Genomic DNA, 56278 nt, shown 5'->3' with positions numbered 1-56278 from the left:
TGAGAAGGGCGCCGGGTGTCGGCCTCCGAGTCATCGGCCGAGGCGGCGCAGTGCTGAGCCATATGACCCAAGCTCCGTACGTTCATGCATCCAGCGACCCGATGAGTTTCCTGGTCCGCCCGTGTCGACCACCCTGTGGCCTCAGGCACGCACCGGCGACCTGGCCGAGCCACCCGAGCAGAGGAGGACCTCCATGTCGTTCCAGGCCTATCTCGACACCATCGAGGACCGGACGGGCCAGACCCCGCGCCAGCTCCTGGCCATCGCGCACGACAAGGGCCTGGACGGTCCCGAGGCCAAGGCCGGAGACGTCGTGGCGTGGCTGGCGGCCGACTACGGCCTGGGGCGCGGCCACGCCATGGCGATGTGGCACGTGATCTCCAAGGGCCCGGCCATCGACCCCAAGCACGTGGGCAGCACCGGGAGCCACCGAGACGAGTCGGCGACGCTCTGGCTCGATGGCAAGGCCACCAGGCCGGCCTGAGGGTCGGCGCCCAAGGGGGACCGTCGCCTCCGGTCGCCGGGCTGCGTGCGCCTGTCACTCCTTCGAGGGATCACGGGTCGGTGGTGCTGGCCGATGGGTACGGGGAGAAGCCCGGTGGTGAGCGAGGACGTCCGCGCAGCCCCGTGCTTCGCCGACCAGTGCCCTCCCACGGGCATCGACGAAGGAGCCCTCGGTGACCCTCGCACTCCCCGCTCGCCGCACGCTCGTCGCGGCGCTGACCTTGGCCGTCGTGTCGGGGAGCGCCCCAGCGAGTGCCCTCCCCCTCGGGGCGGTCCCCTTCGGCACGGGTCTCGCGGAAGGCCCGACGGGAACCTGGATCGTCCAGACCGACCCGGGGACGGCGCAGGACGTCATCGACGACCTGCGCGGTCTCGGCCTCGGGACGAGCCACGAGTTCGACGAGGTGATGGAGGGCTTCTCCCTCGAGGCGACCGACGCCCAAATCCGCGCGTTGGCCGACCTCGACGACGTCCTGCGTGTCGAGGCGGCCGTGCCCACGGCGATCAGCAGCTCGTCCGAGACGACGACCCAGCGTCGCCCGACCTGGGGGCTGGACCGGATCGACCAGGTGGGGCTGCCCCTCGACGGTGGCTTCACGTACGCCTCGTCGGCCGGCGCCGGGGTGCGGGTGTACGTCGTGGACACCGGTGTCGACCCCACCCACCCGGACTTCACCGGACGCGTCACCGCGGGATACAGCGCGATCGGCGACGGGGTCGGCGCGGACGACTGCCACGGCCACGGGACCCACGTGGCCGGCAGCGCAGCCTCAGCGACCTACGGGGTGGCCAAGGGCGCGACGATCGTCCCCGTCAGGGTCCTCGGGTGCGACGGCCGGGGTGACAGCTCGCACGTGGTCGCCGGGGCGAACTGGATCCTGGCCAACCATCCCGCCGGAACCCCCGGCGTGGTGAACATGTCGCTCGGGGGCGGGGTCAGCTCGAGCATGGCTCGCGCGGTCGACGCCCTGACGGGGGCGGGCCTGCTCGTGGTGGCTGCCGCCGGGAACGCCAACGGCGACGCGTGCCTGACCTCCCCCGCGCGGGTGCCCGCGGCCTTGACGGTCGGTGCGACGGCCTCGACCGACGCGCGCTCCTCGTTCTCGAACTGGGGCACCTGCGTGGACGGCTTCGCCCCGGGCTCCGCGATCACGTCGACCTACCCCGGCGGGCGGTACGCCACCATGAGCGGGACCTCGATGGCCGCGCCGCACGCCGCCGGGATGGCTGCCCTGCTCCTGCAGCGCGAGCCCTCGCTGCGCCCTGCCGCGCTGACCGAGCGCATGCTGTCGGCGGCACACCCCGTCGTGGCCGACCCCGGCCCGGGCAGCCCCGACGTGCTGCTGACCACCGTGCAGGCGACGCCGACGCCGACGGCCGAGCCGGAGCCTGACCCCAGCGCTGACGAGCCCGCCCCTGATGAGCCCGCCCCCGCGCCCGGTGAGCTGCCGTCGGCACCCGAGGGCCTGGCGGCCACGTCGGTGACGTCGACGTCGGTCACCGTCGCGTGGGGTGAGCCCTCGGCCGGCGCGGACAACGTCGTGGGATACCGGGTCCAGAGCGGACCCGCCGTGGGGACGTGGACGGCGGAGACGGTCGTGCCCGCCACGGCCCGCGCGCACACCCTGACCGGCCTCACCCCCGCCACCGACGTCGTGGTCGTGGTCTCGGCACTCGGACCCCTCGAGCACGCGGCGGCCGGGGAGCCGATCACCGTCCGGACCTCCTCGCTCGTGGCTCCGGGTGGACCGCAGACCCCCAGGCTCACGGCCGTGACGACGGCGACCCTCCGCGTCGCCTGGTCGCCGCCGGCCGCGACCGCTGACGCGGCGTCGATCACCGGGTACACCGTGCAGCGTTCGGTCGACGGGAGGTCGTGGCGTACGGTGACCACCACGCCGGCGCGCTCGGCGACCCTCACCCGGCTCGAGGCTGGGACCCAGCACCACGTCCGTGTGCGCGCGAACTCCGCGGCCGGGTCGAGCCCGTGGGTCGCTGCGGGCAGCGCCGTCACCCGCGCCAGGCCATCCGCTCCGCGGTCGGTGCGCCAGGTCTCGCGCACGCCTTCCTCGGTCAGCCTCACCTGGGCCGCGCCAGCGACGTCGGGCGACCGGGTCACCGACTACCGCGTCGAGTACTCGACCAACGGCAGGACCTGGACCAGGTTCCGCGACCCCGTCACGGCCGCACGCGGAGTGACGGTCGACGCGCTCCGCCCCCGGACCACGTACCGGGTGCGCATCACGGCGATCGCTGACGGGGTGACCGTCGGTCGGAGCGCGCAGACCACGGTGCGCACCTCGGGGGCGCGCCCCTCCTCGGCACGGTGACGTGAGCGGCCAGTCCGGGGGCGGGCGGCGGGCGCCCGGGAGGTCAGCGCGCCGGGCCGTGCATGATGTGCCCGTGACCGGCCCGACGCCCCCGCCCCGACCTGCCCGCATGCTGGCGGACGAGGTCGGCAGGGGACTGGCCGAGACCGCCCTCGAGCTCGCCACCTGGGTCCTGGCCGCCGGGGTCCTGGTCGGGGTCCCGGCCCTGCTCGGGTACCTGCTGGTGGGCTGGACGGGAGCCGTGGTCGGCGGGGCGGTCGGCCTCGTCCTCCTGGCCGTCACGTGGGTGGCGCTGGTCCTGGTCGCCTCGCGCTCCCTGGTCGAGCTGCTCGCGCGCCGCCGTCGGTAGCCCGTCGGTCCTGTGGCATACCGTCGTCCGGTGATCCCTACCGACCTCTCCCTGCTGCGCGCGCCGGGCGCCCCGGCCCTGAGCCCCGACGGCACGACCGTCGTCTTCTCCGTGACCGCTCCGGACGTGGACGCCGACGAGTACACCGGCGCCCTGTGGACCGTCCCGGCCGACGGCTCCCTCCCGCCCCGCCGCCTGACCCGCGGCCACCGTGACACCGCCCCGGCGTGGTCCCCGGACGGCCGGTGGATCGCGTTCCTGCGGGCCGAGCCCGAGGGCAAGCCCCAGCTCCACGTGGTGGAGGCCGCCGGCGGGGAGCCGGTGCTCCTGACGGACGCCCCGCTGGGGGTGTCCGAGCCGCTCTTCTCCCCCGAGGGCACCCGGATCGCCTACCTGGCCCGGGTCCCCGAGGAGGGGCGCTACGTCGCGGGCGGGACCGCGGGCGCCGAGCCGCCGCGTCACATCACGACCTACCGCTACCGCGGGGACGGGGTGGGCTTCTTCCGGGACCGGCCACAGCACCTGCACCTGATCACGCTGCCCGAGGACCCTGGCTCGGGCCCTCTCCCCGAGCCGGTCGCCCTCACCGACGGGGACCACGACGTCGCGGGTCACCGCTGGCTGCCCGACGGCGAGGCCCTGGTCGCCACGAGCGCCGTGCACGCCGACCGTGAGGACGACCTGCTGCGCGACGCGGTGCTCGTCGAGGTCCCGCCGGTGCGCGACGGGCTCGACGAAGGGCCCCCGGCCGGCGGGACCCTGGCAGCGCCACGGCCCCTGACCCGTGCGGGCGAGCGGGACCAGCTGGCGGTCGACACCGTCGCGCCCTCCGCGGACGGTCGGACGCTCTGGTTCCTCGCGACCGACATGGGGGCGACGGGACGCGAGTTCGTCGCCGCCCAGACGGGGCTCTTCTCCCTGGACCTGGACCGCGCGCGCTCCGAGGACGGCGGTCCGGCCCCGCGCCGGCACACCGACGTCGAGACCGTCGACCTGGCGAGCGGTCTGCTCACCGTGACCCGTGAGCGGGTGCTGGTGGCTGACCAGCGGCGCGGCGCCGTCGTCCTGCTCGACCTGCCCGCCGACCCCGCCGCGGAGGGTTCTGCCGAGCCCGGGCGGGTGCTGGTGGGTGGGCCCGTCGTCGTCCAGGCCGTGAGCGCGCCCCCCGTGGGCACCCGCGCGGTCGCCGCGGTCGCGACGGGGGACTCCGCGGGGGACCTCGTCGTGGTGGACCTGGGCTCGGGGGAGCAGCGCCAGGTCACGGACCTCTCGGCCGAGCTCCGAGGCACCGGGCGCCTGAGGCCCGTGCGCGAGCTCGAGGCCACGGCCCCTGACGGGTACCCCGTGCACGGCTGGGTGGCCACCCCTGACCCCGACCGCTTCGGGACCGGCCCGCACCCGACCATCCTCATGATCCATGGCGGTCCCTACGCGCAGTACACCCACGCCCTCTTCGACGAGGTGCAGACCCTCGCCGAGGCCGGGTACGCGGTGGTGCTGGGCAACCCGCGCGGCTCGGCGGGCTACGGCGCCGCCCACGGCAAGGCCATCCAGCGGGCCTTCGGCACGGTCGACACCGACGACGTCCTGGCCCTCCTGGACCACGCCCTGGCGGACGCCGACCTGGGGCTCGACGCCGAGCGCGTCGGCGTCATGGGTGGGTCCTACGGCGGGTACCTGACCGCCTGGTTGACCACCCGCACGCACCGCTTCGCCGCGGCGGTCGTCGAGCGCGGGTTCCTGGACCCGGTGAGCTTCGTCGGGTCGAGCGACATCGGCTGGTTCTTCGGCCTGCAGTACGTCGGAGATGCCGCGACCGAGGACGGTGCCGCGGCGCTCGCGGCCCAGTCGCCCATGGCTCATGTGGGTGAGGTGCGGACCCCGACCCTGGTGATCCACTCCGAGAACGACTGGCGCTGCCCGGTCGAGCAGGGGCAGCGGTGGTTCGTCGAGCTCAAGCGCCGCGGGGTCGAGTCCGAGCTGCTGCTCTTCCCCGGCGAGGGGCACGAGCTCACGCGGTCGGGGCGACCTCGACACCGCCTCGCGAGGTTCGAGCACGTGCTCGCCTGGTGGTCCCGGCACCTGCCGGTAGCGTCGACGGTGTAGCCAGCGTCTGAGCCCAGCCCCGGAGGTCCTGATGCCTGTCCCGCCCCTGCCTGAGGACGTCGCAGCCCTGCTCGCGCGGCCCAACCCTGCAGTGATGGCCACCGTGGCCGCCGACGGCCGGCCTGTCACGGTCGCGACCTGGTACCTGGTCGAGGAGGACGGCACGGTGCTGCTGGGCCTCGACGCCGGCCGGGCGCGGCTCAAGCACCTCGAGGCAGACCCTCGCGTCTCCCTCACGGCCCTCGCCGAGGACGACTGGTACACCCATGTCAGCCTGCAGGGCCGAGTGGTCTCGATCGTCGACGACGAGGGGCTGCGTGACATCGACCGGTTGGCGAACCACTACACCGGGCAGGACTACGCGGTCCGCGACCGTCCCCGGGTCAGCGTCCACCTGGCCGTGGAGCGGTGGCACGGGTGGGGGGCGGCCCGGCAGGAGTGATCCTGCCGGGCGGCCTCCGGTGGGTCAGGCCTGGGGCGGCGTCGGCTGCTGGGGGTCGTGCCCCGGGGCGGGCGGCTGCTGGCCCTGCTGCGGGTAGCCGGGCTGTGCGCCATCAGGGGTCGGCCCCTGCTGGCTGTACCCGGGAGCCTGGCCGTAGGGGGAGGGCTGGCCGTAGCCGGGCCCGTACCCAGGAGCCTGGGCGTACCCGGCGCCCTGTCCGTACCCCGGGCCGGTCTGCCCCGGCCCGCCGAGCTGACCGAAGGGCGGGCGGTCGTCCTGCAGGGCCGCGAGCATCGCCTTGTTCTCGCGCTCGATGGGCCACTCGGTGAAGACGAACATGATCAGTACGACGATGTTCGCGATGGGTACCAGTGCGAGGATCCCGTACCAGCTCGGGAACCCCGCCTTGCCCGCCACCCGCATGTAGCAGTAGATGCCGAAGGCGAGGATCGCGAGCATGAAGAGGAGGTAGAGCACCACCCCGATGACTGCGAAGTCTGCCCCTGAGGTGTCTCTCACGTCTGCTCCCTGGTCCGTGGCCGTCAGGAGGACGGCCGCCGGGACACTACCGCGTCCGTCACCCGTCGCGGGCGCGACCCAGGGCCGAGTGGGTGACGGACGACGGGGTCAGTGCTCGTCGTAGTGACCCTCGTGGGCAGCGTGGCGGTGCTCGCCGTGCAGGTAGTCCTTGTGCCCGTCGTGCTCGACGACCTCGTGCCCGCAGGCCTCGCCGTGCTCGTGGTCGTGGCCCTCGGCCTCGACGTGCCCGGCGACGGGGTGCTCGTCGTAGTGGCCCTCGTGCTCGTGGTGGGCGTGCCCGTCGTGCAGGAAGTCCGTGTGGTCCTCGTGCTGGACGGCGGCGTGGCCGCAGTCGGTGCCGTGCTGGTGGGTGTGCTCGGTGTGCGTCTCGTGCTCGAGTGTCGTCATGGGCCCATCATTGCATGCGCACGTGCGCATGCAACACCGGGTTGCCGTGCTCGTTCGCGTGGGCCAGGGCGTCCCGCACGATGTGGGCCACGTGCTCGTCGCTCAGCGAGTAGGCGACCTCGCGCCCGCGGCGCACCCCGACCACCAGGTGCGCGGTACGCAGCACACGGAGGTGCTGCGAGACCAGGGGCTGGGACACCTCCAGGGCCTCGACCAGCTCGCCCACGCGCCGTTCACCGAGGCTGAGCTGGTCGATGATCGCCACCCGGATGGGGGAGGCGAGCACCCCGAAGAGCTCACCCACCCCGGCGTAGCGCTCCACGAGCCGGTCGACCTGCGGTGAACTAGGCATGCACGCATCATGATGTGCGCAGGTGTGGATGGCCAGCAGGCTCAGCAGCGGGCGCCGCGCGAGGTCAGCCCGAGGTGGCCTGCGGGGCGAGGCCCACGAGCCGTGCGCTCTCCTCCCACAGCGCTGCCGCGAGGGCGCCGTCGTCGGCCTGGGGGTTGGTCCGGGTGGGGCGGCGCTTCTCGTAGTACTCGCCCGGCGCCCAGTCGTGGCCCGGGATGCCGCGGGCCAGCCAGAGCAGGGTGTCGGCCCCGGCCTCGGGGCTCGTGAGCACCAGGTGGCGCAGCGGCGTGCGGTAGACCCAGCGCATGATGCTGGTCGAGTCGGCCGCGAAGTTCGTGGCGACGGTGCCGGGGTGGAAGGCCGCGGCGGAGATGCCCTCCGCCCCGTGACGACGGTGCAGCTCCTTGGTGAACAGGATGTTGGCGAGCTTGCCGTCCCCGTAGGCCTTGTTGGGGGAGTAGCCGCGCTCGTTGTGCAGGTCGGCCACGTCGATGCGGCCGAACAGGCGAGCCGCGACGCTCGAGGTGTTGATCACCGTGGCGGAGGACGCCGTGAGCACGTCCATCAGCAGGTGCGTCAGCAGGAAGGGCGCGAGGTGGTTGACCTGCAGGGTCTTCTCGTGGCCGTCCCCGGTGAGGGCGCGCGGCCCCATGATCCCCCCGGCGTTGTTCACCAGGACGTCGATCCGCGGGGAGGTCTCGCGCAGCTCCTCGGCCAGGCGCCGCACCTGCGCCAGGTCCGCGAAGTCGGCCAGGTGGAAGGGGGCTCCGGCCTGCTCGGCCACGGCCCTGGTCTTCTCCGGGGACCGGCCGACGACGATGACACGGTCCCCGGCGGCGGCGAGGTCCCGGGCGGCCGCGGCGCCGATCCCGTCGCTGGCCCCGGTGATGACGATGGTGCGCTGGCTCATGATCCCTCTCGGTCCGACGGCGGTACGGACCAGAACGGTCGCGCCCGGCGACGCATTCCGCCGTCGGGGGGGCGCGGAGACGCCCGGGCTCCGGACCCATCCGCGGGTCCGTCCGCTCCGAACCTCCCCTGAACACGCCGTCGACCCAGGGGAGAGCCATGCACACGCCGCCACAGACCGAGACCCGCCTCACGCAGCGTGAGCAGGTGGTGCTCGCGCTCCTCGCCGAGGAGGCGACCCTCGAGGAGATCGCCCGCAGCCTCTACGTCACGCGCAACACCGTGAAGTCCCAGGTGGCCAGCGTGTACCGCAAGCTGGGTGTCGCGAGCCGCGCGGAGGCCGTCGCCAGGGTGCCCGACATGCTGTGAGGCCCGAAGGCGTGGACGATGGGAGACCGACGCCACCGACCCTGGGAGCCCACGCACCGTGCGAGTCACCGACACCAGCGACCTGTGGTGGAAGACCGCCGTCTTCTACAACCTCAACCTCGAGACCTTCCTGGACTGGGACGACGACGGCATCGGCGACCTGGAAGGCCTGGCCCACCGCCTGGACTACCTCGCCGACCTCGGGGTCACCTGCCTGTGGCTCGCACCGATGTACCCCTCCCCGCGTCAGGACAACGGGTACGACATCTCCGACTACGTGGGGGTCGACCCGCGCTACGGGCACCTCGGGGACTTCGTCGAGGTGGTGCGCACCGCGAAGGACCGCGGCATGCGGCTCATCGTCGACCTCGTGGTCAACCACACCTCGGACCAGCACCCCTGGTTCCAGGCCTCGCGCAGCGACCCGTCGAGCCGGTACCGCGACTTCTACAACTGGCGGGACGAGCCCCCGGCCGAGCAGCGCGCCAACATGTTCCCCGACGTCGAGGACGGGGTCTGGCACTACGACGAGGTCGCCGGGAAGTACTACGAGCACTCGTTCTACCGCCACCAGCCCGACCTCGACACGACCAACCCGGCCGTGCGCGACGAGATCGCCAAGGTCATCGGCTTCTGGCTGCAGATGGGCGTGGACGGCTTCCGCGTCGACGCCGTGCCCTTCCTCATCCAGAGCGACGAGGGACAGCGCGAGCACGAGTACCTGCGCACCCTGCGCGGCTACGTGGGCCGACGCAGCGGCTCGGGGGTGATGCTCGGCGAGGTGAACCTGCCCTACGCCGACCAGGTCGACTTCTTCGGCAACGAGGAGGGGGACGAGCTCACCATGCAGTTCGACTTCGTCGGGAACCAGCAGCTCTACCTGGCCCTCGCCCGCCAGGACGCGACCCCGCTCATCGAGGCCCTGCGCTCGCGGCCCGCGACGGCCCCGACCAACCAGTGGGGCAACTTCGTCCGCAACCACGACGAGCTGACCCTCGACCAGCTGAGCGAGGACGAGCGCAACGAGGTGTTCGAGGCCTTCGCCCCCGAGGAGCGGCAGCGCATCCACGGCCGCGGGATCACCCGCCGTCTGCCCCCGATGCTCGACGGCGACCCCCGCCGCATCAGCATGGTCTACAGCCTGATGTTCTCCCTGCCCGGGTCCCCGGTCCTGTACTACGGCGAGGAGATCGGCATGGGTGAGCACGAGACCCTGCCCCGCCGGTCGGCGGTGCGCACCCCCATGCAGTGGTGCGACGAGAAGAACGCCGGGTTCTCCGACGCCGACCCCGAGGCCCTCCCGTTCCCCGTGGTCGAGGGCGGGTTCGGCCCCGAGCACGTCAACGTCTCGGACCAGATGCACGACACCACCTCGCTGCTGCACCAGGTCCGTGGCCTGATCTCGGCGTACCGCAAGTCCCCCGAGATCGGCTGGGGCGAGCTCGAGATCCTCGAGACCGGACACCCCTGCGTCATCGCCCACGCGCTCACCCTCGACGACCGTCAGCTGATCGCCCTGCACAACTTCGCCCCCGACGGCCGCACCGTCACGCTCCAGGTGACCGAGGTCGACTCCTCCACCCGCCTGGTCGACATGCTCGAGGACCGGCCCTACCAGCTCGACGACGAGGGCCGGCTCGAGGTCAACCTCGATGGCTACGATCACCGGTGGATGCGCGTGATCCGTTCGGGGTCCAAGCGGCTGGTGTGAGGCAGGGCCGTGGCGAGTCTGCCGACGGGTGGCGAGGACGGTGGAGGGCGCGAGGTTCGAGCCATCGGGCAGGCACGCACCTCCCGGGGCTTGGCGTGGGGCTTCGTCGCCCTGGGAGGGGCCCACGTCGCCCTCCAGGTGCTCGTCCTGGTGACGGGGCGGGGGACGGCCGCGTTCGCGTGGATCCTTCTCACCTGCGGCGTCGGCCTGGCGCTTGTCGGGGTGATGCAGTTCAGGCTCGCCCAGCGCCCGATGCTGATCAGGACTGATCGGTTGGTGATCCCCTACGGCGTGCGCACGGTGGAGATCCCGAGGAGCGGGATCACCGGCGTCGAGGGCAACGTCCCGGATCGCCTCCCGTGGAGCAGGCATGCCGTCGTGCACCACGCGGGCCGGACGAGGGTCTTGCCTGCACTCGAGCTCCCGCCGGTCGAGCTCGTCCCGCTGCTGCGCGACTGGGCGCGATCCGAGAGTGACCACGAGGGCCGCTGATGGGGACGTCACGGGAGAACGAGCCGGTCGACGGTCAGGGTCCGGACGTGGAGAGGGTGATCGGGCAGTCAGGCTTCTCCCGGCGGGTCGCCTGGGTCCTCGTGGGGTGTGCTCTGGCGCAGGTCGTGCTCCAGGGGGTCGCCCTCGCCATGGGGTCCGGCTCGCGGTTCTCGCTGCCTCTGCTGCTCTGCGGCGTGGTGCTGGTGGCGATCTGGCTCGGGCAGGTCGTCGCGAGCCGCACCATGCTCACCATCACGTCAGACGAGCTCGCCGTGCGCGTCGGCCTGCGCACCGTCGAGATCCTTCGCGAGCAGGTCACCGACGTCGAGGGCAACGTCCCTGGCCGCCCCACCTGGAGCGAGCACGTCGTCGTGCACCACGCGGGCCGGACCACGGCGCTCCCCGCCCTCGAGACGCTCCCCGCCGAGCTCATCCCGCTCCTGCGCGACTGGGCCGGGCTCGACGAGCCCTCCGATCAGGCCTCGTCCTCGGGCGGCAGCACCTCGACGGGGTAGATCCCGGCCTGCATGCACGCGTCCCGCACCTCCCCGCATCGCCTCCCCCGACTCAAGTCACGCCCGCGGATGACGATGACTCCTGCAGAGCGGTGGGGGAGAGGCGGAGCATGGCTGTGCAGCACGCGGGCCCGGGCGCGGCCTCAGCAAGGAACAACGTGCAGGTGCACGGTCCCGTCGGCGCGCCCGTCCTGGTCCTGCTGCACGGGTTCGGGTGCGACCAGGGGATCTGGTCCCGCGTGGTCCCGATCCTCGCCGAGCACCACCGCGTCGTCCTGCTGGACCACGTCGGTGCGGGCCGCTCCGAGCTGTCCGCGTACGACCCGGCCAGGTACTCCTCCCTCGCCGGGTACGTCGAGGACGTCCTCGAGGTCTGCGCCGAGCTCGAGCTCGAGGACGTGACCCTCGTAGGGCACTCGATAGCCTGCGTGATGGCGATGCAGGTCGCGGTGCTCGTCCCGGAGCGGGTCGCCCGTCTGGTGCTCCTGGCTCCCTCGCCGAGCTACGTCGACCACCCCGAGGACGGTTACGAGGGCGGCTTCTCCCGGGAGGACGTCGACGAGCTGCTCGCCTCCCTCGAGGACAACTACCTGGCGTGGTCGGCCGCCATGGCACCGGCGCTCATGGGCAACGCCGAGCAGCCCGCGCTGAGCGAGGAGCTCGCGGCGAGCTTCTCGGTGGTCGAGCCCGGGATCGCGCGGCAGTTCGCCCGCGTCACCTTCCTGACCGATGCGCGCGCCCTGCTGCCCCAGGTCACCACCCCCGCCCTGGTGCTCCAGTGCGTCGACGACATCCTCGCGCCCCCGCACGTCGGCCTCTACGTGCACGAGCGGCTCGTCGGCTCGAGCCTGGTGCGCCTGTCCGCCCACGGACACATCCCGCAGGTCAGCGCCCCGACGGAGACCGCCGCAGCGATCCTCGCCTACACCGGCGCGACGGCCTGAGCCGATGGACTACGAGGACCTCTTCGACCGTGCGCCGTGCGGCTACCTGCTGCTCGACGACGCCGGGATCATCGTCCGTGCCAACAGCACCTTCCTCGACTGGACGGGCTGGACGGCGCAGGCACTGGTCGGCACCCCGCTGGCCCGGGTGCTGCCCGTCGGGGACCGGGTGCTGCACGCGACGCTCTGGAGCGCCCAGCTGCACCTGCACGGCGTGGTCGAGCGCTTCCGCTGCCACGTCCTCGGCCCGGACCGGTCGCGGCTCGCCGTCGTGCTCACCGCCACGCGCCACGAGGGCAAGGGCCGGTCGGCCGCCCCTGGTGCCGCGCAGGACGGCGGTGCGCACGTACGGGTCGCCGTGGTCCGGGCCGGGGACCGGGACCAGGCCGAGCAGCGGCTCATCGAAGCGGTGCGGCAGGCCGAGAGCTCGGAGGCCCGGCGGGCCGGGGCAGAGGCCGACCGCGAGCACCAGGCGCACCACGACGCCCTGACCGGCCTGCTCAACCGCGCCGGCCTGCTCGCGCAGGTCTCGCGCTCAAGGTCATCGCCTCGCGTCTGCAGGTCGCCGCCGGTCCCGGCGCGGTCGTGGCTCGCACCTCGGCCGACGAGTTCGCGGTCGCGCAGCCCGCCGTCGACGGCTCCGACGGCGCGGCCCTGCCCGACTCCCTGCTCGAGGCCGTCGCCATGCCCTACCGGGTGGCCGGGGTCGAGGTCGTCACGACGGCGAGCATCGGGGTGGCCGTCGCCCAGGACGCGCAGCGCTCCGCCGAGGAGCTGCTGCGCCGCGCGGGGGCCGCCGTGCACCGGGCCAAGGCCCGCGGCCGGCACCGCTGGGAGCTGCACGACCCGACCGACGGGGACGGCGCCGTCGAGCGGCTGCACCTGCTGGGGCAGCTGCGTCGCAGCATCGACCAGGGCGGGCTGGTGCTGCACTACCAGCCCCGCCTGGACGTGCAGTCCCGGCGGGCCGTGGGGGTCGAGGCGCTGGTGCGGTGGGAGCACCCGACGCGTGGGATGGTGCCGCCGGGGGAGTTCATCGGACTGGCCGAGCAGTCCGGGCTCATCCGGCCGCTGGGGGTGTGGGTGCTGCGCACCGCGGTCGAGCAGGCTGCCGCCTGGGCCCGGTCGCTACCCACCCCGCTCGAGATCTCGGTCAACCTCTCGGCCCGGCAGCTGAGCGACCCGAACCTCATCCCGACGGTGCGTGACGCCCTGGACCAGTACGGCCTGGACCCGGCGCTGCTGATCCTGGAGATCACCGAGACCGCCCTCATGGAGGACGCGGAGGCTGCGGTCGCGACCCTGGGCCAGCTCAAGGAGATCGGGGTGGGACTCGCGGTCGACGACTTCGGGACCGGCTACGCCTCCCTGACCTACCTGCGCACCCTGCCCCTGGACGAGCTCAAGATCGACCGGACCTTCGTCGACGGCGTCGCGCACAGCCCGCACGACCGGGCGATCGTCGCGGGCTGCATCCACCTCGCCCACGGCGTGGGGCTGCGGGCCGTGGCCGAGGGGGTCGAGACCGAGGAGCACCACGCGGCCCTCGTCGCGCTGGGCTGCGACCAGGCCCAGGGCTACCTCTACCGCCGCCCCGTGCCCGCCGAGGAGCTGACGCGGTGGGTCACGGGGCGAGCAGAGATCCCCACCCAGGCCACGGCCCCCGCAGCGCGGCGGCGTCGGGCGTGAGCGTGGGTCAGTACGTGCCCTTGGCCCGGTAGGTGCTGAGGGCGGCGCAGGCGTTCCCGCGGCGCTGGGTGATGTCCCGCAGGCCCCACTCGATCTGGGTCTTCGGGTTCTGCCGGAACGCCGTTGCCGTCGCCGAGCTCGTCCAGGAGGGGCCGAAGGCCCGCACCATGTCCGTCTGCGGGATGCCGCGTCGCTGGCCCACCGCCTTGGTGTAGCTCCATCCGCTCGTGGCCTGCCACAAGGTCGACAGGCAGCCGCGCTGCGTCTCGCTGTTCCACGGCTGCGTCCTGACCAGCTGCATGGCCAGCGCCTTCGACTGGTCGGCGCGGCCCGAGGCGACGGCCCCGGCGTACTCCCAGTGCCAGGGCTCAGGCAGGGAGCCGTCGTACTGCGCCCAGGCCGGGTGGAACCAGCCGTACTTGTTGGCGTTGGCGCGCATCCAGTTGTGCTGCGGGCTGCCCCACACCTGCACCCCGCCGCCCAGGTCCGCCGCGAGACCCCAGCCGTGGTTCGAGGTGCCCGGCGTGGCTGCGAGGGTGGGCTTCTGCTTCTTGAGGGCGACCTGCTGGGCGTAGGTCCGGTACGTGGAGGTCACGACGAGGTTGGTGCCGAAGCGGTTCCGGTACGCCGCGTTGAGCTCGGTCAGGGCGGCGTTCGCGTCGCACCGCACCTTGTGGTGGGAGGCCGCCCAGGCCGGCGTGCACAGGGTCGACGTCGGGATGTGACCGTTCGAGAAGCCACCCCACGTGCCGACGACGTTGCGGACCTCGCCGTTGTACCGCTGCGGGGGCATCACGGGGCCGGACGGGACGATCGTCCACGCCGCCGACATCCGCACCTCGTGGGTGTCGGTGGGGGCGATCCGCAGCCGGTAGGCATAGGTGCTGGCGCTGGTGATCACGGGGGTGGTGACCGCGAGCTGCCCGCTCGACGGGACCGTCGACGTGCTCAGGGTGGTCCAGGTGCTGCCGACCAGCCGCTGGAGCTGCACCGAGCGACCGGCCTGGATGGTGACCGTGCGGCTCGCCGTCCGGCCGTAGGGGACGTGGGTGGTGGCCCGGGGCCACCCGGAGACCGAGGTGGCGTGCTTGCGGTAGGTCACGACCCACTCGGCGCTGGTGAGGGCCTTGCCGGTGCTGGTCGCGGGGATCGCGAGCCGGTACCGGATGGTCGCCCCGGTCTTCGCGGCCGGGGGGCGCGCGACCAGCTCGGCTGTGGTGCCCGTCCCGGCCGTCAGGGTCTGGATGGTCGTCCAGGTCTTGCCGTCGAAGCGCTGGACGTGGAGGGTGCGGCCCAGGGCCGGGGTCACGGTGAAGCGCCGACCGGCAGCGAAGCCGATCCGGACGGTGCGCGAGCCGTCCCAGCCCTTGACCGTCGTCGTCGCGGGGGGCGCGGTCGGGGTCGGGGTGGGGGTCGGGGTCACGGCCGGGGCGACCGGCTGCGGCGGCGCCGGGGTCGACGTCGGGGTGGGTGTCGGGGCAGGCGGCGTCACCGGGGTGCTCGGCGCGTCGGGAGTCGTCGGCTCGGGGGCCACGGTCTCGGTCGCGCCAGGGTCGGAGCCCAGGTCCGTCGCGAGGGCCGGCGGGGCCACCGTGAACGCCAGGACGGCCGTCAGCACGCCGGCGAGGGAGGCCGTCAGGGCGCGGCCGGAGCGGCCGTCCCCCCGGGCCGGGGTGGACCTGTGGAGCGTGCTGGACACGTGGGCCCTCCCGGGGCGGTCGCGATGGTGCACCTTGACATCGGCTGCCCTGGCCCAGACTTGAGGCCTTGCGGCCCACGAGCGGATGCGGGCCCGCGCCGGGTGGCGCAGGGTGGAGGAGGCACCGTGCTCCGGCGGTGCACCCCTCGAACCAGGAGTGCCATGACCTCGACCGCCCTGCCCCGTACCCTCCCCCGCGCCGGGGTGGTGGACACCGTGCGGGTGCTCGGCACGGTCGTGCTCCCCACGATCGCGCGCGGCGTGATCATCCGGCGGCCACCCGTCGTCGGGCTGCTGGAACGGGCGGACGCAGACCGGCGCGCGGTCCAGCTCCTCCAGCGGCTGCGCCGCAGGTACGGTTCCGGTCCGCTGAGGCTGCGGGTCCCGGGACGCCGCATGGTGGTGCTCCTCGACCACGGGGACGTGCGTCGCGTCCTGGCCGAGACACCGGACCCCTTCACCCCCGCGACCCGCGAGAAGAGGGCCGCCCTCGGGCACTTCCAGCCGCACGGCGTGCTGATCTCCCAGGGCGAGGACCGGGAGGACCGTCGACGCTTCAACGAGTCGGTCCTCGACACCCCGAGCCCCGTGCACCGCAGCGCCGACGGCATGGTCGGCGGCGTCCGCGCCGAGGTCGACTCCCTGCTCGGCCAGGTGCGGCGGGACGGTGCCCTCACCTGGGCCCCGTACTCGGCGATGTGGGACCGCATGGTCCGCCGGGTGGTGCTGGGTGAGGGCGCGCTCGCGGACAGTGCCCTGAGCGATGAGCTGCGCACCCTGCGGGCGACGGCCAACTGGGCCTTCCTGCACCCGCGACGGCGGGGGGTGCGCGCGAGCTTCCTGGACCGTGTGGAGGGTCACGTGCGTCGGGCCGACCCGGGGAGCCTCGCGGGGTCGGTGGCTGCCGCCCCGTCGACCGAGCGCACCGACCCGGTCCAGCAGGTGCCCCAGTGGCTCTTCGCCTTCGACGCGGCGGCGTGGGCCAGCTTCCGCGCCCTCGCCCTCCTGCACTCCCACCCCGAGCAGCTCGCCCGGGCTCGGGCCGAGATCGCCGGGCGCGACCTCGACCGCCCGCAGGACCTGCCCTTCCTGCGGGCGACCATGCTCGAGTCCCTCCGCCTGTGGCCGACCACCCCCGCGGTGCTGCGCGAGTCCACGGAGCGCACGGTGTGGGAGGGCGGGCCCATGCCCGAGCACACCTCGATCCTGACCTACGCCCCGCTGTTCCACCGCGACGACGAGCACCTGGCGTACGCGCACACCTTCGACCCCGAGGTGTGGCTCGACCCCGCGCGGGCCGCCGACTGGCCGCTCATCCCCTTCAGCGACGGTCCGGCGGTCTGCCCCGGGCGCAACCTCGTGCTGCACGTCTCGAGCTCGATCCTCGCCATGCTCCTGGATGCGACCGAGCTCGGCCTGGACCAGGCCGAGCGCCTCGAGCCGCTGCCCGGCACCCTCGACCCGTTCACGCTGCGCTTCCCGGTGGCCCAGCGCCTCCCGGTGACACAGCGTTCCGAGGGGTAGCCTCCCGGGGTGCCCGAGGGTCATACCGTCCACCGCATCGCGCTCCAGCTCGCTGCCGACGTCGTCGGTCACCGGGTGGCCGTGAGCTCTCCCCAGGGCAGGTTCGCGGCGGGGGCTGCCGTGCTCGACGGGTTGCCCGCCGTGGCCGTCCAGGCGGTGGGCAAGCACCTCTTCCTCGGCTTCGGCGCGGGTCCCGGCCCCGAGGCGCAGGAGCGGCTCGGTCGGGCGGCCTTCGCCGCGCAGGCCGCCCGCTGGCTCCGCGTCCACCTCGGTCTGTACGGGGCGTGGGACTTCCACGGCGTGGTCTCCCCGGTGGTCCCCGGGCAGGGGGCTGCGGGGTCGATGGGCGCCCCGCGACTGCGTCGGGCGGTGCGGATCGGGGAGGCCGAGGCGGCGCTGCCGCGGCGGGGGGCCGGGCCCGAGCGGGACTTCCCGCCCGAGCCCGTGGGGCAGGTGCGGTTCCGGCTGCTGACCGAGCACACGCTGGCCGACCTGCGGGGCCCCGCGGCCTGCGAGGTGCTCACTCCTGAGGAGGTCGCGGCCGTCGTCGCGAAGGCAGGGCCCGACCCGCTGGTCTCGGCGGGGCCCGAGGCCGAGCGGGTCGTCGTCGAGAACCTGCGCCGACGACGCACCGCGGTGGGCCAGCTGCTGATGGACCAGTCGGTGGTGAGCGGCATCGGCAACATCTACCGGGCGGAGATGCTCTTCCGCGCGAGGCTCGACCCGCACACCCCGGGGCGGGACGTCCCGGCCGAGGTGGCTCGAGGGCTCTGGCAGGACTGGGTGGGCCTGCTCGCGGAGGGCGTGCGGACCGGCGTGATGGTCACCCGGGCGGACCTGGACGCCGAGCGGCGTGAGCTGGCGCTCGCCGAGCCTGCCCTGCGCCACGCGGTCTACGGCCGGGCCGGTGAGCCGTGCCTGGTCTGCGGGCAGCCGGTGGTGCTCGAGGAGATGGCCGGGCGCAAGCTGTACTGGTGCGCGACCTGCCAGGTCTAGACCGTGCCGGCGGCGATGCCGCCCCAGCGTGCCTCAGAGCTGGCCGAGGCCACCACCTGCCGCACCGACCCCGCCCGCGGCCCGGGTCAGCCCGGTGCTCGTCCGGGCAGCGAGGGGCGAGGCCTTCACCGATCCGCCTGCCGTGAGGTGCTTGGCCTGCTTGCGGAGCTCACCCGGCACCGAGCCGCGGACCCGGGTGGAGGTGTGCGTCTCGAGGGCGTCGGCCAGGGCGAGGAGCACCTCGGCGGACTGGGACCTCTCGACGTAGTCGCTCACCACGACGAGCATGAGGCTGCCGCCCCGACGTCCCGTGCGCAGGGTGAGCAGCGCGCTCGGCCCCGAGGGGGTGATCGCGACGGTGGTGGCCTGCGCGAGCTCGACCCTGGTCGAGCGGGGGAGGCGCCGCCACGTCACCGAGCCGTGGCCGGGGTCGAGGGTGACCCTGCTGACCACCACCCAGACGACCACGAGCGCCACCACCCCGACCGCCCACGGGATCCACGGGCGGGTGCTGGGGTCGGTCACGCCGAGGTATGCCAGGACTGCGGTGAGGACCACCAGGGTGCCGATCCCCCAGGCGAGGGCTGACCTGGTCGTCAGCCGTGGGAGGACGAGGCGCTCGTGCCGAGCCATGCGGACCTCCTGGGTCGAGACGTCTCCGCGCAACCTATCGCGGCCCGCCCGGCAGGGGTCCGCGCTCCGCTGCGATGCCGCCGGCGGTGCGCAGCAGGGTCTCGACGGCCTCGCGGAGCGCCGCCGTCGAGACCGGACGGGCGTGGATCGCGTCCCCGGTGCCGTGCCTGGCCTCGAAGAGCCACGAACCCGTCGGCGACGTGAAGAGCCCGAGCATGGTGGGGTGGGGGTCCTCGGCGCTCAGCACCGTCAGGTCGCAGCGCAGCAGCGCCTCCCCGGCGCGCTCCAGGATCTCGAGCGGGGGCGTCGGGTCGGCCGCCTCGAGGGGAGGGAGGACGACGGGCTCACCGGTCGCCCCGGCGGCCTCGGGGTGTAGCACGGCCTCGAGCACCGTGTCGAGGAGGTCCTCGGCATGACGCAGCGAGAAGTGGTGGTAGCCGTCGACCGTGACGAGCTCGACGAGCGCGACGTCCTCCACCAGGTGCACGTAGAGGTAGTCCTGCTGCGTCGCGGCCGTGCGGGCTGCGGCGACCACCACCCGCGCCCCCTCGCGCAGGGCCACCGTCGAGGCGACGTCCTCACGGATCTCGACCTCGACGCCGACAGGGTCCGCGGCGGCGTCCGCCCCGGGTCGCTCCTGGGCCTCCTCGACCGCTGCCCGTGCGCGGGCCCGGGCCTGGGCCGTCGGCGGGGTGATGATCCCCCTGGCGACCAGACCCCGGTAGGCGGTCTGGATCAGGGGCCGTCGCTCGCGGGGCGGGATCTCCGACAGGTGCGGGGTCACCGGGACCGTGTCGGCCACCGAGAGGACCGCGAGCTCCTCGTCGGTCAGGGTCTCGAGCTGGGCGGTGGGCGGTGACGAGCTCGCTGAGGGCTCGGGGGTGGTGTCCTCGGGCGGAAGGTCGCTCATGGCTCCTCGTTCGACGATGGGCAGGTCAGAAGCCGAGCGACAGGACGGACAGGGCGCCGTCGACCATCCGACGACCGGTGTCCGCAGCCCGGGCGAGTCCGTCCTCGACGGCCTCCCGCGCTCCCGAGACGGTCTCGCCGACCCGGTCGACCGCTGCGCCGGCGAGCGCGCGGGCGTCGGAGACCCGGTCACCCGCCCAGTCGGCGGCGTCGCCCAGGCGGTCCCCGGTCCAGGAGGCGGCCGAGGAGACCTTGTCGCCGACCCAGCCGGCAGCGCGGCTGGTGAAGTCCGTGATCTCTCCCCAGTTGTCGTAGACGAGGTTGCCGAGGGACCAGGCGCCGTAGGCCAGGACCGCGCCCCCGGCGACCGCGAGCCCGACGGGTCCCAGGGCGACGAGTCCCAGGCCTGCGGCGCCGAGCGCGAGCGCACCGCCCGCACCAGCGACCCCGAGCACCCGGGTGGTGGCGCCCCGGCCGCCCTCGTAGCCACCTCCGGTCACCGCGTCGATGCCACCGGTGACGACGGTCAGCGGCAGGAACGCCTTGCCGGCGACGCGGGCCGCCGTCGCGAGCCCGGGCACCCGCGCCGCGAGCCCGCCCAGGGGCTTGCCGAACTGGAACGTGCGCAGGTGCTCGGCGGCCTGCCGGCCGAGCAGCGTGAAGCGGGCGAAGGCGGTCGCGTCGGCCGAGCGACCGGCGATGAACGCGAGGGAACCGGGGAGGTTGCGCAGCTGGCCCCACGTGGAGGTGAGGAACCCCGTGAAGGAGCGGGTCCGCCCGAAGAACGCCCAGGCCTTCTGCAGGCTGTGCCCGAGCGCGATCGCCCCGGCCCCGCCCGGGATCAGGTCGGTCAGGGCGTCGGTGCCGTTGCGCAGACGCTCGAGGAGGCCCGCGGCGTCGGCGGAGAGCGAGGCCGGGACCTCGACGGCGAGGAGGGCTGCCTCGGTGCTCGCGTCAGCCGCGGCCACGGCGGAGAGGGCCTGGCCGATGGACGTGGCGCGGGCCTGGGCCTGGCCGTTGAGCTCGCGCTGCCGGTCGTCGCGCTCGGCGGCCGCCGTGGTGTCCCCGACGGCGGTCATGACGGGGGGCAGCGTGGGTGCGGTGACCGCGCCGTCGTCCCGCACCGAGAACGCCATGGCCTCGGCATCCGCGACCAGGCTCAGCAGGGTCGAGCGTGTGCTCGTGAGCTGGCTCCCGCCGCCCTCGAGGGCTGCGCGTGCGGTCTCGACGGCGGCGCTCAGCTCCCGGCCGGCGGTGACCTCCCGCTCGACCCTCGCCGCGGCTGCGTCGGCGGCGGGCCCCGACCACCCGGTGGCAGCGACGTCCATGGCCGAGCGCAGGCCCTGCACCTGGTGGTCGAGGTCGGCGCCGGCGCCGCGCAGCCGGTCCGCCGCCGTGAGGAGCGCTCCCGGGTCCCAGGTGCGGACCACGGAGATGGCCAGGGTGCTCATCAGCGCATCACCATCCGCGAGGCGCTCCTGGCGTCGACGGCGGAGAGCGAGTCGGCGGTCGCGCGTGCGGCCCCCGCCATCTCGTCGGCGCGGTCCGCGACGACCTGCGCGGCGGCGGCGAGGCGGATCCCGACCGCGATGGCCGCGGAGCTCGTCCGGGACCCCGGGAGGGCGCTCGCTGCGGCATCGAGCGGACCGGCCAGGTCGACCGCCCGCACCCCGGCGGCGCGGCGGCCCAGCTCACCAGCGAGGTCGTCGATCACCCCGGCGCGGGCCTGCACCTGCGGAGCCATGGTTCCCCCTGCGTCGATCCCGGTGACGTGCCGCCATGCCGACGGCGGTCGTGCGGCGGCGCAGGGAACGCTACCCGGTCGACGCGCCGTGGCACCTCGGCTCACCCGGACGGCCGATGCCAGGGTTCACCGAGTGTTCACCCGAAGCCGTGCAGGTGCTGGGTTCGACATGTGTCAATATCGACATGTGTCTAACCCAGCCTCCCCGCCGAGGACCTCCCCGCCTGCCCCGAGCGGTCCGGCGCAGGTCGCCGCCCCCCGGCTCTCCGCCCTCGACCGTGGTCTGCCGTTGTGGATCGGCGTCGCGATGGTCCTCGGGCTCGGCCTCGGGCGGTTCGTCCCGGCCCTCGGTGACGTCCTCGAGGCCATGGAGGTCGGCGGCATCTCGCTGCCCATCGGCGTCGGGCTGCTCGTGATGATGTACCCGGTGCTCGCCAAGGTCCGGTACGACAGGCTCGGCGCCGTCGCGGCCGACCGCCCGCTGCTCCTCTCCTCCCTGGTGCTCAACTGGGTGCTCGGCCCCGCGCTGATGTTCGTGCTCGCCTGGACCTTCCTGCCCGACCTGCCCGAGTTCCGCACCGGCCTGATCATCGTGGGCCTGGCCCGCTGCATCGCCATGGTCGTGATCTGGAACGACCTCGCCTGCGGGGACCGCGAGGCCGCGGCCGTCCTGGTGGCGATCAACTCGGTCTTCCAGGTGTTCGCCTTCGCCGGTCTCGGCTGGTTCTACCTGACCGTGCTGCCCGGCTGGCTCGGCCTGGACACCGCGGGCCTGGACATCAGCATCGGGCAGATCGCCGTCAACGTGCTGATCTTCCTGGGCATCCCGCTGGCCGCCGGCTTCGCCTCGCGCTGGATCGGTGAACGCGCTCGCGGCCGCGAGTGGTACGAGGAGCGCTTCGTGCCAGTGATCTCCCCGTGGGCCCTGTACGGCCTGCTCTTCACGATCGTGCTGCTCTTCGCCCTGCAGGGCGACCAGATCGCCGCCCGCCCCTTCGACGTCGTCCGCATCGCGCTGCCGCTGCTCGTGTACTTCGCGGTCATGTGGGGGATGGGCTTCCTCACGGGCCGCGTGCTGCGCCTGGGCTACGCCCGCTCGACGACCCTGGCCTTCACCGCGGCCGGCAACAACTTCGAGCTCGCGATCGCCGTGGCCATCGGCACGTTCGGCGCCGCCTCGGGGGAGGCCCTCGCGGGGGTCGTCGGCCCGCTCATCGAGGTGCCCGTGCTCGTCGGCCTGGTCTACGTGAGCCTCGCCATCGCCCGTCGCTGGTACCAGCAGGACCCGACGGCCGCCCAGACGTCGGTGGCCGGCCGCACCCCGGAGGGACCCTCATGAGCCTCGCCGCACCACCCCAGGACCCGTCACCGACCTCGGAGGGGACGGAGCCCGAGGCGCCCTGCGCCCCGGCTGCGGCTCACGCGATGGGGGCCGAGCCTGCCCGGCAGGTCGCCGCGACCCTCAAGGCCCTCGCCGACCCGCTGCGCCTGCGGATGCTCTCGCTGATCAGCGCGAGCCCCCAGGGCGAGGCCTGCGTGTGCGACCTCGCCACCGTCGGCGAGGTCAGCCAGCCCACCGTCTCGCACCACCTCAAGGTGCTCAAGGACGTCGGTGTCCTGTCGGCCGAGCGCCGTGGCAGCTGGGTCTACTACCGGGTGACCCCGGCGGCCCAGACCGCTGTGCGCAGCCTCCTGAACTCCTTCGCCCCGGCAGCTGCTGAGCGCGTCGCCGGGACGACCACCGAGGCGTCCCCCGGGACTGACGGTCTCCAGCACGCGCGTGCCCTGGAGCGGGTCACCGAGAGGCTGGTCCTGCGCTTCGACGTGCTCGGGGCCGACGTCGTCGCCCGCACCGTGCACGAGTCCTACGCGGCCCTGGTCCGCAGCGCCCGGGTCGCCCAGCACGTGCCGGTGCTCGCCGAGCGGTTCGCCCGCCAGCGCCTCGAGGACCTCGTGCGCGCCGGGACCTCGGACGCCTCGCGCGAACGGCCCCAGGTGCTGTTCGTGTGCGTGGCCAACGCCGGGCGCTCGCAGCTCGCCGCGGCCCTGCTCGCGCGGTACGCCGGGGACGCCGTCGTCGTGCGCTCGGCCGGCTCGGCCCCCGCGGCCGAGGTGCACGGCACCGTCCAGCCGGTGCTCGCCGAGATCCTCGGAAGGGGCGACGGCTCCGCAGACGGCGCCGAGGTCGAGGCCCCGTTCCCCAAGCCGCTCACCTACGACGCCGTCCGCGCGGCCGACGTCGTCGTCACCATGGGCTGCGGGGACACCTGCCCCGTGCTGCCCGGCATCCGCTACGAGGACTGGGCCGTGGGTGACCCGGCCCTCGCCTCCCCCGAGGGGGTGCACGCGATCCGCGACGAGATCGACCGCCGCGTGCGCGCCCTCGTCGCCGACCTGCTCCCCGACCTGCACCTACCTGAGGAGACCCCATGACCGAGAGCGCCACCACCCACCAGACCACTCCCACGCCCGACGGCGACGCGACCGCGGACGGCCGCCCCAGCGCGCTCTTCGTCTGCGTGCACAACGCGGGTCGCTCGCAGATGGCCGCCGGCTTCCTGCGGCACCTGTCGGGCGGGGCGGTCGAGGTGCGCTCGGCCGGCTCGATGCCCGCCGACCAGATCAACCCCGTCGCGGTCGAGGCCATGCTCGAGGTGGGCATCGACATCCGTGACGAGAGCCCCAAGGTCCTCACCACCGAGGCCGTCCAGGCCTCCGACGCCGTGATCACGATGGGCTGCGGAGACGTGTGCCCGGTCTTCCCCGGCAAGCGGTACGAGGACTGGGCCCTGGCCGACCCTGCCGGGCAGGGCATCGACGCGGTCCGCCCCATCCGGGACGAGATCCGCGGCCGCGTCCTCACCCTGCTCGCCCAGCTCGGCGTCGAGCCCGTGGGCACGGCGACCGCCTGAGGGGCCGGGTCCGCGGGCGCCACGTGGGGCGGAGCCGCGGCGGCGCGCGCGGAGTCGGAGCCTGGCAGGCTGGGGCCATGGATCTGCGCATCTTCACCGAGCCCCAGCAGGGCGCCAGCTACCTCGATCTCCTCCGCGTGGCCCAGGCCACCGAGACCCTGGGGTACGACGCGTTCTTCCGCTCCGACCACTACCTGGTGATGGGCGACGGCGACGGGCTGCCCGGCCCGACCGACGCCTGGACCACTCTCGCGGGGCTCGCCCGCGAGACCTCGACGATCCGGCTCGGGACCCTGGTCACCTCGGCGACCTTCCGCCACCCCGGGGTGCTCGCCATCCAGGTCGCCCAGGTGGACGAGATGTCCGGCGGGCGGGTCGAGCTGGGGCTCGGCGCCGGCTGGTTCGGCGCCGAGCACGCGGCCTACGGCATCCCCTTCCCGGACAAGCGCTTCGGTCTGCTGACCGAGCAGCTCGAGGTCATCACGGGCCTGTGGGGGACCCCGGTGGGGGAGCGCTACGACTACAGCGGCAGCCACTACACGCTGACCGACTCCCCGGCCCTGCCCAAGCCCGTCCAGCAGCGCTCGGTGCTGCCCGGGGCTGCGGGGGTCCCCGTGATCGTCGGGGGCAACGGACCGCGTCGCACCCCGGCCCTGGCCGCCCGCTACGCGACCGAGTACAACACCTCCTTCCCCGAGATCGCCGACATCCCCGAGCGCTTCTCCCGCGTGCGGGCCGCCTGCGAGGCGGTGGGCCGCCCGGCCGACGAGCTGGTCTACTCCGCGGCCCTGGTGATGTGCGTCGGGTCCGACGAGGCCGAGCTGGCCCGTCGCGCGGCCGCGATCGGTCGCGAGCCCGGGGAGCTGCGCGAGCACGGGGTCGCCGGCACCGTCAGCGAGGTCGTGGACCGGATCGGCGCCCTCGCCGCGATGGGCGTCGAGCGCCTGTACCTGCAGGTCCTGGACCTGAGCGACCTCGACCACCTCGACCTCGTGGCCCGCGAGGTCAGGCCCCGGCTGGGCTGAGCCCCCGCACACCGTGGGCCGTGCGCACCAGGAGTGCCACGGCCCACCCGGTGAGCAGTACGAGCAGCAGGTTCCGCACCGCCAGGATCCCGGTGACGGTCCCGTCCCCCGTGAGCAGCCCCGCGTAGCCCCACGGGAAGACGAGCTGCGTGAGCCCGGCGGCGCCCAGGGCGAGGCCGGCGCAGGTGGTGACCGTGCGCGTCGGCCTCGAGCCGGCCGCGAGGAGCAGGACGACGGGCGCGGCGAGCCAGGCGAGGAGCTGGGGCGACCCCACCTTGTTGGTCACGACGAGCACGCACACGAGGGCGAGGGCCCCGGGCAGCAGGGCCGCGGCCGCGGTGCCGCGTCGTCGGGCCAGCACGAGGAGAGCGGCCAGGCCGGCGACCGAGGCCGGCAGGAGCAGGTCGAGGACGGCCGTGGCCTGCTGGGTCCCGGGGCCGACCACCTCGTAGGTGACCAGACCCTCGTCGAGCACGATGGTGACGTCCGGGCGGCTCAGGCTCGCGAGCACCCAGCCGGTCGCGGTCACCGACTCGACCTGGAGCCCCCGGTCTCCCTGCGTGGACATGAACGAGGCCACCTGGCCCAGCCCCCCGCCGGCCGCGACACCGGCCAGGACCATTGCGCAGACGGCCGCCGCGGGGAGCACCACCTGCCGCAGCGGACGGGACGCCGCGACGACCACGGGTACCAGCAGGGCGCCGGGGGCCACCTTGATCCAGGCGCCCGCGGTCAGCAGGGAGCTCGCCAGGGCCGGGTGCCGTGCCGCGAGAGCCAGGGCGAGGACCATGAGGGGGGCTGCCACGGCGTCGAGACGACCGACCGCGACGGGCCCGAGCAGCGCGAGGAAGGCCAGCCACCACCAGGCGGCCCGGAACCGGCCCGGACCTCCCTGCCGCAGCAGCACGAGCATCGCGACCGCGTCCAGCACCGTGACCAGGCCGCACCAGGCCAGGGCGTAGCCCACGGTCGAGGTGGCGGTCACGAGCCCCACCAGGAGGATCGGGACCAGCGCACCTGCCGGGTACACCCACGGCCCGTCGACCACCGGCCAGGTGCCGCCCTCGAGGGCCTGGTACGCCCAGGAGCGGTACAGGTCGACGTCGTGGAAGGCCGCTCCCGGCACGACGACGACGCCGAGCCAGGTCAGCCAGGCGTGGACCGCGAGGAAGCCGCCGGCGAGCGCGAGGTGCGCCCGCCTCGAGGTGGGCACGCTCGCGTCAGTACCCCGTCGTCGTGCCGACCACACCCACGGTCGTGACGAGGACGCCGAAGAAGAGCACCGCGATGATGACGGTGAGCAGCGCGAGGCCGATCGTGACGTAGCCCGTGATGAGGCCGGCGAGGGCGAGCCCGTTGCCCTGCTCCTGCGTCTCGGCGATCTGGCGACGCGCGAGGTGCCCGGTGATCACGCCGGCGATCGACCCGACGACCGGGAAGATCGTCAGCCCGGTGATCGAGGCGATCAGGGAGATGAGCGCGAGGGCGTTCGTCGGCCGGTTCGCGGCCGAGGAGTACTGCTGGGCGTAGGGGGCCTGCACCGTGGGGGGCTGGTCGTACGGGGGCGGCGGCTGGGGGGAGTGCTCCGGCTGGGGGCGTCCCCGGTCGTCGGGAGCCTGCTCGTCGGGAGCCTGCTCGGCGTCGCCCGGGGGCGGGGTCTTCTGGTCCATGGTGCTCCTCGTGTCGCTGGTTCCAGCATCGCACAGGGCCCGTGAGGGCACCGGCTGTCGCTAGTGTTCCTCCGGGCACCGTGGAGCGCGCCGCGTCCGCAGGGGTGCCCCGGACGAGGGAGCCCCCGGGGATGAGCAGCATCGGCTGGCGTGTGCACGGTGACGGACGGCGGATCGAGCCGGGGGCCGTCGTCGCCCCGGGCGAGCGTCTGAGCTGGCCGCGCACGGTCGGGATAGGTCTGCAGCACGTCGTGGCCATGTTCGGGGCGACGATCCTGGTGCCGGCGATCACCGGCTTCCCCGCCTCGACGACCCTCTTCTTCTCCGCGGTCGGCACGGTGCTGTTCCTGGTGGTGACGGGCAACCGGCTGCCGAGCTACCTCGGCTCCTCCTTCGCCTTCATCGCGCCCATCTTCGGGGCGATGGCCTCGGGAGGGACCTCGTCCGCGGTGGGCGGCATCCTCGTGACGGGGGTGCTCCTGGCCGTGGTCGGCCTCGTGGTGCACCTGGCGGGCTCCCGGTGGATCGACCTGGTCATGCCGCCCGTGGTGACCGGGACGATCGTGGCCCTCATCGGCCTCAACCTCGCGCCGGTCGCCTGGGGGTCGTGCGAGGAGGTCGTCGTCGACGGGCAGACCCTCGAGCAGTGCGACGGCGTGCGCGGGGCCCCCGTCACAGCGCTGGTCACCCTCGGCGCGATCATCCTCTCGACGGTGCTGTTCCGCGGGATGCTCGGGCGGCTCGCGATCCTGGTGGGCGTGGTCGTCGGGTACGTCGTCGCGTGGCTGCGCGGTGAGGTCGACCTGACCCAGGTCGAGGAGGCCGCGTGGGTGGGGCTGCCGACCTTCATGGCGCCGACCATCGACCTGGCGGTGCTCGCCCTCTTCGTGCCCGTGGTCTTCGTGCTCGTCGCCGAGAACGTCGGCCACGTGAAGTCGGTCGCCGCGATGACGGGGCAGGACCTGGACCCGCTGATGGGCCGCGCCCTCATGGCCGACGGCATGGCGACCACCCTCGCGGGGGTGGGCGGCGGCTCGGGCACCACCACCTACGCCGAGAACATCGGCGTGATGGCAGCGACCAAGGTGTACTCGACCGCCGCCTACTGGGTGGCCGCGGGCGCCGCCCTCGTGCTGAGCATGTCCCCGAAGTTCGGTGCCCTCGTCGGCTCGGTGCCCGTGGGGGTGCTGGGCGGGGCCGCGACGCTCCTCTACGGCATGATCGGCATCCTCGGGGCGCGGATCTGGGTCCAGAACCGGGTGGACTTCTCCGACCCCGTGAACCTCACGACCGCCGCGGTCGCCCTCATCGTGGGGATCGCCGACTACACGTGGATCGCGCCCGGCGGCCTCGAGTTCGCGGGGATCGCCCTGGGGACGGCCGCGGCCCTGGGGATCTACCACCTGATGCGGGTGGTGGCCCGGTGGCGTGGCACCACGGCCGAACCGGCGAGCCCCGCCTCGGTGCCGGGAGGCTCCGAGCTCGAGGGCTGAGCGCTGCGCTCAGCCCTCACCCTCCGCGCCGTCGTCGGCGGGTTCCTCGCCCTCGGCCTCCTCGCCCTCGTCGGAGGTCGAGACCATCGGCGCGGGGGCGGTGAGCAGGGCATCCTCGAGGGGTACGCAGGAGGGGACCGACTCGAGCGGGACCGTGGGGTCGAGGTCGACCACCGCGGGGTCGAGCAGGGACGTGTACTCGGTACCGACGACGAGGTCGACGCCGGGGCCCTCGCGCTGGTCGAGCTGCAGGACGGGGGCCTCGAGGTGGGCCGCCAGGGTGTACGCGGCCTCGAGCCCGGCCTGGCCGAACTGGATCTGCGTCTCGCCGCGGTAGGTGCCCGGGTAGTTGCCCAGCTCGATCTGCTCGAAGCCGCGGTCGCCGAGCTGGGTCGCCACGGTCCGGGCGAGCCCCGCGGTCCCGGCCCCGTTGAGGACCTGGAGCTCGATGCCGGCGTAGCCGACGGGAAGGGTCCCCTCGGGCACGCAGGGCGAGGGGAGGGACTCCGCGGTCGGCGTGGGCGACGGGGTCGTGAAGTCACGGTCGAGGAAGGGCACGGTCATCGCGCCGGTGTAGACCGCTGCCGAGCCGAGCCCACCGATCGCCAGGGCGGCGACCAGGGAGCCGAAGACGACGGCCTGACGCTCGTGACGTCGGCGGCGGCGCAGCGCACGCTCGCGCTCGGCGGGTGAGGCTGCCATCAGGACTCCAGGACCAGGACGCGGGCGTGCAGCACGGGGCGCTGCTGGAGGGCGGCCCGCACGGCGCGGTGCAGCCCGTCCTCGAGGTACATGACGCCCTGGTGCTGGACCACGTGCGCGAACAGGTCGCCGTAGAACGTGGAGTCCTCGGAGAGCAGGTTGTCGAGGTTGAGGGTGCGCTTGGTCGTCACGAGCTCGTCGAGCCGGACCTGGCGCGGAGGGACCTCGGCCCAGTCCTTGGGCGTGGTGAGGCCGTGGTCGGGGTACGGGCGCCCTTCACCCACGGCCTTGAAGATCACGGCAGGAGTCTAGTGCTCCCGGCCGCCGTCGCCTGGTCCGACGGTCCGCGGGTCGGACGTGACGTGTGTCCCGCCCTCCGGGCCCGAGTCGCGCGCGGCCTCGAGCGGGGGCACAGTGACCGCATGGTTCACGCAGCGCAGGGGGCCGAGGCCGATGCCGTCCAGCACCTCGTCGTCATGGGTGTCTCGGGCTCGGGCAAGACGACCCTCGCCCAGATCCTCGAGGACCGCCTCGGCTGGCTCTACGCCGAGGCCGACGAGTTCCACCCTCAGACCAACATCGACAAGATGTCCGCAGGCACCCCGCTCGAGGACGAGGACCGCTGGCCCTGGCTGCGCTCGATCCGTGACTGGCTGAGCAAGAACTCCCGCGCCGGGCAGAGCGCGGTCGTCACCTGCTCGGCCCTCAAGACCGAGTACCGCGACGTGCTGCGCGAGGCCGAGGGCCGGGTGCTCTTCGTCCACCTGACCGCCGACGAGGAGGTCATCGCCTCACGCCTGCAGGGCCGGAGCGGCCACTTCATGCCGCCCTCGCTGCTGCCCTCGCAGTTCGCGACCCTGCAACCCCTGGGCGACGGCGAGGACGGCGCGACCGTGATCGTCGACGTCCCGCCCGACGCCGTGGCCGACACCACGATCGCCGCTCTCGGACTGGAGCCCTCGCGCCGCGAGGACTGACCGCAGCACAGGCGCACCGCGCCACAACCTCAAGGGGACCCGTGGAGACCGAGGAATGGACCCAGACGCTCACGGCGGGACCGCTGCTGGGCATCGCCGCCGGGGCCGTCGCGCTCCTGCTCGTCCTGATCATCAAGTTCCGGCTGCATGCCTTCCTGTCGCTGATCCTGGTCAGCCTCCTCACGGCGCTGGTGTCGGGGATCCCCGCGCCGAGCGTCCTGGACGAGCTGACCAGCGGCTTCGGCGGGACCCTCGCCTCGGTGGCCCTGCTGGTCGGGCTCGGCGCGATGCTCGGTCGGATGGTCGAGACCTCGGGCGGGGCGAAGGTCATGGCCGACACCCTGATCTCACGCTTCGGTGAGAAGCGCGCCCCCTTCGCCCTCGGCGTCGCCTCGCTGATCTTCGGCTTCCCGATCTTCTTCGACGCGGGACTGGTCGTCATGCTGCCGATCGTCTTCGCGGTCGCGCGCCGGCTCGGCGGCTCGGTCCTGACCTACGGGCTGCCCACCGCGGGTGCCTTCTCGGTCATGCACATCTTCGTGCCGCCGCACCCTGGACCGGTCGCCGCCTCCGAGCTGCTGGGCGCCGACCCGGGGGTCGTCATCATCCTCGGTCTCGTCCTGGCGGTGCCGACCTGGTACGTCACCTCGTACCTGTTCGGCGTCTGGGCGGGGAAGCGCTGGGTGCTGCCCGTGCCCGAGATCCTCGGCAACACCCAGGACGAGGACCTGCCCGACAACCCGCCGAGCCTCGGCACCGTGCTGGCCCTGCTCCTGCTGCCGCTCATGCTGATCTTCCTCAACACCGGGCTCAACACCCTGCGGGCCGCGGGCGTGGTCGACGGCGAGGCCACCTGGTACGCCCTGGCCAGCCTGGTCGGCTCGACCCCCGTGGCCCTGCTCATCGCGGTGCTCGTCGCCGCGGTGGTGCTGGGCAAGCGCCGCGGGCGCGACAAGTCGGTCATCGAGAAGCTGCTCGACTCGGCCCTCGGCCCGGTGGCCTCGGTCATCCTCATCACCGGTGCGGGTGGCATGTTCGGTGGGGTGCTGAGGGCCTCCGGCATCGGTGAGGCCCTCGCCGAGGTCCTGGGAGACGTCGGCATGCCGGTGATCGTCGCGGGGTTCCTCGTCGCGACGATCCTGCGGGTCGCGCAGGGCTCGGCGACGGTCGCCCTGACGACGGCGGCCGCGCTGATCCAGCCCGCGGTCGACGCCGGGAGCTACAGCAGCTTCCAGCTCGGGGCCATCGTCCTCGCGGTGGCTGCCGGGTCGGTGATGATCTCGCACGTCAACGACTCGGGGTTCTGGCTCGTGGGGCGGTTCTTCGGCATGGACGTGCGCACCACCCTCAAGACGTAGACGGTGCTCGAGACCCTCATCGGGCTGATGGGGTTCGGGATCGCCGTGCTGTTCTTCGTCCTGTTCTAGGTGACCGCAGGCTCCCCGGGTGGGAGGCTGCGCATCGTGGACACGACCTTGCCGACGGGGGCTGCGGCCCTGCGTCGCCCGTGGCTCCGGCAGCACGGTGCGCGCCTGGGCCGACGACGGACCGCGGTCGGCTGGCTCCTCGCGGTGCTCGGCCCCCCGCTCCTCACGGCGGTCCTGCTGCAGCAGCGCGGGGTGCTCGGGCTGCCCACCGACCTGATGTTCTTCTTCACCCTGGTGGTGACGACGGCCCTGGTCGGGGGCCTGTACCCCTCGTTGGCCTGCGCGCTCCTGGCCTCCTCGCACCTGAACTACTTCTTCACGCGGCCCACGGGCGGTCTCACGATCGCGGACACCGAGAACGCCCTCGCCGTGGTGATCTTCACCCTGGTGGCCGCGGCGGTGGCGTGGATCGTCGGGGTGGCCGAGCGGCGGTCCGGGGAGGCCCGCGCGGCGACAGGTGAGGCCGCCCTGCTCGCCGACCTCGCGCGGGCGGTGCTGCGCGGGCGCGACACCCCCCGGGCCCTCGTCGAGGAGCTCGCCGAGCGGTTCGACGCCCCGGGCGCCCGGCTCTACGCGCGGGCCGAGGACGGCGCCCCCTGGGAGCTCGTGGCGGCCGAGGGCGGAGCCCCCGACCACGACAGCCATGACCAGGACCCGCCGCCGCCCGCGACGGCCGCGGTGGTGGGGGACGTCGCGATCGACCTGCCGGGCCGCGCCCTGGACGAGCGTGACCGCCGGGTGCTGGGCGCCTTCGCCGGGCAGGTCTCCCTCGTGCTGGCCCGCGAGCGGCTGCGCGAGCGGGCGGTGCGTGCCCAGGAGCTCGAGCAGGGCAACGCCATCCGGACCGCTCTGCTCACCGCGGCCTCGCACGACCTGCGCACCCCGCTCGCGGCCACGCGCGCCGCGGTCGACGGGTTGGCGGCCGGGGAGGCCCTGCTCGGTCCTGAGGACCGCGGCGTCCTGGTCGAGACCATCGACCGATCGACCAGCAGGCTCGAGCGGCTGATCGACAACCTGCTCGACCTGTCGCTGCTGCACACGGGGGCGGTGCGTCCGGACCTGCGGGCGGTGAGCCTCGAGGAGGTCGTACCCCTTGCCGTCGAGGGCCTCGAGCCGGCCCCGGAGCTCGACCTCCCCGAGGACCTCCCGCTCGTCCTGACCGACCCCGGGCTGCTGGAGCGCGTGGTCGCCAACCTCGTGGCCAACGCGGTGCGCTTCGCCCCCGCCGGGGTGCCCGTGCAGGTCGTGGCCCGCGCCGTCGGCGCCGCGGTCGAGATCCGCGTGGTGGACACCGGCCCGGGGGTGGCCCCCGAGGAGCGCGAGCTCATGTTCGCGCCCTTCCGTCGCCTGGCGGACGACGTCGACCGCGGGCCCACGGGCGGCCCCGCGGGCATGGGCCTGGGCCTGGCCGTCGCGCGGGGCCTGGCCGAGGCCGTCGGCGCGGGCGTCGCGGTCGAGGACACCCCGGGCGGCGGCCTGACGATGGTCGTCACCGTGGGACTGGCCGGGGAGGGCCTGTGACGTCCGCGCCCCAGCCGGCAGGGCACCGCGTCCTGGTGGTCGACGACGACGCCGCACTGCTGCGGGTCCTGGCGATCACCCTGCGCGCCCACGGCTGGGAGGTGCTGACGGCCCCCGACGGCGAGACGGCCCTGGCCGCGGTCGCGGACCTGAGCCCCGAGGTCGTCGTCCTGGACCTCGGGCTGCCGGACCTGGACGGGCAGGAGGTCCTCACGCGGCTGCGCGGCTGGACCCGCACGCCGGTCGTGGTCCTCTCGGCACGGCACGGCGGGGAGGCCACGATCGCGGCCCTCGACGCGGGGGCCGACGACTACGTGACCAAGCCCTTCGCCGTCGACGAGCTGCTCGCCCGGTTGCGGGCCGCGGTGCGCCGCGCCGAGCCCGCGGTGGGGGGCGGGGCCGTGGTCGAGGCCGGGGAGCTACGGGTGGACCTGGCGCGCAAGCGCGTCGAGCGTCACGGGCAGGAGGTCCGCCTGACCCCGACCGAGTGGGCCATGCTCGAGGTGCTGGTCCGGCAGGCGGGTCACCTGGTCAGCCACCAGGACCTGCTGCACGAGGTCTGGGGCCCGGCCTACGGGACCGAGTCGAACTACCTGCGCGTCTACGCGGCCCAGCTGCGCCGCAAGCTCGAGGAGGACCCGAGCCACCCGGTGCACCTGCTCACCCGGCCGGGCCGCGGGTACGTCTTCGAGCCCTGACGGCCGCCGCCGACCGGTCGTCACCCGCGGCGTCAAGATCCCGTCAAGGTCGGTCTCACCAGGCCCTTCGCGGTGATCGAGGGCCTCAGGGCGGCCGATAGTGGGGAGAAGGAGCTGCCCCACCCGGGGGCGGCACGTGCTGTGGAGCGGCCCGACGATGCTTGCTCTCTCCGTCGGGACCCGGACCCACGTCCCCGCCATCGGTCACGCCACCCTCGGGCGTTCCTTCACCGTGCCCGAGGAGGTCCCGTCCCTCGACGGCGGGCCCGCCGCCCGGCGTGCGCGCGCGGCCCGTCGCGCCTCCCACCACGCCGCCCGACGGCGCCCCGGGCAGCTCGTGGTGGGTGGGTTCGCCCTCGCGATCGCGGTCGGCACGGCCCTGCTGATGCTCCCGGTGTCCTCGACCGGTCCGCGTGCCGGACTGCTCGACGCCCTCTTCACCGCGACCTCGGCGGTCTGCGTGACCGGCCTGGTCGTGGTCGACACCGCGACGGCGTGGAGCACCGTCGGCCAGGTGGTCGTCCTCGTCCTCATCCAGGTGGGCGGGTTCGGGATCATGACCCTGGCCACGCTGCTGGGACTGCTCATCTCGCGGCGCCTGGGCCTCGGGTCTCGGCTGGTCGCCGCGACGGCGACCCGCTCGGTCGGGCTGGGTGACGTCCGGTCGGTGCTCGTGGGCGTCGGCACCGTGACCCTCGCGGTCGAGGTCGTCACCGCCCTGCTGCTCACGGGGCGGCTCATGATCGCCTACGGCGAGCCCCTCGGCCGGGCCCTGTGGCTGGGCACCTTCCACTCGGTCTCGGCCTTCAACAACGCGGGGTTCGCGCTCTACAGCGACAGCCTCATGGGCTTCGCGACCGACGCCTGGGTGTGCCTGCCGATCGCCGCGGCCGTGGTGATCGGCGGTCTGGGCTTCCCGGTGCTCCTCGAGCTGCAGCGCCAGCGTCGCACCCCCTCGCGCTGGAGCCTGCACACCCGGCTCACCCTGCTGGTCACGGTGGTGCTGCTGGTGGTGGGCACGGTCTTCGTGCTCGCGGCCGAGTGGCGCAACCCGGCGACCCTCGGGCCGATGAGCACCCCGGGCAAGCTGCTCGCCGGGTTCTTCCAGGGCGTCATGCCGCGCACCGCCGGCTTCAACAGCGTCGACACCGGAGCGATGAACACCGGGACGCTGCTGGGCACCGACGTGCTCATGGTCATCGGCGGGGGCAGCGGCGGCACGGCGGGTGGCATCAAGGTCACGACCTTCGCGGTGCTGCTGATCGCCATCTGGTCCGAGCTGCGCGGGGACTCCGACGCGACGGCCTTCGACCGCCGGATCGCCCCCGCCGCCCTGCGTCAGGCCCTCGCCGTCGTGGCCCTCAGCCTCGCGACCGTGGTCACGGTGACCATCGCGATCGCGATGACCTCGTCCTTCACCCTCGACCAGGTGCTCTTCGAGGTGGTCTCGGCCTTCGCGACCGTGGGCCTGTCCACGGGCATCACCGCCGAGCTCGAGCACTGGCACCAGGTGCTGCTCATCGTCCTCATGTTCGTCGGGCGGCTCGGCCCGATCACCCTCGGCACGGCCCTCGCGCTGCGCGAGAAGCACCGCCGCTTCCGCTACCCCGAGGCCGCTCCGCTCGTCGGGTAGGCGGGGTCTCGCGCTCCACCCTGGTGCGGGCCTCCCGACCGGCCTACGGTGGGCCTCAGCCGCACCACGCAACCGGAGGTCCTCATGGCCGAACCCGCTCCGACCGAGCCGATCGCCCTGACCGAGCCGATCGCCCTGACCGAGCCGCTCGGCGCGCCGGACCCGCGCGCGGCCTTCCGGGCCTTGCCTGAGCCGGTGGACCCCGCGGACATGGTCGCGGTGAGCGACACCGAGCCGCCGCCCGACCCGACGATGGGCCGGGACAGCGACCACGAGTACATGCTGCGCTACATCTGACCTGCTCCGTAGGGTCGAGGGGTGGCACGCGGCGAGGACACCGTCGACGTCGAGCTCGTCGAGGAGCGCGACGGCGTCGAGGTGCCGTGGGTCGGCGCGGCCGAGCCCGACCGGGCCGCTGACCCTGCGGCCCGCGCGCGTCGTCGTCGGGCCGGGATCGTGTCGGGGGGACTCGTCCTCGCCCTGGTCGGCGGGGCGTTCGGGTGGAGCGGGTGGCAGGACCGGCGCGAGGTGCAGCGGGACGAGGCCCGGGTCGCGGCCCTCGCCGAGGTCCCCGGGGCCGCTCCGTCGTTGCGCGAGCCCCTCGAAGAGCTGTGGAGCACCGAGGTGCCCGCCACGAGCCTGGCCGGCGGGCTGCTGATCACCGTCGACGAGGCCTTCGGTGTGCTGCGGACCTCGGCGCACGACGTCGCCACCGGAGAGCTGAGGTGGCGCCGCGAGGTGGCCCGAGACCCGGGGGACCCCGAACCCCGGGTCGACGCCTGCGAGGCCGCGGTCCAGGACGACCGCGCCCTGCTGTGCGAGGTGCCGAGCACGGGGCAGACCGCCCCCAATACCGATGCCGAGCTCGGCGGGGACCCGCGCCGGCTCGTGGTGCTGGACGCCGAGGACGGCACGGTGCTCCACGTCCGGGACCTCCGCTCGACGACGATCGGCTGGCGGACCCTCGGGGACGACGTGGTCGTGGCCCGCCGTGACGACCGCGACGTCCTTCTCGAGCGGAGCGCCCTGGACGGCACGGTGACCTGGTCCACCCGTGTCTCCGACCTCCTCGAGGAGGGGGCCACCGCGACGAACCTGCGCCTGGCGGTCTCGGACGGGCTGGTGCACGTGAGCGGTCGGGCCGCGGCGGTGCTCGACGCAGACGGCACCGTGCTGGGCCGGTGGCGAGGCCGGGAGGATCGGGACGACAGCCTGCAGGTCACGACGTCGAGCGTGGGCTTCACCGTGGTGCGTGGTCGCGGTGGGACGTGGGCCGATCGCGCGGGCGGCTCCTTGGCCAGCCTGGGTGGTCGGCCCCTCGACGCCACGGTCGACGACGGCGAGCACCCCTACCTCGAGCTGCTCCAGCACGAGGGCAGGGTGCGCGCCGTCGACGTCCGTTCGGGGGGCGTGCGCTGGGGCACCGACGCCGTGGACCGCGCGCTGCTGCGGGTCGGTGACCTCGTCGTGCTCGACGACGCCGACGGGTTGCGCGCCCTCGACCTCCGCACGGGGGAGCGGCTGTGGGAGCGGGAGCACGCCCCCGGGATCTTCCCCCTGTACCCCGTGGTGACCGACGGGGTACGGCTGCTCGTCCCGAGCTGGGACCTCACGGAGGGACGCAGCATGGTCGCCCTCGACCTCGGGTCCGGGGAGGAGGTGTGGCGGGCCCCGCAGCCGAGCGCGGCCAGGGTGGTGCTGGTCGAGCGCACCTTCGTCCACGCGGTGGGCGACAGCCTGCGCGTGCTCGGCTGACCGGAGGGCAGCGCACGCCTACCGTGGGCCCATGGCGGTGGTGCACGAGCTGAGCCGGACCCAGGCGCGCCGGGTCGCGCTGCACGCCCAGCTCCTGACCGCCCGGCGCCCCCCGGACCTCGAGTCGGTCCTGCACCACCTCACCTGCGTGCAGCGCGACCCGGTGGCGGCTGTCGCGCCGAGCGCACACCTCGTGCTGTGGAGCAGGCTCGGCTCGGCCTACGCCCCGCAGGACCTCGTCGACGCGCTCGACCGCCAGGAGGTGGTCGAGCTCCGAGGGATGCTGCGCCCGGCGGCGGACATGGTGCTCTACCGTGCCGAGATGGCCGCGTGGCCGGGCACGGACGACCCGACCCACTGGCGCTCGGGCCGGCAGCGCTGGGTCGAGGACAACGCGGCCTTCCGGCGTGACGTGCTCGAGGCGCTCCGCGCGGACGGACCCCTCCGGGCGGCCGAGCTGCCCGACACCTGCGTCCGGCCGTGGCGTTCGAGCGGGTGGAACAACGCCAAGAACGTCCCCATGATGCTCGAGCGCCTGGTCGAACGCGGTGAGGTGGCCGCGGCCGGGGGCACGGGGCAGGACCGGGTCTGGGACCTGGCGGAACGGGTGTACCCCCCGGGTGAGCCGGTGCCGGTCGAAGAGGCCCGGCGCCTGCGTGACCAGCGCCGCCTCGCCGCCCTCGGGATCGCCCGTCCGGGCGGCACCGCGCAGCCTGTCGAGCCGCTGCACGTGGCGCAGGCGGGGGAGGAGGCGGTCGTCGAGGGGGTCCGGGGCCGCTGGCGGGTGGACCCTGCCCTCCTGGACCTCCCGTTCGAGGGGCGCACTGCCTTGCTCTCGCCCCTCGACCGGCTCGTCTTCGACCGCCGTCGGACGGCAGAGATCTTCGAGTTCGACTTCCGGCTCGAGATGTACAAGCCCGCTGCGCAGCGGCAGTGGGGCTACTTCGCCCTGCCGGTGCTGCACGGTGACCGGCTCGTGGGCAAGGTCGACGCCACCGCCGACCGTCGGCAGGGCGTGCTGCGGGTCGCGGCCGTCCACGAGGACCTCCCGTTCACCGGTGCCATGACTGCAGGTGTGCGGGCAGAGCTCCTGGACCTGGCGACGTGGCTCGAGCTGGATCTCGTCGTGGGGGGCGCGGACCGCTAGGAGGCCGTCGCCTGCCCGGCGGCGAGGGCCGTGAAGTCGACCTCGGCCGTCGTGACGGTGCCCGCGGCGCGACCGGGGGCGGACTGGAACCCCCAGTAGAGGTTGGTGTGCGCCACCACCAGGTCGGGGGAGGGCGCTCCCCAGGCCGACAGGTCCTCGGTCGTGTGGGCATCGCTGACCAAGGTCGCGTCGTAGCCGCGGGCCAGGGCGCCGTGCAGGGTGGAGCGGATGCACCCGTCCGTCTGCGCGCCCGCGAGCACCAGGCGCCCGACGCCGAGGTCGGCGAGGACCCGCTCGAGGGTGGTGCCCTCGAAGGCGTCGCCGTAGGTCTTCTCGACGAGTGGCTCCTCAGCGCTGCGAGACAGCTCGGGCACGACCTGCCAGCCAGAGCTGCCGTGCGCGAGCTGCTCGTCGGAGTGCTGGACCCACACGACCGGCGCGCCCTGCTCCCGGGCGCGGCGGACGAGGGTCGCGACGTTCGCCACGACGTCGTCGCGGCGGTAGGCCCCACCGACGACGTCGTTCTGGACGTCGACCACGAGCAGGGCGGTGCGGGGACGGTTCTCGAGGGTGGTCATGGACGCTCCCTGACGGGCGACGGCGAGGACAGCGGGGACGACCACCACGCTACGGTCGGTTCCGGACGTTCTACTTCCGGAACCGGAGGTGCCATGGGCTCGGACTCCAGCCCTGTCTCCCGCGCGCTGCTCGCCCTCGAGCTCGTCCAGGGCAGCCCCGGGATCTCCGCGGCCCGCCTCGCCGAGCGGCTGGGGGTCTCGGAGCGGGCAGCGCGGCGGTACGTGTCGCTCTTGCGAGAGGCAGGCATCCCGGTCGAGTCGGTGCGGGGCCCGTACGGCGGCTACCGGGTGGGTCGAGGGCTTCGCCTGCCGCCCGTCGTGTTCCGGGCCGACGAGGCCCTCGCCCTGGTCATGGCCGTGCTCGACGGCCACCACGACGCCAGCGACCCGGCCGGCACCGTCGGAGGGGCGATCGGGACGATCATCCGGGCGCTCCCCGGGCCCGTCGCCGCCCAGGCCGAGGCCGTGCGGAGGACGGTGACGCCGATGCCCGACCGGAGCGCGGTCCGTCCCGATCCGGCGACCACCGCCACCCTGGTCCATGCCTGCTCCGACGGGCGGGCGATCCGCCTGGACTACCGGCCCGAGTCGGGGCGTGGGCTGTCGGTCGAGGTCGAGCCCTGGTCCGTCGTCGTGCGGCACGGTCGGTGGTACCTGCTGTGCCGGTCGGTGGAGCACCAGGCGGTGCGGGCCTACCGGGTCGACCGGGTGCGCGCGGTCGAGCTGCTGACGGGAACCGTCGTCCTGCCGCCTGGCCTGGACCCGGCGGCTGTGCTCGAGGAGCACCTCGCGGTCGGCTGGGCCCATGAGGCCGAGGTGCTCGTCGACGCCGGCCCCGAGGAGGTGCGCTCGTGGCTGCCCCGTACCCTTGGCCGGCTCGAGCCGACCGAGGACGGTGGCACGCGGCTCGTGGGGAGCACCAACAACCCGCGGTGGTACGTCCACGAGCTCGCCCGGACGCCGATGCGGTACCGCGTGGTGGGTTCGGCGCCGCTGCGGGAGGCGGCCCGCGCCCTGGGGCGTGAGCTGCTGGCCGCGGCGGGGGACGAGGCCTGACCTGCGACGCCCACCTCAGCCGAGGGCGACGATCATCTTCCCCGTGTTCTGGCCGCCCAGCATGCCGATGAACGCGTCAGGGGCGTTCTCGAGGCCGTGGACGACGGTCTCGTCGGTCTGGATGCTCCCGTCGGCGAGCCACCCGGCCATCCGCTGCGCGAACTCGGGCTGCAGGTGGGCGTAGGTGCCCACGATAAACCCGCGCAGGGTCAGGCCCTTGCCGATCGCGCTGAACATGTTGCGCGGGCCCCGGGCCTCGGCGGCGTCGTACTGGGAGATCGCCCCGCACAGCGCGATCCGCCCGCCCTGCCGGGCCGAGGCGATCGCGGCCTCGAGGTGCTCACCGCCGACGTTGTCGAAGTAGAGGTCGATGCCCTCGGGGGCGGCGGCGGCGAGCTGCTCGGCCACGGGGCCGTCGTGGTAGTCGAAGGCGGCGTCGACCCCGAGCTCGCGCAGCCGCGTGACCTTGGCCGCCGAGCCTGCGCTGCCCACCACCTGCGAGGCGCCGAGCAGCCGGGCCATCTGCACGGCGAGGGAGCCCACCGCCCCGGCGGCCCCGGAGACGAACACCCGGTCGCCCTCGGCGAGCTCGGCCACCGCGGTCAGCCCGACGTAGGCGGTCAGCCCGGGCATGCCCAGGGCTCCGAGGTAGGCCTGGGCCGGGGCGAGGGAGGTGTCCACACGCGTGGTGCGGACGGCGTCGACGACGGCGTGCTCGCGCCAGCCCAGGCCGTGCAGGACGACGTCACCCACGGACCGGTCGGGCGACCGTGAGGCCATGACCTCGCCCACCGCGCCGCCGTCGAGGGGGGCGCCCAGCTGGAAGGGCGGCACGTAGGACTTCACGTCGTTCATCCGGGGCCGCATGTAGGGGTCGACCGACATCGCGGTGGTGCGCACCAGCACCTGGCCCTCGGCGAGCTCGGGCAGGTCGGCCTCGACCAGCGCGAAGGTCTCGGCGGTGGGCCGACCCGTGGGGCGCTGGGCGAGGTGGACCTCGCGGGTGGTGGTCGGGGTGCTCATGCGGCCTCTTCGGTGACCGTGAGGGTCACCTCGACGTTGCCGCGGATCGCGTTGGAGTACGGGCACACCTGGTGGGCCTGCTCGGTCAGGGCCTGGGCCTCCTCGCGGGAGAGGTGGGGCAGCGTGACCTCGAGGGTGATCTCGAGCCCGAACGCGCCGTCCCCCGTGGGGCCGATGCCGACCTGGGCGCCCACGGCCGAGTCCCGGACGTCGGCCTTCGTGGCGCGAGCGACGGACTGGAGGGCGGAGTGGAAGCAGGCCGCGTAGCCGGCGGCGAAGAGCTGCTCGGGGTTGGTGCCGTCCCCGCTGCCGCCCATCTCGCGGGGGACGGCCATCTGCAGGTCGAGGCGGCCGTCCGAGGTGGTGGCGCGGCCGTTGCGGCCCTCGCCGGTCGCGAGGGCGTCGGCGGTGTAGACGATGTTCATGGGGTGACCTCTTCCGTGGCGGTGGTGCTGGTGGTGGTTCCGGTCGGCTGCTGGGTGGTGTGCCGCAGCCGGGTCAGGGTCTGGTGCAGCTGGGCGATCTCCCCGGGGGTGAGCCCGGTGGCGGAGGCCAGGTGGGCGGGGACGCTCTCGGCTCGCTCGCGGAGCGCGGTGCCCCGGGCGGTGAGGTGCACCGAGACGCGGCGCTCGTCCTCGGTCTGTCGGCGTCGCTCGACGAGCCCGAGGGTCTCGAGCCGTTTCACCAGGGGGGAGAGGGTGCCCGAGTCCAGGGCGAGGGCCTCGCCGAGCTCGCGGACCCCGCGACCGTCGCGCTCCCAGAGCACGAGCATGACGAGGTACTGCGGGTAGGTGAGCCCGAGCGGGTCGAGCAGAGGGCGGTACGCGGCGGTGATGGCCCGCGACGCCGAGTAGAGCGCGAAGCAGACCTGACGGTCGAGGTCCAGGTCGGTCGGCATGGCCCGACCCTAGGCCGCAACAGTGGCGTGCACAACTCGGTTGTGCACAAGCGATATGCGCCGGGCAGGGCTAGGCGTCACGCCTGACGCGACGCCTACTCCTCCCAGGTCACCGTCTGGAAGGTCTCGAGGGTCGCGTCGACGAAGAGGCTCACGGTCACGGTGCTCGTGAAGTCGTCGGCCCAGACTCCCGTGCCCTCGCAGACCATGACCAGAGCCTCGGTCCCGGGGGAGGGGGCGGTCACGGTCCCACGCCGGTCCTCGACGAGGGTCGTCTCGGTGAGGCTCACCAGCGGGATCTGCTCCTCGGCCGAGGCCGCCACCTCCTGCGCGGAGATGGCGATCGTCTCGGTCGCGACCTCCTCGCAGGTCGTCGAACGGACGGGTTCGAGCAGGGCCGCCTGGCGCTGGTTCAGGTACACGGGGATCGCGATCGACGCGACGATGCCGGCGATCACCAGCAGGGCGATCACGCCCCCGAGGGCGACGAGCACCGTGAGCCCGGTGCTCAGCCCGCGCCGGGCGGGGGGCGTCGAGGGCCACGCGACCGGGCCGCCCTGGGTCGGGACCTGCCCCTGCCAGGTGCGCTGCTGCTGCCACGCGCCTGCCGCGGGGCTGTGCTGCTGCTGAGCGGCCTGCTGAGCTGCCGTCACGACGGGCGCAGCCGACGCCCAGGCCTGCCCGCCAGGCTGCCGCCCGTGGGCGGCGGGGGCGGCGACCTGCTCGACCGGCTGCTGGGGCTCGAAGGCACCCGCCGTCGCGGCGACGGCGACGGGGCTCGCGCCCACCGGGGTGGCGGCGGTGACGTGCTCGGTCCAGCCCGTGCCGTCGTACCAGCGCAGGTCGTCAGGGCTCTGCGGGTCGGGGTACCAGCCGGCAGGTGGGGTGCTCATGGGCGTCTCCTGGAGATCGGCGCCGCGCGAGGGCGCTCAGACCTCATCGGCACGAGCGAGCCGTTCCTCAAGGGTCACCCCAGGGGTGCGTGCCACCTCAGCAGCGCACCGCGTCCTCCCGGCGCCCCGGTCAGTGCGAAGGTCCCGCCCCCGGCGGCGGCCCGGTCGGCCAGGTTCCGGGTGCCCGAGTGCCGGTCACGCCCGGGGGGCGGCCCGACGCCGTCGTCCTGCACCTCGACGGTCACGGTGCCGTCCAGGCCGGTCCCGGTCACGGCCACACGGAGCTCGACCGCGCTGCAGCGGGGGTGCCGGGCGGCGTTGGCGAGGCCCTCGCGCACCACCGCGACGACGTCGTCGGCCCGGGCTGCGCCCAGGGCGGCGTCGATCCGGTCGACGTCGCCCTGCTCGACCTGCGCCGAGGCCACGGGGCGTCCGTCGAGGGTGATCTCCAGGCTCGCGGGGACCCCGTAGGAGGCGTGCGCCCCGCGGGCCTCGCGACGCACCCGCTCGACCAGGGAGACGGTCTCGTCGGGGCTGTCGAGGGTGCGCACGATGACCCGGATCTGCCGTACGGCCGAGTCCACGCTGTCGCGTGCCCCTTCGAGGACCCCCAGCAGCCCGGGCAGGCGAGCCTCGTCGTCGGCCCGGTGCCGGGCCGTCTCGAGCTGCATGCCCGCGGCGAAGAGCTGCTGGATGGCGAGGTCGTGCAGGTCGCGGGCGATGCGCATGCGTTCGTCGTGCAGCGCTGCGGCGTCCTCGGCGTGCCGGGCCTCGGCGAGGACGAAGGCGAGGGCCGCCTGCCCCGCGAAGGACTGCGCCAGGGTCAGGTCGCTCGGGGTGAACGGCGGCGCCCCGAGGCGGCGCAGCACCATGAGGACCCCGACGCTCTCGCCCGCCGAGCGCAGCGGGGCGTACAGGGCCGGCCCGTAGCCCTGCAGCTCGGGCATGATCCCCGGGATCCGGGCGAGGGAAGGCACGATCTGGCCGTGACCGCTCCGGAAGGCGCTCCAGGCACGCCCCGTGCGCGGCAGCACCACCCCGAACAGGTCGTCGTACCCCTGACCGTCGACGATCTCGAGCACCAGCTCCCCGTCGATCCCCGGCAGGGCCAGGGCGACGGTGTCCGCCCCGTCGATCTCCCGGGCCGAGCGTGCGATCTGGCTGAGCACCTCCTCCTGGTCCGCCCCCTCGAGCAGCATGGTCGTGATGCGCTGCCCGGCGGTGAGCCAGCCCTCGCGGCGGCGCTCGACGGCGTAGAGCTCAGCGTTCTGGATGGCCACCGCGGCGGCCGCGGCCAGGGCCCCGACGACGGCCTCGTCCTCCTCGTCGAACCCGGTCTCCTTCTCGGAGAGGTACAGGTAGCCGTAGACCGCGTCCTGCACGCGGACCGCGGTGCCCAGGAACGAGCCCATGGGCGGGTGCCCGGCCGGCAGGCCCCCGAAGGCCGGGTGCTGGGTGAGGTCCTCGAGGCGCAGGAACCCCTCGGCCGGGATCCGCCCGAGCACCCCGGTCGCGTGCGGCGGGTGGGCCAGGGCTGCGACCGTCTCGGGGGTCACGCCGCTCTGGACGAAGGTGGTCGAGGCCCCCAGGTCGTCGAGGATGTTGATGGCCCCGTAGCGCGCGCCGGTCATCGCGGTCGAGGCGTCGACGAAGCGCTCGAGGAGGCTGGGCAGGTCCAGGTCGGCCGCGAGGTCCAGGACCGCGCGCAGCAGGTCGGTCGCCGCCGTCGCGGTCGCGGCCGTCGTCGTGGCCGCACGGTCCTGCCGCCCCATCGTCCCCACCCCCGTCGTCGCGGACGCGGGCCGCGCGGGGCCCGCCCCTCCAGGCCCGGTCGGCTGCGCCCGGTGCCGCGGTCACGCTAGCGCCGCCACCGGTGCCCGGTCACCCCCGCGGCGAGGGGGGCCCGGTCGAGGCGCGCGCCCGGAGGGTCGGCTCGAGGACCACGTGCCGGTCCTCCCGTCGGCCCGCGTCCCGCTCGCCGAGCAGCTCGACCGCGGCCGCGCCGAGGGCTGCGCCCCCCTGGTCGAGGCTGGTCAGCCGCGGGCGGACGGTGGTGGCCAGCCTCGTGTCGTCGTAGCCGACCACCGAGAGCCCGCCGGGCAGCTCGAGGCCTGCGTCGTGGGCGTGGTCGAGGAGGGCCACCGCGGTCAGGTCGTTGTTGGCCAGCACCGCGGTACACCCTGCGGCGAGCAGCTCTGCCAGGGCGACGCCCACCTGCTCCGGCCCGTCGACCGTCCACGTGCGCTCGGCACCGAGGTCGAGCTCGACCAGGGCGTCGGCGTAGCCCTCGTGGCGTGCCCGGGCGGCGGGGCGGCGCGAGGTCGTGACGAACCCGATCTCGCGGTGGCCCAGCTCGGCGAGGTGGGCCACCGCACGACGGGCCCCGGCGGCGTCGTGGTTGGCGACCGCGTCCACCCCCGCGGGCAGCTCCTCGGGCCGTCCGACGACGACCACCGGGACCTGCCGGGCGCAGGTGACGAGGACCTCGGGCTCGACCCTCGAGCTGACCACCACGAGGCCGTCGACGTTGAGCGACAGCATCGCCTCGAGGTGCGTCGCGAGCCGGTCGGGGTCCCGCCGGCCGTGGGCGATGAGCGCCCCGAGGCCGTGCCGGGTCGCAGCCTCCTCGACCCCGAGGGCGACGTCGGCGTGGTACGGGTTCGTCAGGTCGGTCACGACCACGCCGAGCTGACCCGTCCGGCCCTGCACCAGGGCCCGGGCCAGGGCGTTGGACCGGTACCCGAGGGCCTCGGCCGAGGCTCGGATGCGCTCGCGGGTCGCGGCGCCCACGCCAGGGTCGCCGCGCAGGGCGAGGGAGACCAGGGACTTGGACACCCCGGCCGCGGCGGCGACGTCGACGATCGTCGGGCGGCGTGGTCGGAGGTCGCTCACCTGGTCATCATGCCGCCTCCCGGCCCGGCGCCTCGGTGCGGCGCGGCGGGCGCCGGTCTCGGGGCCCTGGCTGCTTGCTGGAACGTTCCAGGCCAGTTCACCCGCTGTCCACCCAGCGGCTCGGCGGCGTTCAGCCCACCTCGGGACCGTGGTCCCCGGTCGGCCCGCACGGGTCGGCCGGCCCACCCCGGCACATCCCGCCCGCCGCACAGCACCGGAGCCGCACGTGACCACGACCGACCAGCTCGCCCCCGTCGAGGGTCCGGGGGCCCTGAGCCCCACGACCCCCGTCCCGCCCTCCCTCGAGGTGCGTCCGGCAGCGCTGCTGCTGGACTTCGGCGGCGTGGTCGTCGAGACCGTCAAGCGCCCCGACGGCGTGACCGCGGCGGCCGCCGTCCTGCACGGCACCCTGGCCGGCGCGGGGCACGACGTCGCCCCGGCGCGGCTGGCCGAGTCCCTCACCGCAGGCCTCGCGAGCCTCAAGCACTGGAAGCACGCCATGAGCCGCACCCAGGCGCCGCGCGAGCTCACCCACCGCGAGCTGTGGGAGGACTTCCTGCTGGCCGACCAGCCCGACGCCGTCCGTGCGACCGCGGCAGGGGACGGCGCCGGACTCATGGCCGTGCTCAACGGGCTGCTCAGCCACCACCAGGTGCGCCCCGGGGTGCTCGACCTGCTCACCCTCGCCGACCAGCTCGGGGTCCCGGTCGGCATCGTCAGCAACGCGCACTCGGGCCGTGCGCACCGCGACCTCATGCGCCACCACGGCCTCGCTCATCTCGTGGCGGTGCAGCTGTACTCGGACGAGGTCGGCATCCGCAAGCCGCACCCCGACATGATCCGGCGGGCGGCGACGGCCCTGGGCACCGTGGCCGAGCACTGCTGGTACGTCGGGGACACCCGCGACCGCGACCTGGTCGCCGGGCGCCGCGCCGGGGTGGGCGCCGTCGTGCTGACCCGGAGCAAGCACACCGACTCCCCGCCCTTCGCGGTGCAGGAGGTCGCCGACCTCGTCCTGGAGACCCCCGAAGGGCTCGTGCCGCTCCTCGCGGGCAGCCGACCTCGCGCCGTCGAGCCCGCCGAGGTCCTCGAGCCCCCCGCCCCGCGCCCGGTGCGTCGCCCGCGAGGCCTGCTGCTGGACCAGGGCGGGGTCCTCACCGCCTCGACCAAGACCCCGGCCGCGGTCGACACCTTCGTCACCCGGCTCGCCGCCCGGCTGCGGCGCGCGGGTCACGCCCTGACCGACGAGGAGCTGCGCGCGGCCCTGCGGCTCGGACGCGAGGCGTACGCCGAGCACAAGCAGCGCGACGCCGTCGGCCCCGCGGGGCTGCCCGTCGCGCACGAGGTCACCCACCGTGAGTTCTGGGGCGGCATGGTCGGCTCCAACCTCGCCCTCGGGCCCCGCGCCTGGCTCGAGGCCGAGGCCAGCAGCCTGGCCTTCGAGTACGCCCAGGCCAAGAGCAGGGCCTGGCTGCGCGAGGGGGTCGAGGAGCTCCTCACCTGGTGCCGCGAGGTCGGCATGCCGGTCGCGATCGTCTCGAACACCATCTGCGGGCGCAGCGGGCGCCGCCGCCTGGTCGACGCCGGGGTGGACCACCTCGTCGGCGCGCACCTGTACTCCGACGAGGTCGGCCGCCGCAAGCCCGACCCCGAGCTCGTGCACGAGGCCACCCGGGCCCTGGGTGTGGACCCGGCGGACTGCTGGTTCGTCGGGGACAAGCCCTGGCGGGACGTCGTCGCGGGTCGTGCGGCCGGTGTCGGCTCGGTGGTCGTGGTGCGCGGCGGTGCCCCCGCCCCCGAGGCCCTCGCCGCGGGCCTCGACGCCCCCGGCCACGAGCCCGACCTCCTCGTGGCGGACATGCACGCCGTCCGCACCGCCCTCCAGGCCCTCGACCCGGCCTGAGCCCGCTGCCCCCACCGCAGCCCGCACAGCCTCCCCGCTCGCCCCCTCTCGCTGGTCCTCACCCAGAAAGGCCCACCATGTCGTCCACCACCGCGTCATCGGACACCGCCTCGTCCAGCCCCGCGCGCCGCATCCCGCGGCCCCAGGAGCTCGCCTCCTCGCAGAAGCTCATGGTCTTCGTCCTGTCGATGGTCCTGTTCGGCCTCGCCAACATCCTCACCGAGGTGCTTCCTGAGTTCCGGGTCGGCCCCGTCGAGCTCTCGGTCTCCTACCTGGCCTTCGTGCCGGTGGTCATGGTGAGCCTCTTCCACCCCCTGTACGCGGCCCTCGGTGCGCCCCTGGGGGAGATCATCTTCGTCGACCTCCTCATGGGGAACTTCTCCGGGGTCGGCGAGCTCGAGGGGTACATCCAGCTCGCCCTCGGCCTGTACATCGGCGGCTCGCTGGTGCGTGACCCCGCGCGTCGCGGGCAGGTGGCCCTCGCTGCGATCGTCGCGGTGCTCATCGACAAGGGGGTCGGCGGAGCGGTCGACATCCTCAAGGTCGTCGTCGGCGTCGAGGACCTCGAGTCCGTCCAGGGCCTGCCCGAGTCGATCCTCGCCCTCGAGGGGGTCGCCTTCGCCTCGGACCTCCTCATCAGCGGCATCATCTTCGGCGCGATCCCCGCGGCGTACCTCGCCCCCCGCCTGCACGGCAAGATCGAGCCCCTCATGGGCATGGCCCCGCGTGACCCGCGCGTCCCGCTGCCCGGCCGCGCCCGCCAGACCGCCGGCTTCATCGGGCTCGCCGTCGTGCTGTTCATCGCCTCGGGGCTCTTCGCCTTCCTCGAGTACGTCGACGTCGAGCTCGGCCTGTGGGAGCCGGACTTCCTCGAGCAGTACGGCATGGGCTTCCTGTGGGTGAGCGTCGCGGCCTGCGCGGTGGTGCTCGTCACGGTGGTGCTCCTCGCCCGCCGCTCGGCCCGCCGTCGTCGGCTCGAGGCGGGCCGCGCCACGGCGGCGTCGGCCACCGAGGTCGCCCGCAGCAACGCGGGGGTCTGAGCGTGCCGGCCGTCATCGAGGTCCGTGACCTCACCTTCCGCTACCCCGGGGCCGAGGTCGACAGCCTCGTCGGCGTCGACCTCACCATCGAGCGCGGGGACTTCGTGGCCGTGGTCGGCGGCAACGGCTCGGGCAAGACCACCCTCTGCAAGACCTTCAACGGGCTGATCCCGCACTTCTGGTCCGGGGAGATGCTCGGCTCGGTGCACGTCGGCGGGACGGACACCCACGAGTCCTCGGTCGCGGCCCTGTCCCACCAGGTCGGCTACGTCTACCAGGACTTCGGCAACCAGCTCGTGCGCCCCACGGTGCGCGACGACGTGGCCTTCGGCCCGATCAACTTCGGGCTGACCGACCACGCCGAGCGCACCGAGCAGGCGATGGCCCAGCTGGGCATCGAGCACCTGGCCTCGACCTTCGTGTGGCAGCTCTCGGGCGGGCAGGAGCACCTGACCGCGCTGGCCGGGGTGCTCGCGATGCGCCCCGAGGTGATCGTGGTCGACGAGCCCGTGGCCGAGCTCGACCCGGTCCGTGCCGAGGAGACCTACCGCATGCTCGCCCGGGTCAACGCCGAGCAGGGCACCACCGTCGTCGTCATCGAGCACCACGCCGAGTTCATCGCCCGGTACGCCCGCAGCGTGGTGCTCATGGCCCAGGGGGCACCCCGCTGGCACCTGCCCGTCCGCGAGGCCCTGTCGCGCACCGAGGAGCTCGCCGAGCACGGCATCCCCGCCCCCCAGGTGGTGCAGGCCGTGCGGGCCCTGGCCCCCGCCGCCCCCGTGCCGCTCACGGTCGAGGAGGCCGTGACGGCCCTCGCCGGCGACGCGGTCGTGACCAGCAGCGGGGTCTCCACCAGCGGGGCCGCCCGCGCCGAGCCGACGACGACCGCACGGCGCGGACCGGTCGTCGGGCGCCTGGAGGGGGTCACCCACGGGTACCGGGACGTGCACGGTCATCTCTCGACCGTCCTGGACGACCTCAGCCTGACCCTGCACGAGGGTGAGCGGATCGCCGTCGTCGGCTCGAACGGGGCCGGCAAGTCGACCTTGCTCCGGCTCCTCACGGGCCTGGACGTGCCGCGGGTGGGGGAGGTCGAGGTCGAGGGCATCAGCACCCGCTCCACCTCGGCGGCCCGGCTCGCGGACCACGTCTGCTACCTCTACCAGCACCCCGAGCAGATGTTCCTGCAGGACTCGGTCCGTCAGGACATCGCCATGTTCCCCCAGCAGCGGCGACGTCCCGGGACCGCCGAGCTCGTCGAGGAGATCCTCGACCGGCTGCGGCTGCGCGAGGTCGCCGACCGTGACGGGCGCACCCTGTCCGGGGGCCAGCAGCGCCGCGCGACCCTCGGCATCGCCCTCGCGATGACCCCTGCCCTGCTGCTGCTCGACGAGCCCACCTCGAGCCTCGACGTCGGCACCCGGCGCGACGTGACGTCCATGCTCGCGGCCCTGGCCGAGCGCATCCGCTGCGTCGCCGTCGCGACCCATGACATGCACCTCGTGGCCGAGTGGGCCACCCGCGTCGTCGTCCTGCACGGGGGTCGGGTCCTCGCAGACACCACCCCGGCCGAGCTCTTCGACGACCCGGACCTGATGGCGGCCGTGAACCTGGTCCCGCCGCAGGTGAGCGTGCTGGGCCGGGCCCTGGGGATCCACCCGCCCCCGCTCTCGGTCGAGGAGCTCACCGCGCGCGTGGCCGGCCCCGTCACGGCGGGGGTGCGCTGATGGCCCGCAAGCAGCGTGACGTCGTGTCGGTCGAGTGGGTCAAGCTCGAGCTCCTGCGCACCGCGTACGCCACCCGCGGCGGCCTGCTGTCCCGCCGGGACCCGCGCATCGTGCTCGGCTGGTACCTGGTCTTCGCCGTCGTGCCGTGGCTGACGCACAACATCACCACCCTCGCGGTGCTCTTCGGGCTGACCGCCGTCGCGGTGCTCGTCTCGCGGGTGGGCCCGCTGATCCTCGGGCTGTTCGTCATCGGCCTGGTGCTCGAGAGCACCTACCTGCTGCTGCTCGCCTGGCTGTTCGACGGCGACATCACCACGGTGCTCTCCCTGGTCACCCTGACCCTCAAGCTCGGCACCATCAGCCTGGCGAGCATGGCGGCCTTCGTGTCCCTGGACCCGGAGAAGCTCTCGGACGCGCTCATCAGCCTGCGCGCCCCGGCGCTGCTGAGCTTCGGGGTCAGCTACGGGTACCGGATGCTGCCGATCCTCATGACCGAGTTCCACACCATCGTCAACGGCTTCCGGCTGCGCTCGGCCCCCCTCGAGCGGCGCGGGATCCTCGGCTGGCGGGCCGTGGTGCGGCTCTCGACCACCCTGGTCCAGGCCTTCTACCCGATGATGCTCAACACCGCGAAGCGCACCCGCACCACCGTCGAGGCCCTCGAGACCCGCGGCTTCACCTTCGCGGGGGAGAGCCCGCTCGGCCGGGACCTGCGGCTCGCCTACCTCCGGGTGGGAGCGGCCGACGTCGTGCTCCTGGCCGTGACCCTGGTGCTGGTCGCCGCGGCCTTCGTGACCGGGGCGCAGGTCCCGCTGTTCGCCCAGGCGCGGTGAACGAGCGCTGAAGCACGCGGGGTGATGTGCGCGCGCTGAAGCACGCGCGGTGGACCATGCGCGGTGGACCATGCGCGGTGCACGAGGCGGTGGGTCAGCGACGGGGGCCGGGAACGTCCGGCCCCCGTCCGGACGTTGCCCCGGCATGGACCTCGACGACATCGCCCTGACCACCTTGGACGGCCGCACCACGACCTTCGGCGAGTGGGCCGGGAAGGTCCGCCTCGTGGTGAACGTGGCCTCCCGCTGCGGCTTCGCCACCCAGTACGCCGGCCTCGAGCAGCTGCACCAGCGCTACGCCGACCGCGGGCTGGCGGTGCTCGGCTTTCCGAGCAACCAGTTCCTCCAGGAGCTCGGCAGCACCGAGGCCATCGCGGAGTACTGCTCGATGACCTACGGGGTGACCTTCCCGATGTTCGAGAAGGTCAAGCTGAACGGTCGCTCGGCCCACCCCCTGTTCCAGGCCCTCACGGGTACCCCCGCGGTCGACGGGACCAAGGGCAAGGTGCGCTGGAACTTCGAGAAGTTCCTCCTCACGCCCACCGGCGACCTGCACCGCTACCGCTCGACCACCGAGCCGGACGCCCCGCAGGTGGTCGAGGTCATCGAGGCCGCGCTGCCCGCGAGCTGAGCAGGCGGTCCGAGCCGACGAGTGCAACCGACCGGCCGGGCCGACGGGACCAGCGCGAGCGGTGCCAGAGTGGGGCCATGGCGAGCAGCGAGTCCTCTGACCAGTCCGTGGAGCACCCCTCGGGTGAGCACCCCTCGGGCGCCCGCCGCAGCGCCCTGATCTCGGCCGAGGTCCTCGCCGCCGAGCTCGCCGCGGGGGAACGTCCCCTCCTCCTCGACGTCCGCTGGACCCTCCAGGGGGCCGACCGCGACGGCTACCTCGAGGCCCACCTGCCCGGCGCCGTCTTCTGCGACCTCGACGCCGACCTGGCCGCCGAGCCCGGCGAGGGCGGGCGGCACCCCCTGCCCAGCCCCGAGGTCCTCGCGGCGACACTGCACCGCCTGGGCGTCCGCCCCGGCCAGCCGGTCGTGGCCTACGACGGCGGCGCAGGGGCAGCCGCGGCGCGCGCGTGGTGGTGCCTGCGCTGGGCCGGGCACGACGAGGTCCGGGTGCTCGACGGCGGGTTCGCCGCCTGGCTCGAGGCCGGCGGCACCACCGAGGCCGGAGCCCCGACCGGAGCTGGAGCCCGGTCCGAGGCCCGCGTCGGCGGGACGTCCGATCCCGCGCCCGGTGATCGCGAGCGGCCCAGCGCGCCCGGCGCGCGCAGCACCATGCCCGTGGTCACCGTGGAGGACCTCCTCGCGGGCCGGGCCGGTGCGCTGCTCGACGCCCGATCGGCCGAGCGCTTCCGCGGTGAGGTCGAGCCGGTCGACCCGGTCGCGGGCCACGTCCCCGGCGCCACCTCCTGCCCGACCGCCGCATTGCAGGGCCCCGACGGCCGCTACCTCCCACCCGATCGGCTCCGCGCGCTGCTCGTCCCGCTCGTCGGGGAGGGTGCCGCAGCCGCGTACTGCGGGTCGGGGGTGACGGCGAGCCAGCTCGTGCTCGCGGCCCACGAGGTGGGCATCGAGCTGGCCCTGTACCCGGGCTCGTGGTCCCACTGGGTCCGCGACCCCTCCCGCCCTGTCGCGACGGGGGCCTAGCCGGACGACGCACCTGGCACCGCCCGGGGGCGTACTGTCACGAGGACGGAGTCCACCTCGGCTCTGGCGCGAAGGAGCGACCATGGCCCAGTCCGACCTGACCCTCGGGGTCGTCGCGACCTCTCGCAAGCCCGCCGAGCTGCGGCTGCCGCTGCACCCGGACCACCTCGGGCGCATCGACGCCGACCTGCGCGCCCGCATGGTCCTCGAGGAGGGGTACGGCGAGCGCTTCGGCGTCGACGACGCGGCCCTGGCCGCCCTGGTCTCGCGGGTCGCCCCGCGGGCCGAGGTCCTCGCGACCTCCGACGTCGTCCTGCTGCCCAAGCCGCAGGCCGCCGACCTCGCCGAGCTGCCCGTGGGCACCGTGCTGTGGGGCTGGCCGCACTGCGTGCAGGACCCCGAGGTCACCCAGCTCGCGATCGACCGGCGGCTGACCCTCATCGCCTTCGAGGCGATGAACCACTGGCACCGCGACGGCGGCTTCAGCCTGCACGTCTTCCACAAGAACAACGAGCTCGCCGGGTACTGCTCGGTGCTGCACGCCCTGCAGCTCGCGGGGGTGACGGGGGACTACGGGCGCCGGCTCACCGCCGTCGTCATCGGCTTCGGTGCCACCGCGCGCGGTGCGGTCACGGCCCTCAACGCCCACGGGGTGCACGACGTGCGGGTCCTGACGCACCGCGGGGTGGCCGCGGTCGCCGCGCCGATCCACTCGGCGCAGATCGTCCACCTCGACCAGGACCCTGCCTCCCCCGAGACCTGCCAGGTGCTGACCGAGCACGGCGCGGTGCCCCTGGCGCCCTACCTGGCCCAGAGCGACGTCGTCGTGAACTGCACCCTCCAGGACACCGCCGCCCCGCTGACCTTCCTCCAGACCGCGGACCTCGCCGCCTTCCGCTCGGGCAGCGTGATCGTGGACGTCTCGTGCGACGAGGGCATGGGCTTCTCCTGGGCGCGCCCCACCTCCTTCGCCGATCCCGCCTTCACGGTGGGTCAGGGCGTGCTGTACTACGCGGTCGACCACAGCCCGTCCTACCTGTGGGACTCGGCGACCTGGGAGATCAGCGAGGCGGTGATGCCCTTCCTGCGGGCCGTGCTGGACGGCCCCCGCGGGTGGGACTCCGACGAGACCGTCCGGCGGGCGATCGAGATCCGTGACGGGCACGTGCTGAACCCCGACGTCCTGGCCTTCCAGCGCCGCGCGGCCGAGCACCCGCACCCCCGACGACGCTGATGGAGGACCCAGACCAGCTCGTCTGGGACACGGTCCGGGGTAGCACGCGGGATCCCTGCAACAACCTGGCCGAATCTCGCAGGAATCCTCGCCCTGAACCGATGGTGGGAGGAGGACCGGCATCGCGGTCCCCGGATCCAACAGCAGGAGGACGGGTGCGCCGTCGGGGCATCGCACGTGCAGGCACGGCGCGGCAGCAGCCACACGTGTCGAGCGAGCTCGTGTTCACCCCGGAGGAGCTCGCCCGCGTCATCGGCCTGCAGTGCCTGGTCGGCGGGGCGCTGGCCCTCGTGTGGGCGCTCCTGCCGTGGAACGCCGGCACGGCCTGGAGCCCGCCGGTCGTCGTCCTGGCCACCATGGCCTGCGTGGTCGGACTGGGGATGGTGGTTCTCGGCACCGTGCCTGCCCCGGCGCGGGCGCTGAACCGGGCGGTGCACGCGTGCATCCTCGGCGTGCAGGTCCTGGTCGCCGTCGGGTATGCGGTCACCGCGGAGACGGGCAGCCCGATCCTGCTCTTCCTGCTGTGGACCACCGCCTACGCCGGGATCCTGTCCCGACGGGCGCGCTGGGGCCACGCGACGTCGACCGCGCTGCTCATCTCCGCGGCCTCGGCGACCCACGCGGTCGCGGTCGACGCGGCCGAGGTCGTCGTCTTCCTCATGTCCACGATCATCGTGGTGACCCTCGTGGTGTCGCGGTCTGCCGCGCGGCTCCACGAGGCGGCGACGCACGACGCCCTGACCGGTCTGCCGAACCGGCGGGTGTTCTACCGACGTGCGGGGGCGCTCCTGGCAGAGCGCCGGGTCTCCGGCGGCGGGGTCGCCGTCGCCCTGCTCGACCTCGACCGCTTCAAGCACGTCAACGACAGCTACGGGCACGGTGCGGGGGACGCTCTCCTGGTCGAGCTCGCCCGACGGCTCGGCGACGCCCTCGGCCCCGACGACCTCGTCGTCCGGCTCGGCGGGGACGAGTTCGCGGTGCTGCACGGCCCCTCCGGGGCGGTGGACGTCGACGACCTGTGGGCCCGCCTGAGCTCGGCCTGGGCGGAGCCGTTCGTGCTCGAGGGACGACGCCTGTACGTCGACGGCAGCGCGGGCATCGCGATCGCGACGCCGACGGACACCCCGGCCACCCTCCTCCGGGACGCCGACACCGCCATGTACGAGGCGAAGGCCCTGGGCACCGGTCGACGACGGGTGTTCGACCGCAGCACCAGTGCGCAGGGGCACCGACTTCTCCAGCTCGAGACCGGGCTGCGCGAGGCCGTCGCCCGGGGGGAGCTGACCCTCGTCTACCAGCCGGTGCTGGACCTCGCCGACGGCCGGGCCACGGGGGTCGAGGGCCTCCTGCGCTGGACGAGCCCGGAGATCGGCAGCGTGGGACCGGACGAGTTCATCCCCGTCGCCGAGAGGTGCGGGATGATCGGGCAGCTCGGCCTGTGGGTGCTCGGGCGCGCGGTCGCGGACCTCGCCTCCTGGCGCAGGGAGGGGCTGGTCGACGAGGACTTCTCGGTCGCGGTCAACGTGAGTGCCCACCAGCTGACCCCTGAGCTGCCGGAGCAGGTGGCGCGCCTGCTCGCGGCCCACGGGGTGCCGACGCGGAACCTCGCCCTCGAGGTCACCGAGAGCGCGATCGTCGAGGGACGCGAGCCCCGAGCGGTGCTCGACACGCTCCACACGATGGGCGTCACCCTGCTGCTGGACGACTTCGGCACGGGGCACTCCTCCCTCACCCGGCTCCGTGAGCTCCCGCTCGACGTGGTGAAGATCGACCGGTCCTTCGTGAGCGGGGTGAGCACGGCCCCGGAGGACAGGGCTCTCGTCCTGGGCGTGGTGCAGCTCGCCCACGCGCTCGGGATGAGGGTGATCGCCGAGGGCATCGAGGAGCCGGAGCAGCTCGAACAGCTGCGGGTGGCCGGCTGCGGGGCGGGGCAGGGCTACCTGCTGGCGCGCCCGGTGCCTGGCGCGGACCTCGTCGCCGCCCTCGAGCGGGCCCGGGAGGTCTGCGCTCCGCGGCCGGTCGACGAGTACGCGGCGGTCCACGGGCGGACGTGACCCAGGACACCAGGCACGGACTTGCGCGCCCGGAGGTGGAACCGTAATGTTGCGTCTCGCCCCGAGCGGGAGGAACGGACAGCGAGAGCTGGCCAGTCCCCGGGGAACCACGAGCAGGACGACACCAGGAGCCTCTGGCTTCTGGCAAGATCTGCGCCTGGTGCAGGACGAACTCGGGAAGTTTGACGAGGGGAGTCCGAACCGCTAAGTTAGAGAAGTTGCCTCCGGACGGGCCTTGAGGGCCTGGATGGATGCGCGTCTGTTCCTTGAGAACTCAACAGCGTGCCAAAAGTCGATGCCAATTGTCGTCGTGGTGGGTGCAGTGCTGACCGTTGTGGTTGGTGGTGTGCTTGTTGCGGTGACGTGGTTGAGACGAATGTTTAACGTCAG

55 protein-coding genes and 1 pseudogene are annotated in these 56278 nt (G+C 74.0%); 36 read left to right on the top strand and 20 right to left on the bottom strand.

Going from position 1 to position 56278, the window contains the following annotated elements:
• Window positions 1-193 precede the first annotated feature (193 nt).
• From J4G33_RS13565 to J4G33_RS13545, 5 genes are all read left to right on the top strand, one after another.
• Window positions 194-484, top strand: a complete 291-nt coding sequence (locus tag J4G33_RS13565; RefSeq protein ID WP_208056528.1) for a DUF4287 domain-containing protein — start codon at window positions 194-196, stop codon at window positions 482-484.
• Between the two features lie 193 nt (window positions 485-677).
• Entirely contained in the window at window positions 678-2834 is a 2157-nt protein-coding gene (locus J4G33_RS13560) for a S8 family serine peptidase (protein ID WP_208056527.1), read from the top strand.
• A 73-nt stretch (window positions 2835-2907) separates the two neighbouring features.
• A complete protein-coding gene (locus tag J4G33_RS13555; protein ID WP_208056526.1) occupies window positions 2908-3183 on the top strand; it encodes a hypothetical protein in 276 nt (91 codons plus the stop codon).
• A gap of 30 nt (window positions 3184-3213) precedes the next feature.
• Window positions 3214-5289, top strand: coding sequence for a S9 family peptidase (locus J4G33_RS13550; protein ID WP_208056525.1), 2076 nt, complete (start codon window positions 3214-3216; stop codon window positions 5287-5289).
• Between the two features lie 31 nt (window positions 5290-5320).
• On the top strand, window positions 5321-5731 hold the full coding sequence (locus J4G33_RS13545; protein WP_208056524.1) for a TIGR03618 family F420-dependent PPOX class oxidoreductase: 411 nt from the start codon (window positions 5321-5323) through the stop codon (window positions 5729-5731).
• Window positions 5732-5755: 24 nt separating this feature from the next.
• Here the strand turns inward: J4G33_RS13545 and J4G33_RS13540 are convergent, their stop codons facing one another.
• The 4 genes from J4G33_RS13540 to J4G33_RS13525 form a co-directional block, all read right to left on the bottom strand.
• The gene (locus J4G33_RS13540; protein WP_208056523.1) at window positions 5756-6250 is read right to left on the bottom strand and encodes a hypothetical protein; all 495 of its coding nucleotides are present in this window, start codon (window positions 6248-6250) and stop codon (window positions 5756-5758) included.
• A 108-nt stretch (window positions 6251-6358) separates the two neighbouring features.
• Window positions 6359-6658 carry a hypothetical protein gene (locus J4G33_RS13535; protein WP_208056522.1) on the bottom strand — a complete coding sequence of 100 codons (300 nt, stop codon included), beginning with the start codon at window positions 6656-6658 and terminating at the stop codon, window positions 6359-6361.
• Window positions 6659-6665: 7 nt separating this feature from the next.
• On the bottom strand, window positions 6666-7010 hold the full coding sequence (locus J4G33_RS13530) for an ArsR/SmtB family transcription factor (RefSeq protein WP_208056521.1): 345 nt from the start codon (window positions 7008-7010) through the stop codon (window positions 6666-6668).
• A 64-nt stretch (window positions 7011-7074) separates the two neighbouring features.
• Window positions 7075-7920: an SDR family NAD(P)-dependent oxidoreductase gene (locus J4G33_RS13525; RefSeq protein WP_208056520.1), complete on the bottom strand. Its 846-nt coding sequence runs from the start codon at window positions 7918-7920 to the stop codon at window positions 7075-7077.
• A gap of 158 nt (window positions 7921-8078) precedes the next feature.
• Between J4G33_RS13525 and J4G33_RS13520 the strand changes: the two genes are divergently transcribed.
• From J4G33_RS13520 to J4G33_RS17265, 7 genes and pseudogenes are all read left to right on the top strand, one after another.
• Entirely contained in the window at window positions 8079-8288 is a 210-nt protein-coding gene (locus J4G33_RS13520) for a helix-turn-helix domain-containing protein (RefSeq protein WP_208056519.1), read from the top strand.
• 58 nt (window positions 8289-8346) lie between these two features.
• On the top strand, window positions 8347-9999 hold the full coding sequence (locus tag J4G33_RS13515; protein ID WP_208056518.1) for an alpha-amylase family protein: 1653 nt from the start codon (window positions 8347-8349) through the stop codon (window positions 9997-9999).
• 9 nt (window positions 10000-10008) lie between these two features.
• Entirely contained in the window at window positions 10009-10491 is a 483-nt protein-coding gene (locus tag J4G33_RS13510; RefSeq protein WP_208056517.1) for a hypothetical protein, read from the top strand.
• Window positions 10492-10538: 47 nt separating this feature from the next.
• Window positions 10539-11006 carry a hypothetical protein gene (locus J4G33_RS13505; protein ID WP_208056516.1) on the top strand — a complete coding sequence of 156 codons (468 nt, stop codon included), beginning with the start codon at window positions 10539-10541 and terminating at the stop codon, window positions 11004-11006.
• Window positions 11007-11116: 110 nt separating this feature from the next.
• Window positions 11117-11950 carry an alpha/beta fold hydrolase gene (locus J4G33_RS13500; RefSeq protein ID WP_208056515.1) on the top strand — a complete coding sequence of 278 codons (834 nt, stop codon included), beginning with the start codon at window positions 11117-11119 and terminating at the stop codon, window positions 11948-11950.
• Between the two features lie 4 nt (window positions 11951-11954).
• A pseudogene (locus tag J4G33_RS17270) lies at window positions 11955-12227 on the top strand (PAS domain-containing protein); the annotation flags it as partial.
• Window positions 12137-13639 carry a putative bifunctional diguanylate cyclase/phosphodiesterase gene (locus J4G33_RS17265; RefSeq protein ID WP_443592379.1) on the top strand — a complete coding sequence of 501 codons (1503 nt, stop codon included), beginning with the start codon at window positions 12137-12139 and terminating at the stop codon, window positions 13637-13639. The pseudogene J4G33_RS17270 and the gene J4G33_RS17265, both read left to right, overlap by 91 nt.
• A 7-nt stretch (window positions 13640-13646) precedes the next feature.
• On the opposite strand, the gene J4G33_RS17860 is transcribed toward J4G33_RS17265, so the two are convergent.
• Window positions 13647-15338, bottom strand: a complete 1692-nt coding sequence (locus J4G33_RS17860; RefSeq protein ID WP_208056514.1) for a M15 family metallopeptidase — start codon at window positions 15336-15338, stop codon at window positions 13647-13649.
• A 162-nt stretch (window positions 15339-15500) separates the two neighbouring features.
• On the opposite strand from J4G33_RS17860, the gene J4G33_RS13485 reads away from it, so the two are divergent.
• Both J4G33_RS13485 and J4G33_RS13480 read left to right on the top strand, forming a co-directional pair.
• Window positions 15501-16862: a cytochrome P450 gene (locus J4G33_RS13485; RefSeq protein ID WP_208056513.1), complete on the top strand. Its 1362-nt coding sequence runs from the start codon at window positions 15501-15503 to the stop codon at window positions 16860-16862.
• 9 nt (window positions 16863-16871) lie between these two features.
• Window positions 16872-17858, top strand: coding sequence for an Fpg/Nei family DNA glycosylase (locus tag J4G33_RS13480; RefSeq protein WP_208056512.1), 987 nt, complete (start codon window positions 16872-16874; stop codon window positions 17856-17858).
• A gap of 33 nt (window positions 17859-17891) precedes the next feature.
• Here the strand turns inward: J4G33_RS13480 and J4G33_RS13475 are convergent, their stop codons facing one another.
• From J4G33_RS13475 to J4G33_RS13460, 4 genes are read right to left on the bottom strand one after another with little or no spacing between them, the layout of a single operon-like run.
• Window positions 17892-18491, bottom strand: a complete 600-nt coding sequence (locus J4G33_RS13475; protein WP_208056511.1) for a hypothetical protein — start codon at window positions 18489-18491, stop codon at window positions 17892-17894.
• A gap of 34 nt (window positions 18492-18525) precedes the next feature.
• Window positions 18526-19401 (bottom strand): hypothetical protein, encoded by an 876-nt coding sequence (locus J4G33_RS13470; RefSeq protein WP_208056510.1) that lies wholly within the window; start codon window positions 19399-19401, stop codon window positions 18526-18528.
• 25 nt (window positions 19402-19426) lie between these two features.
• Complete coding sequence (locus J4G33_RS13465) at window positions 19427-20851, bottom strand: hypothetical protein (protein ID WP_208056509.1); 1425 nt, start codon at window positions 20849-20851, stop codon at window positions 19427-19429.
• Window positions 20851-21144: a hypothetical protein gene (locus J4G33_RS13460; RefSeq protein ID WP_208056508.1), complete on the bottom strand. Its 294-nt coding sequence runs from the start codon at window positions 21142-21144 to the stop codon at window positions 20851-20853. The genes J4G33_RS13465 and J4G33_RS13460 overlap by 1 nt, the downstream gene beginning before the upstream one ends.
• A gap of 187 nt (window positions 21145-21331) precedes the next feature.
• On the opposite strand from J4G33_RS13460, the gene arsB reads away from it, so the two are divergent.
• The 4 genes from arsB to J4G33_RS13440 all read left to right on the top strand — a co-directional run bounded on the left by arsB (window position 21332) and on the right by J4G33_RS13440 (window position 25081).
• Window positions 21332-22483: an ACR3 family arsenite efflux transporter gene (gene arsB, locus J4G33_RS13455; RefSeq protein ID WP_307793900.1), complete on the top strand. Its 1152-nt coding sequence runs from the start codon at window positions 21332-21334 to the stop codon at window positions 22481-22483.
• Window positions 22480-23577: a metalloregulator ArsR/SmtB family transcription factor gene (locus tag J4G33_RS13450; RefSeq protein WP_208056506.1), complete on the top strand. Its 1098-nt coding sequence runs from the start codon at window positions 22480-22482 to the stop codon at window positions 23575-23577. The genes arsB and J4G33_RS13450 overlap by 4 nt, the downstream gene beginning before the upstream one ends.
• A complete protein-coding gene (locus tag J4G33_RS13445; protein ID WP_208056505.1) occupies window positions 23574-24056 on the top strand; it encodes an arsenate reductase ArsC in 483 nt (160 codons plus the stop codon). The genes J4G33_RS13450 and J4G33_RS13445 overlap by 4 nt, the downstream gene beginning before the upstream one ends.
• A gap of 77 nt (window positions 24057-24133) precedes the next feature.
• Complete coding sequence (locus J4G33_RS13440) at window positions 24134-25081, top strand: LLM class F420-dependent oxidoreductase (protein ID WP_208056504.1); 948 nt, start codon at window positions 24134-24136, stop codon at window positions 25079-25081.
• Here J4G33_RS13440 and J4G33_RS13435 read toward each other — a convergent pair.
• Window positions 25062-26294 carry a glycosyltransferase 87 family protein gene (locus tag J4G33_RS13435; protein WP_208056503.1) on the bottom strand — a complete coding sequence of 411 codons (1233 nt, stop codon included), beginning with the start codon at window positions 26292-26294 and terminating at the stop codon, window positions 25062-25064. The genes J4G33_RS13440 and J4G33_RS13435 overlap by 20 nt on opposite strands.
• 7 nt (window positions 26295-26301) lie before the next feature.
• The gene (locus J4G33_RS13430) at window positions 26302-26751 is read right to left on the bottom strand and encodes a DUF4190 domain-containing protein (protein WP_208056502.1); all 450 of its coding nucleotides are present in this window, start codon (window positions 26749-26751) and stop codon (window positions 26302-26304) included.
• A gap of 131 nt (window positions 26752-26882) precedes the next feature.
• Between J4G33_RS13430 and J4G33_RS13425 the strand changes: the two genes are divergently transcribed.
• On the top strand, window positions 26883-28244 hold the full coding sequence (locus tag J4G33_RS13425) for a uracil-xanthine permease family protein (RefSeq protein ID WP_208056501.1): 1362 nt from the start codon (window positions 26883-26885) through the stop codon (window positions 28242-28244).
• Between the two features lie 9 nt (window positions 28245-28253).
• Here J4G33_RS13425 and J4G33_RS13420 read toward each other — a convergent pair whose 3' ends face one another.
• Entirely contained in the window at window positions 28254-28946 is a 693-nt protein-coding gene (locus J4G33_RS13420) for a LytR C-terminal domain-containing protein (RefSeq protein ID WP_208056500.1), read from the bottom strand.
• Window positions 28946-29245 (bottom strand): type II toxin-antitoxin system VapB family antitoxin, encoded by a 300-nt coding sequence (locus J4G33_RS13415; RefSeq protein ID WP_208056499.1) that lies wholly within the window; start codon window positions 29243-29245, stop codon window positions 28946-28948. Before J4G33_RS13415 ends, J4G33_RS13420 begins: the two co-directional genes overlap by 1 nt.
• 123 nt (window positions 29246-29368) lie before the next feature.
• Between J4G33_RS13415 and J4G33_RS13410 the strand changes: the two genes are divergently transcribed.
• The 8 genes from J4G33_RS13410 (at window position 29369) to J4G33_RS13375 (ending at window position 38104) form a co-directional block, all read left to right on the top strand.
• A complete protein-coding gene (locus J4G33_RS13410) occupies window positions 29369-29923 on the top strand; it encodes a gluconokinase (RefSeq protein WP_208056498.1) in 555 nt (184 codons plus the stop codon).
• 41 nt (window positions 29924-29964) lie between these two features.
• On the top strand, window positions 29965-31281 hold the full coding sequence (locus J4G33_RS13405; protein ID WP_208056497.1) for a GntP family permease: 1317 nt from the start codon (window positions 29965-29967) through the stop codon (window positions 31279-31281).
• 105 nt (window positions 31282-31386) lie between these two features.
• Window positions 31387-32871 carry a sensor histidine kinase gene (locus tag J4G33_RS13400; RefSeq protein ID WP_208056496.1) on the top strand — a complete coding sequence of 495 codons (1485 nt, stop codon included), beginning with the start codon at window positions 31387-31389 and terminating at the stop codon, window positions 32869-32871.
• Window positions 32868-33569 (top strand): response regulator transcription factor, encoded by a 702-nt coding sequence (locus tag J4G33_RS13395; protein WP_208056495.1) that lies wholly within the window; start codon window positions 32868-32870, stop codon window positions 33567-33569. Before J4G33_RS13400 ends, J4G33_RS13395 begins: the two co-directional genes overlap by 4 nt.
• 157 nt (window positions 33570-33726) lie before the next feature.
• The gene (locus J4G33_RS13390; protein WP_208056494.1) at window positions 33727-35202 is read left to right on the top strand and encodes a TrkH family potassium uptake protein; all 1476 of its coding nucleotides are present in this window, start codon (window positions 33727-33729) and stop codon (window positions 35200-35202) included.
• A gap of 84 nt (window positions 35203-35286) precedes the next feature.
• Window positions 35287-35499, top strand: coding sequence for a hypothetical protein (locus J4G33_RS13385; protein WP_208056493.1), 213 nt, complete (start codon window positions 35287-35289; stop codon window positions 35497-35499).
• A 21-nt stretch (window positions 35500-35520) separates the two neighbouring features.
• Complete coding sequence (locus J4G33_RS13380) at window positions 35521-36957, top strand: outer membrane protein assembly factor BamB family protein (RefSeq protein WP_208056492.1); 1437 nt, start codon at window positions 35521-35523, stop codon at window positions 36955-36957.
• A gap of 31 nt (window positions 36958-36988) precedes the next feature.
• The gene (locus J4G33_RS13375) at window positions 36989-38104 is read left to right on the top strand and encodes a DNA glycosylase AlkZ-like family protein (RefSeq protein WP_208056491.1); all 1116 of its coding nucleotides are present in this window, start codon (window positions 36989-36991) and stop codon (window positions 38102-38104) included.
• On the opposite strand, the gene J4G33_RS13370 is transcribed toward J4G33_RS13375, so the two are convergent.
• Complete coding sequence (locus J4G33_RS13370; protein ID WP_208056490.1) at window positions 38101-38682, bottom strand: cysteine hydrolase family protein; 582 nt, start codon at window positions 38680-38682, stop codon at window positions 38101-38103. The genes J4G33_RS13375 and J4G33_RS13370 overlap by 4 nt on opposite strands.
• 93 nt (window positions 38683-38775) lie before the next feature.
• Here J4G33_RS13370 and J4G33_RS13365 point away from each other — a divergent pair, with 93 nt between their 5' ends.
• Window positions 38776-39738, top strand: a complete 963-nt coding sequence (locus J4G33_RS13365) for a helix-turn-helix transcriptional regulator (RefSeq protein WP_208056489.1) — start codon at window positions 38776-38778, stop codon at window positions 39736-39738.
• A gap of 15 nt (window positions 39739-39753) precedes the next feature.
• Here the strand turns inward: J4G33_RS13365 and J4G33_RS13360 are convergent, their stop codons facing one another.
• The 6 genes from J4G33_RS13360 to J4G33_RS13335 all read right to left on the bottom strand — a co-directional run bounded on the left by J4G33_RS13360 (window position 39754) and on the right by J4G33_RS13335 (window position 45444).
• The gene (locus J4G33_RS13360) at window positions 39754-40761 is read right to left on the bottom strand and encodes an NADP-dependent oxidoreductase (protein ID WP_208056488.1); all 1008 of its coding nucleotides are present in this window, start codon (window positions 40759-40761) and stop codon (window positions 39754-39756) included.
• A complete protein-coding gene (locus tag J4G33_RS13355) occupies window positions 40758-41186 on the bottom strand; it encodes an organic hydroperoxide resistance protein (RefSeq protein WP_208056487.1) in 429 nt (142 codons plus the stop codon). Before J4G33_RS13355 ends, J4G33_RS13360 begins: the two co-directional genes overlap by 4 nt.
• On the bottom strand, window positions 41183-41659 hold the full coding sequence (locus J4G33_RS13350) for a MarR family winged helix-turn-helix transcriptional regulator (protein WP_208056486.1): 477 nt from the start codon (window positions 41657-41659) through the stop codon (window positions 41183-41185). The genes J4G33_RS13355 and J4G33_RS13350 overlap by 4 nt, the downstream gene beginning before the upstream one ends.
• Window positions 41660-41754: 95 nt before the next feature.
• Window positions 41755-42552 carry a DUF2510 domain-containing protein gene (locus J4G33_RS13345; RefSeq protein ID WP_208056485.1) on the bottom strand — a complete coding sequence of 266 codons (798 nt, stop codon included), beginning with the start codon at window positions 42550-42552 and terminating at the stop codon, window positions 41755-41757.
• Window positions 42553-42626: 74 nt separating this feature from the next.
• Window positions 42627-44324: a sensor histidine kinase gene (locus J4G33_RS13340; RefSeq protein WP_208056484.1), complete on the bottom strand. Its 1698-nt coding sequence runs from the start codon at window positions 44322-44324 to the stop codon at window positions 42627-42629.
• A gap of 109 nt (window positions 44325-44433) precedes the next feature.
• On the bottom strand, window positions 44434-45444 hold the full coding sequence (locus tag J4G33_RS13335; protein WP_208056483.1) for a LacI family DNA-binding transcriptional regulator: 1011 nt from the start codon (window positions 45442-45444) through the stop codon (window positions 44434-44436).
• Window positions 45445-45670: 226 nt separating this feature from the next.
• Here J4G33_RS13335 and J4G33_RS13330 point away from each other — a divergent pair, with 226 nt between their 5' ends.
• The 8 genes from J4G33_RS13330 to J4G33_RS13295 all read left to right on the top strand — a co-directional run bounded on the left by J4G33_RS13330 (window position 45671) and on the right by J4G33_RS13295 (window position 55888).
• Window positions 45671-47347, top strand: a complete 1677-nt coding sequence (locus J4G33_RS13330; RefSeq protein ID WP_208056482.1) for an HAD family hydrolase — start codon at window positions 45671-45673, stop codon at window positions 47345-47347.
• 77 nt (window positions 47348-47424) lie between these two features.
• Window positions 47425-48387 (top strand): DUF8171 family membrane protein, encoded by a 963-nt coding sequence (locus J4G33_RS13325; protein WP_208056481.1) that lies wholly within the window; start codon window positions 47425-47427, stop codon window positions 48385-48387.
• Window positions 48388-48389: 2 nt separating this feature from the next.
• Window positions 48390-50114 carry an ABC transporter ATP-binding protein gene (locus J4G33_RS13320; protein WP_208056480.1) on the top strand — a complete coding sequence of 575 codons (1725 nt, stop codon included), beginning with the start codon at window positions 48390-48392 and terminating at the stop codon, window positions 50112-50114.
• Complete coding sequence (locus J4G33_RS13315; protein ID WP_208056479.1) at window positions 50114-50947, top strand: energy-coupling factor transporter transmembrane component T family protein; 834 nt, start codon at window positions 50114-50116, stop codon at window positions 50945-50947. The genes J4G33_RS13320 and J4G33_RS13315 overlap by 1 nt, the downstream gene beginning before the upstream one ends.
• A 145-nt stretch (window positions 50948-51092) precedes the next feature.
• Entirely contained in the window at window positions 51093-51578 is a 486-nt protein-coding gene (locus J4G33_RS13310; RefSeq protein WP_208056478.1) for a glutathione peroxidase, read from the top strand.
• 77 nt (window positions 51579-51655) lie between these two features.
• Complete coding sequence (locus tag J4G33_RS13305) at window positions 51656-52600, top strand: sulfurtransferase (protein WP_208056477.1); 945 nt, start codon at window positions 51656-51658, stop codon at window positions 52598-52600.
• Window positions 52601-52682: 82 nt separating this feature from the next.
• A complete protein-coding gene (locus J4G33_RS13300; RefSeq protein WP_208056476.1) occupies window positions 52683-53834 on the top strand; it encodes a N(5)-(carboxyethyl)ornithine synthase in 1152 nt (383 codons plus the stop codon).
• 206 nt (window positions 53835-54040) lie between these two features.
• The gene (locus tag J4G33_RS13295; protein ID WP_208056475.1) at window positions 54041-55888 is read left to right on the top strand and encodes a putative bifunctional diguanylate cyclase/phosphodiesterase; all 1848 of its coding nucleotides are present in this window, start codon (window positions 54041-54043) and stop codon (window positions 55886-55888) included.
• Window positions 55889-56278: the final 390 nt, after the last annotated feature.

The sequence above is a fragment of the Actinotalea soli genome (genome assembly GCF_017565425.1).
Classification (GTDB): domain Bacteria; phylum Actinomycetota; class Actinomycetes; order Actinomycetales; family Cellulomonadaceae; genus Actinotalea; species Actinotalea soli.
This window is presented reverse-complemented; position numbering and strand designations above follow the sequence as displayed.

Coding starts and splice junctions, on each gene's coding strand:
- J4G33_RS13565 (WP_208056528.1), top strand. CDS start 194: ATGTCGTTCCAGGCCTATCTCGACACCATCGAGGACCGGACGGGCCAG.
- J4G33_RS13545 (WP_208056524.1), top strand. CDS start 5,321: ATGCCTGTCCCGCCCCTGCCTGAGGACGTCGCAGCCCTGCTCGCGCGG.
- J4G33_RS13535 (WP_208056522.1), bottom strand. CDS start 6,658: ATGACGACACTCGAGCACGAGACGCACACCGAGCACACCCACCAGCAC.
- J4G33_RS13530 (WP_208056521.1), bottom strand. CDS start 7,010: ATGCCTAGTTCACCGCAGGTCGACCGGCTCGTGGAGCGCTACGCCGGG.
- J4G33_RS13525 (WP_208056520.1), bottom strand. CDS start 7,920: ATGAGCCAGCGCACCATCGTCATCACCGGGGCCAGCGACGGGATCGGC.
- J4G33_RS13520 (WP_208056519.1), top strand. CDS start 8,079: ATGCACACGCCGCCACAGACCGAGACCCGCCTCACGCAGCGTGAGCAG.
- J4G33_RS13500 (WP_208056515.1), top strand. CDS start 11,117: ATGGCTGTGCAGCACGCGGGCCCGGGCGCGGCCTCAGCAAGGAACAAC.
- J4G33_RS13485 (WP_208056513.1), top strand. CDS start 15,501: ATGACCTCGACCGCCCTGCCCCGTACCCTCCCCCGCGCCGGGGTGGTG.
- J4G33_RS13475 (WP_208056511.1), bottom strand. CDS start 18,491: ATGGCTCGGCACGAGCGCCTCGTCCTCCCACGGCTGACGACCAGGTCA.
- J4G33_RS13470 (WP_208056510.1), bottom strand. CDS start 19,401: ATGAGCGACCTTCCGCCCGAGGACACCACCCCCGAGCCCTCAGCGAGC.
- J4G33_RS13465 (WP_208056509.1), bottom strand. CDS start 20,851: ATGAGCACCCTGGCCATCTCCGTGGTCCGCACCTGGGACCCGGGAGCG.
- J4G33_RS13460 (WP_208056508.1), bottom strand. CDS start 21,144: ATGGCTCCGCAGGTGCAGGCCCGCGCCGGGGTGATCGACGACCTCGCT.
- J4G33_RS13450 (WP_208056506.1), top strand. CDS start 22,480: ATGAGCCTCGCCGCACCACCCCAGGACCCGTCACCGACCTCGGAGGGG.
- J4G33_RS13445 (WP_208056505.1), top strand. CDS start 23,574: ATGACCGAGAGCGCCACCACCCACCAGACCACTCCCACGCCCGACGGC.
- J4G33_RS13440 (WP_208056504.1), top strand. CDS start 24,134: ATGGATCTGCGCATCTTCACCGAGCCCCAGCAGGGCGCCAGCTACCTC.
- J4G33_RS13430 (WP_208056502.1), bottom strand. CDS start 26,751: ATGGACCAGAAGACCCCGCCCCCGGGCGACGCCGAGCAGGCTCCCGAC.
- J4G33_RS13425 (WP_208056501.1), top strand. CDS start 26,883: ATGAGCAGCATCGGCTGGCGTGTGCACGGTGACGGACGGCGGATCGAG.
- J4G33_RS13420 (WP_208056500.1), bottom strand. CDS start 28,946: ATGGCAGCCTCACCCGCCGAGCGCGAGCGTGCGCTGCGCCGCCGCCGA.
- J4G33_RS13410 (WP_208056498.1), top strand. CDS start 29,369: ATGGTTCACGCAGCGCAGGGGGCCGAGGCCGATGCCGTCCAGCACCTC.
- J4G33_RS13390 (WP_208056494.1), top strand. CDS start 33,727: ATGCTTGCTCTCTCCGTCGGGACCCGGACCCACGTCCCCGCCATCGGT.
- J4G33_RS13385 (WP_208056493.1), top strand. CDS start 35,287: ATGGCCGAACCCGCTCCGACCGAGCCGATCGCCCTGACCGAGCCGATC.
- J4G33_RS13375 (WP_208056491.1), top strand. CDS start 36,989: ATGGCGGTGGTGCACGAGCTGAGCCGGACCCAGGCGCGCCGGGTCGCG.
- J4G33_RS13370 (WP_208056490.1), bottom strand. CDS start 38,682: ATGACCACCCTCGAGAACCGTCCCCGCACCGCCCTGCTCGTGGTCGAC.
- J4G33_RS13365 (WP_208056489.1), top strand. CDS start 38,776: ATGGGCTCGGACTCCAGCCCTGTCTCCCGCGCGCTGCTCGCCCTCGAG.
- J4G33_RS13360 (WP_208056488.1), bottom strand. CDS start 40,761: ATGAGCACCCCGACCACCACCCGCGAGGTCCACCTCGCCCAGCGCCCC.
- J4G33_RS13355 (WP_208056487.1), bottom strand. CDS start 41,186: ATGAACATCGTCTACACCGCCGACGCCCTCGCGACCGGCGAGGGCCGC.
- J4G33_RS13350 (WP_208056486.1), bottom strand. CDS start 41,659: ATGCCGACCGACCTGGACCTCGACCGTCAGGTCTGCTTCGCGCTCTAC.
- J4G33_RS13345 (WP_208056485.1), bottom strand. CDS start 42,552: ATGAGCACCCCACCTGCCGGCTGGTACCCCGACCCGCAGAGCCCTGAC.
- J4G33_RS13340 (WP_208056484.1), bottom strand. CDS start 44,324: ATGGGGCGGCAGGACCGTGCGGCCACGACGACGGCCGCGACCGCGACG.
- J4G33_RS13325 (WP_208056481.1), top strand. CDS start 47,425: ATGTCGTCCACCACCGCGTCATCGGACACCGCCTCGTCCAGCCCCGCG.
- J4G33_RS13315 (WP_208056479.1), top strand. CDS start 50,114: ATGGCCCGCAAGCAGCGTGACGTCGTGTCGGTCGAGTGGGTCAAGCTC.
- J4G33_RS13310 (WP_208056478.1), top strand. CDS start 51,093: ATGGACCTCGACGACATCGCCCTGACCACCTTGGACGGCCGCACCACG.
- J4G33_RS13305 (WP_208056477.1), top strand. CDS start 51,656: ATGGCGAGCAGCGAGTCCTCTGACCAGTCCGTGGAGCACCCCTCGGGT.
- J4G33_RS13300 (WP_208056476.1), top strand. CDS start 52,683: ATGGCCCAGTCCGACCTGACCCTCGGGGTCGTCGCGACCTCTCGCAAG.